This is a genomic window from Chryseobacterium sp. Marseille-Q3244 (assembly GCF_940807095.1).
Classification (GTDB): Bacteria; Bacteroidota; Bacteroidia; order Flavobacteriales; family Weeksellaceae; genus Chryseobacterium.
In genome coordinates, this window is record NZ_CALNWX010000007.1 from 173,015 (window position 1) to 230,685 (window position 57,671).

Sequence of the window (57,671 nt, forward strand, 5' to 3'; positions counted from 1 at the left end):
GGTAAAATGATTGGTATTGCTGAAGATGCAGGAGCTGATATCATCAACCGTGATAGGATGTGGCATTATACGGAAGGACTACAAAACTGGAATCCCATCTGGCCGAATCATGGAATAAGAATACTTCCGGGACCTTCTTCCCTATGGTTTGATGCTAAAGGAAAACGTCTTCCTGCTCCTTTCCTGCCTGGATTTGATACCTTAGGAACATTAAAATACATTCAGGATACAGGATATTCTTATTCCTGGTTTATTCTCACACAAAAAATCATTAAAAAAGAATTTGCACTTTCTGGTTCAGAACAGAATCCGGATATTACCAATAAAGACTATTCCCTTTTTCTGAAAAGGATTTTTGGCAAGAAAGCTCCCGGTCCTGTAGAAGCCTTTAAAGAGCATGGTAAAGACTTCATTGTATCAGATAATCTGAAAGACCTGGTGGAGAAAATGAATCAACTGGCAGGTAATCATCTTCTGAACTATGAAAAGATAAAATCCCAGATCGAAGCCAGAGACAGAGAACTGGATAATAAATTTTCAAAGGATACACAGGTTAATTATATCAGGAGTACCAGAAGTTATTTAGGAGATAAACTTGGAAGGGTTGCTGCTCCGCATAAGATTTTATTGCCTGAAAATGGACCTTTAATTGCAGTACGGCTTAATATTTTAACCCGAAAAACATTAGGTGGGATAAAAACCAATCTGAACGGACAGGTTTTAAAAGAAGACGATAGCCCTATTGAAGGACTTTATGCAGCAGGTGAAGTAGCAGGTTTTGGTGGTGGTGGCATGCATGGTTACCGGGCATTGGAAGGAACATTTTTAGGTGGATGTATTTTTTCAGGAATGAAAGCCGGAAAGTATATTGCCGGATTAAAATGATAATTCAAATGAATAAAGACATACAATGAGCAATTATTACAATGATAAAGTAGTCTGGATTACAGGAGCTTCATCAGGAATTGGGGAAGCTTTGGTAAAAGAATTAGTAGAGAATAGCAATGCAAAAGTGATTCTTTCTTCCAGAAATGAGGAACAGCTCTATGAAGTGGCAGAAAGTATCGGGCTTACCGTGAATCAATATGCGGTACTCCCATTAGATCTGAAGAACTATAAAGAAATGCCTGCAATAGCTGCTAAAGCCATAGCAACTTTTGGGAAAATAGATATTTTAATTAATAATGCAGGGCTATCCCAGCGTTCTTTAGCGATGGAAACTGATATTGAAGTAGATAAACGCTTAATGGATGTTGATTTTATCGGGACAGTAGCATTAACTAAAGCGGTAGTGCCCTATATGATTCAAAATAAAGGAGGACAGGTTGCTGTAGTTTCAAGTCTTATGGGAATTTTCGGGGCACCGATGCGAAGTGGCTATGCAGCTGCAAAACATGCTCTTCATGGGTTCTTTGATGCTTTGCGTGCAGAATTATACACTCAAAATATTTCGATAACGATTATCTGTCCGGGATTTATACAAACCAATATTTCCATTCATGCGGTAACCGGTGACGGCTCTTCACAGGGAACAATGGATGACGCAACCCATAATGGAATGCCTGTGGATATTTTTGCAAAAAAAATGCTGAATGCCATTGAAAAAAAGAAGAATCAAAAAGCCATTGGCGGCAAAGAAGTATTGGGCGTTTATCTGAAACGCTTCTTCCCTGCCCTGCTGGCAAAGATCATCCGAAAAGCAAAAGTAGTCTGAGGAAATTTATTTGAATAATAATTAATAAGGTAAGTATATACAATTTTATAATAAGATCTATTGTTTAGTGATTCTGCTGTGTCATTCTGACAAAAGAAGAATCTCATCTATAGCTTAGATTATTCCTTCATCAGAATGAAAATTATATATAAGCATTAGAAGCCTTATATAATGCAAAAAACCACACAAAAAGTGTGGTTTCTATCATTTTTAGTATAAATATTATTCTATAATGAATTTTTTAGTTAGTTTTTGTGTCCCATTTGGGAGAGTCAAAAAGTAAACCCCTTTTTCAAGATGACTTGTATTGATCTTTGTTCTTAATCCTTCTAATTTCTGTTGATGAACAGTTTTTCCTAACATATCTGTAATGGTAACTTCCATAGATGGTGTGAAATAATCAAGTTTTAATGTAATATGATCTTTTGCAGGATTAGGAAAAACATTTATCGTAGCTGTGACATCTTTCACAACCTCGCTAGTAGCCAATTGAATTTCCGGAGCAAGTTTTACAATCCAAACATCATCATTTCCGTTATTTACTGTTACATCGCCATTGTTTGAATTAGAGCCTCCGGCAATTATATATCCACCGTCTGTAGTTTGAATGACAGAATTCGCACTATCAACTCCCGATCCTCCAAAGCATTTTTGCCATTGAATATTTCCTGTAGGAGTAAGTTTTACAGCCCAATAATCATAAGAAAGAGGTATTTCTCCGGTACCTGATCCTGAAGGGGGATGATATCCTGTTACCTGACCATCATTTGAAGCGGTGCTTCCCACAACCAAATACCCACCATCAGTGGCTTGAATAATAGAAGAAGCCAAGTCAGCTTTGCTTCCACCCAAAGCTTTTTGCCATTGGATGTTTCCTGTTGCATCTATTTTTACAACCCAGTAATCAGTTCCGTCATGATTTTCTGTTACATCTCCATCATTAGAAAAAGCATGACCTGCTACAATAAAACCTCCATCTGAAGTTTTTACAATAGATGTTGCTAAATCCTGATGGGAACCACCTAAAGATTTTTTCCAATAAATCACTCCGCCATCAGAATTCAATTTTATGATCCAGTAATCTTTCCCTCCATGGTTTCCTGTTACATCACCATTGTTGTTTTCGGCATATCCGGCAACTACATACCCACCGTCTGTAGTTTGAACAACGGAAGTAGCTCTGTCATCTCCTGTTCCTCCTAAAGATTTTTTCCATTGGACATTTCCATCAGAATTTATTTTTACGATCCAATAGTCTATATACCCATTATTTCCGGGTACATCACCATTATTATTTGAAGAAGAGCTTCCCACAAATAGATATCCACCATCTGTTGTTGAGATCATTTTACTGATAGCATCATAATTGGTTCCTCCAAAAGCTTTTTTCCAATAAATAACTCCGGCATCAGAATTTAATTTTAAAGCCCATCCATCTGTAAATCCATGATTTCCTGTTATATCACCATTGTTTGATTCGGAAGTTCCGGCAACCACATATCCGCCATCTGCCGTTTGAATGATAGAGCTTGCATAGTCGTTTCCTGTTCCTCCCAAAGATTTTTGCCATTGAAGAGTTCCTGTTGCATTTAATTTTACGAGCCAGTAATCTGAATTTCCGTGATTTCCGGTTATATTACCATTATTTGAAGAAGAAGTTGCGGAAATCATATACCCCCCATCTGCTGTTTGAATGATAGAGCTTGCATAGTCACTTCCTGTTCCTCCTAAAGATTTTTGCCACTCTATAGCTGGAGCCTGTGCCATACTAAAGCCTGAGAAAAAGAGCCCAGCCAATACAGGCAGCGTTTTTTTGTAATTGAATTTCATGGTTTTTAGTTTATTGAATCTAGAAGCGCAAAAATAGGGTTTATCAAAGAATAAATACCGGTAATTCTATCATTTTTAGCAGGTGTTGTTAGATTTAGTTTGGTATATGAAATGATTTTTTTAAAGCCCATCAGTAAAATGTATCCGTTTTCAGGTAATATGTCTACCTGTTTTGAAAATGGGCGACTGTACATTTGTATCATAAAATAATCACAGTGTTAATCATTAAAAAACAAGTATTATGATTCAATCAGTAACATTCAAAAACCTTAACTGGGACGTAGCAGCAGATCTGTATTTCCCACCTAACTTTGACGAGAATAAAAAATATGCAGCCATCATCAGTGCTCATCCGATAGGAAGCTGCAAAGAACAGACTTCCGGAAATGTGTATGGACAAGCATTGGCAGATGCAGGATTTATAGTACTGGCATTTGATGCTTCATTTCAGGGTGCCAGTGGCGGAGACATCCGTTTCATTGAAGATCCTACATTAAGAGTGGAAGATTTCCGCTGTGCATGTGACTATCTTGTCACCCTTCCCTATGTAGATGAAAACCGTATTGGTGTTTTGGGTATTTGTGGTGGTGGTGGTTATGCCATCAATGCAGCAATGACAGAACGCCGTATCAAAGCTATAGGAAGCGTTACAGGGGTTAACTATGGAAGACTTTGGAGAGAAGCATTTGGAAACTGGAATCCTATTGACGCATTGGAAAAAATTGCAGAACAGCGTACTGCAGAAGTAAGAGGTGCTGAAAGATTGGTAGGTCAGTTTTTACCACCATCTGTGGAAGCTGGAAAAGCAGCAGGAATTAAAGATATTGATGTACTGGAGGCTACAGAATATTATAAGACCTCAAGAGGAGAAAAACCTCACGGAGCCACCAGTTATTTATATTCCCGAAGCAGCGCTGCGGTGGGCTGGGATGCTTTTCATCTGGCAGAAGTCTTATTGACACAGCCCTTGATGGTGATTATCGGAGATAGGCCAGGAGGTTTTGGAGCCTACAGAGACGGGCTGGAAATTATGAGAAGAGCCCGATCAGAGAAAAAAGAGCTTGTTATTGCGGAAGGATGGTCACATTACGAGCTGTATGACCAGCCGGAGCCTGTAAAAATTGCATTGGATAAATTGATTCCTTTTTATCAAGCAAATCTATAGTACAATTTTGGATCAGATGCTAAAAGTTGTGCTACAGTATATTGTATTAATTTTAAATTTAACGCAAAGTTTTTATTTAAATGCGTATCGATTCTGGTGAAGCGAATATTATCTATCTGCTTCATCGAATCAACAGAGTTGATTCCATCTTTGCTTCTTTAAAAATATAGCATAAGTGTTCTAAAATTTTGTGTTAAAAAATCATACAATAATTTTTTAGTCTGAGTATAAAGAATCGGCGGCCATAGCCCGCCGATTTCTTGTATCAATAATTATTTGTATTTAGGAGTGGTTAGAAAAGCCTTAATGCTTTAACTTAGAAATTCTTCACCAGTCCTATTCCTACTATTTTATTCTGATAGAAAGGCATAATCATTGTAGAACTTGAGAGGTTTTTAGCTTTACTTTTTCCACGCAGCATAGTATCGATCCTTGGGAAAAGCCAGTAGGCCAGTTCTGTGGATAGAATTCCAAACCCAGCACCTGCAACAACATCTCCCAGCCAATGTTTATCATTCAACATTCGATATACTCCTGTAAATATAGCGAACGGATATCCGGAAAGGCTGAGCCAGAAATTGGTATCCTTATATTCTCTGAACATAAACTGAGCTGAAGAAAAAGCCGTCGCAGAATGTCCGGAGGGAAAAGAAAGTGTGTTTGATCCATCGGGTCTCTCCTCTTTGACTAGATATTTTAAAGGCATAGTAAACGCTGCAGAAATCAGCTGTGAAGAAGCATAGATAATCGTTCGGTCTCTCAGGTTATGTTTTCCTTTTATTCCTATAGCATTCAATCCGTATACCATCACTGCAGGAGCATATTGGGTGTAATTATCCAGGTTCATTCGTGCCGGTTGATGTTCATTAATCTCTGTACGGGTAGAAAAATTAAGCTGTTTAAGCTTATCTGATGTTAAACCCGCTACTCCATAACTGATAAACACTGCAGGAATAATCAAACTTTTATAATTCAGTTTATTGGTATGGATAGCAGACAGGCTATCTTGCTTAGGCTCAACAATAATAGTATCATTATTCTGAGCATTGATTTTGCTAATAACTGAGGTGAAAACTAGTAGATAGATCAGTAATTTTTGACAGGACCTTTTCATTTGACGTAGATTGGTTTTAAATTAAAACTTATAACTGTATCCCAGTCTTACAACCTGGGTTTCGTAATAGTCATTGCTGGTATAGGCAAACCCCATCCCCTGAATATTTTTCTTAATAACCATAGTGTTGAGGAGATCTGAAGCATTTAAGAAAAGCTCTCCTTTTCCTTTCTGAATTGCTTTTTTCAATCCAATATCCATAGTGAATCTTGCTTTTATTTTTCCTTGAGGAATAACATCCGGTGCCAGATAAACTGCTGTAGCCTGAAGATTCAGCCCTTTTGAAAAACGAAAAATATTATTCAGCTTTATATTTCCGGACACTGCGGTTTGTCTATCAGCAGAAAATGTGTTAGGTTCAGGGTATAAATTTTGAACGGTAAAGGCATTGATCTGGTTGCGATAGATATTTCCATTGATATTGAATGAATATACATCAGAAACCTTTTGATTCCATATTGCTTCTAACCCTGTATTATAACTTTTGTCTGCATTTTGAAAGATGGCATAGATCAGATTACTGCCTGGTCCAATGCTGGAGATCCTGGTAATGGTTCCATTCGCAAAGCGGTGATACAGGGCAGAATATAAATATCCGTTATCCCAATTATATTTATATCCCAATTCAATGGAATTCGTAAACTGTGGTCTTAATGCCGGATTTCCAACCTTAATGATTTCGGCATCATCATATTTTGGAAATATTCTGATATCTACCTCATTCGGACGGTCTACTCTTCTGTTATAAAATACTGAAAACTTGTTACGATCGTTAAGTTTATAAGCTAATCTAAAATTGGGAAATGGCTGAGTATAATTATATCCATCACTTTTATAAGTAGGATGATTAGGGTTCACATCATATTCAATTTTTACGTATTCTAATCTTAATCCAAGTTCTGCTTCCCATTTTTCATTCTCAAAAATATAGTTTCCATAGACGGCCGGAATAAATTCTTTATAGTCCGCTTTACCCCCAGCCGATACATCCAGTACTGAATTTGCTCCGGGAATAAAGTTCATATTGGTAGGGATACTTCTGCTTCTCAGTTTAATTCCTGTTTCAATTCTTCCATATTTTAACGGCTTAATATAATCTACGTTGAAATCATATACCTGCTCATCTGACAAAAGTTTAAAAGCATCGGTTCCGGAAGAAGCAGGTAAGTAATTATCATAGAAGTATTTTTCATCTTCCCTGTGAAATGTATAATTGAATCCAACATTTAATAAATGACCTGCTTCTTTAAATTTATGCTGATAAGATGCACTTCCCATTATGGTTGTTTTCAGCTCATCTTCCAGAAATTGCCACAGACGAAGGCGTTGAGATTGATCTCCGTTAAAAAATGGCTGATCTCCACGGTCAATAATTTTTTCACTTCCGTACATTCCTGAAACCGTTAACGTATTGTGTTCATCAATATTCCAGTCTAATCCTGCTTTTGTAGTAAAGAAATTGGTATTTCTGTTCCTTTTCAGCTGAGAATTGATAACCGTTCCATCATCGTAAGTACGGGTTACAAATTCATTTTTATTCAGCGTTTCTGTGTATAAATTATCGGCTTGTAGAAATAGATTGACCTTATTTTTTCTATAGTTAAGGGAAAGAGACGGATTAATTTTAGGAGTCAATGTATATTGAGGTCTGATGGTTGATAAGTTCTCTTTTCTTACCCACAATGAACCCAGCCCTGTGGTAAAGCCTACTTTCCCGTTCCAGCCATTCTGTTTATTTTTCTTCATGATGATATTGATGATTCCGGCATTACCGTTGGCATCATATTTTGAAGAAGGATTGTTGATAATTTCAATTTTATCAATAGCTGAAGACGGAATATTATCAAGTCCTGTCTGGCTTCCAAATCCGGTAAGAGCGGTCTGCTTACCGTCAATAAGAACGGTTACCTTGTCATTTCCTCTCAATTGTACTTTTCCATCCTGTACAGTAATACCGGGAAGGTTCTGCATACTTTGCAGTACGGATCCTCCACTTTGGCTGATATTATCCGCTACAGAATACGTTTTTTTATCAAGCTTGTTATCCAGTTCATTTTTTTTAGAAGCAGATACCACTACTTCTTCGATTTTTGTTTCCTTTTCCTGTTTTCGATTAAGTTCTATTGTCGGAATCTCTAAAAACTCAGAAAGACTACCGATAAAAACAGATTGTCTGTATACATCATATCCTGCTACAGAAGTTTCCAGAAAATAATGATCAGGTTTTACCCCAGCAATAGAAAACCTTCCCTCTTCATTGGTAATCGTTCCGGCTACAAACGCTGTATCTTTTTCCTTTTTTAAAATAAGGTTGGCATAAGGAAGAGCTTCCTTATCCTTATTAGTCACTTTTCCGGAAAAAGTAACTGATGTGACTTGCGCTGTAATCATAGAAGAGATAGCAACAGTTGGGAAAAGTAAAAATTTCGATCTGTTCATTATATTTTGGGCTTTAATTACTTATTATTTATAGTATGGAATTTTAATTTTGAAAAGATGGTTTGTTGTTTTGTTTTCGCTGTGAAATAAAAATCATCACTGTCATTAAGGCAAGAGATACCAAAGAGGCATTAATGGTTCCCAGATCAAGCCCTCCTTTTGCAATCGGTTTGGTTAAAAGATCCCCAAAAGTAGCTCCAAAGGGTCTTGTAAATACAAAAGCAATCCAAAACAGAACGACATGATTGATCTTGGTAAAATAATGAAGCAGTACGACGATCAGGATGATAAGTCCGGTAATAAAAGCTCCGGTCATATATCCCAGTCCTAAATTATCACTCAGGAAATCTCCGAATGCAGTTCCAAGACTGTTAGAGAACAATATGGCTGTCCAGTAATAGAATTCTTTATTTCTTTCAGAAATGGGATATACTTCAAGGGTATGATATTTTTTATACCATAAAAAAAGTGAAAATAAGAGCCCGGAAAGAAGTATTAAACTACCAGCTAGATACCCGGCTTTCAATGTTCTGTCAATAAAATCTGAAATTTCTGTTCCCAGTGTAGTCGTTGCGATGATCACCAGCCAGTATACTGCCGGAATATATTTTTTGACACTGAGCTGTATGGATAATATAAAAATAAAAAAGAATAAGGTGATGAGAATTCCTTTAGCATAACCCAAATTCAAGGTCATGGAAATAAAATCTCCAAGGGTTTCTCCTAAGGTGGTCGCTACAATTTTCATAAGCCAGAAAAGTATAGTGACTGCTGCTACTTTGTTTGCGGTTCTCATTGTATCTATTTTTATTGGGGCCAACCTTCAAAAGGTTAAGTTTTGTACACTTTTCTATTTCCTAACACACATTAATTGTTTTAAGACTTCGTGAAAATCAAATTTATTCGTTCATTCGTGGCAGATAAAAACTATACTGATTGATAATACAACCTGTGTCATCAGCAAAATCTGCGAGAGAATTTATCACATTCTATCTTTAATGATAAAATGCTTCATCATCATGTTTCTATATCGTTAAGCCTTATACTTTGTAAGCACATTGTCTTTATAACAATAAAATTCATGAGAGGTCTTTTTTCCTAATACATATACTTTCTCAACATGAACTTCATCATAATGTTCCATGAGTGTATGATACTGTTCTTTCAGATGTCCGGACAATTCGTCAGGTTGCACACTCTTTTCTATTTCTATTCCTCCTTGAGCTTTATATTCCATAACCACACGCGTGTTTCTCCAGGACATGGTGTAAACATTTTTATTTGTTGTAGATGAAGAGTTGATCTCAATTTGATCCTGCTGAACAATTTTTCCCGATGTGCTTGTAAATAAAGTAATTCCAGAAATTACCATGGCACCGTATCCTATCTTTTTAAACAAGTTTTCACTAAGGTGAGGCAGAATATATTTCACGGTATAAGAAGAAACAATAGCAGCTACTGCAATGGCAATTCCCAGCCATAGAGCCATATTAGAATATAATCCTAATGAAATATAAATGATAAGCTTAATAAGGTGAAGAAAAATTTCATTGGCGGCACGGGTGGCTACAATTTCTTCTTTTTTAAGTCCGAACTTTAGATAAAAACGGTTAAAAAGCAATCCTACAGCGCCTGTGATTCCCGAAATGAAACCTGCAGAAAAACCAATAAGTGCCAATGCCGATTTTGGATATTCTTTTCCAGTTTCCTCAGTTTTGTTTTTAGAAGCAAAGAGTTGTGGCACATTGGCAATCAGGAAGAATGCTACGATTAACTGCAGATAATTAGGGTTTACATATTTAATCAAATAAGCACCCAACAGCACTGCTGGAATAGAAAATGGAACAAACCATAAAAATATTTTCCAGTTGATATGCTGCTTAAATACTGCAATACGGGAAGCTGAACTGGTAAACGTTCCGATTGTTAAAGAAAAAGGAACTAACGAGGTAGGAAGCAAAAGATTCAGGATCGGAATCAGAATGAGACTTGCACCGCCTCCACAGATAGCGCTGATCCAGAATGCAAGAATGGTTCCTGCGAATAAAAGGGCAATTTTTAAAATCATTTCTAAATAAAATTTACACTTCAGTACGTATATATTTTCAGTACAAAGATGCCAACCGATTTAGAATTAATTTTGAATTTTTAGATTGTAAATGTTAAGAAAATGATAAACTGACAGAAAAAATATGATAGCCGTTTTCAAACCTGTAGCTGATGATCCAGTGATGAAATTTACAGATTTCCTGGATGATAGATAAACCTAGCCCACTTCCATTACTATCCGCTGATAATTTTGAAAAACGTTTAAATAATAATTCTTCATCCAGTTGTTGAGTTCCCGAATTGGAAACTTCAAAGACAGAATCCGTTAACCTTATTGAGATCATTCCATTAGGAGTGGTATGTCGGATAGCATTGATGATAAGATTATTAATCATAACCTCAGTGAGACTGCTATTACCATTTACCTTAACATTAAAGGCTATATTTTTCTCCAGAGCTATATTTTTCTGCTCAAAATGTTCTTCAAGAATATCAATACTTTGTGTTAGGATATGGTCAAATGAAATACTTTCAGAATTATCAAACTGATGATTGTCTATTTTGGCAAGCAACAATAAGTTCTTATTAATACGGGAACTTCTGGTAAGTGCTTTATTCATATCCTCCACAATGCGGTATTGCTTTTCAGTAAGATCCTGATCCTGCAGCAAAAGATCCAGCTTGTTTTTAATAATGGCAAGTGGAGTCTGTAGTTCATGAGACGCGTTTTCCGTAAACTCTTTTTGAGTTTTATAGACAGAGATATTACGTTCTATCAGTTTTTGAACAGATTGATTCAGTTCCTGAAATTCTGTGATATCAGATGTTGGGAAATCTATTTTACTCTGGCTGTTAAGATTAAAGGTTTTTAGCTGGTTAAGAGTGCTTCTGAAAGGTTTCCAGATAGATGCGGAGAACTTTCTGTTCAGGTAAAGAATTCCTACCAATATTACTACAAAGAAGAATACCGTGACCATTGCAAGGATCCCAATTGTTTCATGAGACTCTTCAATATTGGTTTCTACAGTAAACAGATAAGGTTTATCATGGATATATACTACCTTTTTCAGGCATCGATAACGTTCTTTTTTTTGCTCAGAGATAAATGGCAGATGTTTTTCTGTAATATAAACACTGTCTTTCTTTATTTGATCTTTGGTAATTCTCTCAATATCGGTTTCAGGCTGAATATGATTCCAAAGATCTATACTCTGTTCCAGTTTTTCATCGGAAAGCTGTAAATGATTGAATTTATAGGCCGTTTTCTCTACAATAATCTGATTATGTTCATCCAGTTCATCCTGCCAGATGGTATCCACTACAAAATAATACACAGGAATACTTATCATCAGAACGATAAGGACGTAGATGATAAAAGGTTTGGTGGTTTTGCTAAGTAGAGGTTTCAAATGGTGTAGTTCAAGGTTTAATATTTAACATGTAAAGTTGGTGTACTTTGACATGGAGATCTATTTTTACTGTATGCAATTTAGTATTTTATTGGTTGTGATCTTACCCGTTAAAAGGTTGAAAATATTTTATTATTTTTTCACTTTGAATGGAGCTGGAAACTTATTTTTTAGATCCCAAATCACGAACCATGAATCCTGCGACTCATTTAAGCTTCCCACTTATACCCCGTCCCGTAGACCGTTTTAAGATAATGCCCACATCCCGCATCATATAATTTTTTCTTGAGGTTTTTTACATGAGCATATACAAAATCATGATTATCAAGCATATCGGCAAAGTCACCAGAGAGATGTTCTGCGAGAGTACTTTTAGAGATTACTTTGTTCTTATTCCCTATAAAATAGATTAAGAGATCAAATTCTTTTTTGGTTAAAGAAATAATTTCATCATTTACTGCTACTGTTTTTGCCAGAAGGTCAATCTGAAGTTCATTTTGCTTTACAACATTGGAACTGCTGAACTGTTTTCTACGAATAATGGAATAGACTCTTGCCATCAGCTCAGAAAGGTGAAAAGGCTTGGTAAGATAATCATCCGCTCCCAATTTTAAACCTTCAATCTTGTCATCCAGAGCATTTTTGGCAGATATGATAATAACACCGTCCTGTTTATTTTGCTTCTTTAATTCCTCCAGAATCTTAAGCCCATTTCCATCGGGCAGCATAATATCCAATAAGATACAGTCGTACTCGAACATATCTATTTTGGTCATGGCTTCACTGAAAGTAGCAGCATTTTCACAGAGATAATTTTCCACAGATAAATATTCGGAAATACTCTTGGCGAGTTCTGCTTCGTCTTCAATAATTAGAATTTTCATGCGATAAATCTATGATTAAATTTTGAAGAAATTTTGAATTTCCAACAAAATAAGCCTGAGAATACATTGAATGAAAAACAAATTGATGTTCTATTGAGGAACCTCTGCTTTTTCATAAATCAATCCTTCTGCTTTCAATTCTTGCCAAAAACCAAGAGGAATCTGAGTGTGCAGTGCTTCCAGATTACTCTGTACCTGTGCAGGTTTACTGGCACCGGGAATAATAGAAACAAAATCCTCTGAAGCAAGTACAAAATGAAGAGCTGCATCAACAATATTGATTTTATATTTCTCTGCAATGACCATTATTCTTGCCCGTTTTTGTTCCATACCTTTTGGAATCACATCTGTATAATTATACCGTTCACGTCCTGTAATATATCCGGAATTGTATCCTGCTCCAGAAACCAGTTTTACTCCTGCTTTTTTTACTGCCGGAAGAAGTCTGTCCACTGCATCTTCATGTTCCAATATAGAGTATTGGGTAGCAGAAAGGCAAATATCAGGGTCTGCAGATTCAATACAGTCTAGAATAGGCTCAATTTTATTGACTCCCATTCCCCATGCTTTGATAACTCCCTGATCCCTCAATTCGGAAAGAGTTTTAAAAGCTCCTTCTCTAGCCTGCTTCAAGAAATAAGGATAGCGGTCACCTACCTGATCTTCAGACAGGTCATGAATGTAAACAATATCGATATGGCTTAATCCGGTTCTTTGCAGACTCTCTTCAATAGATTTTTTTACAGCATCTGCAGTATAATTATGTTCGAAATCAAAGTTCAGAGGATTTTTCCACATGGTAGGCGGTACCTCAGATTCAGGAACCTGATGAAAGAGTCTTCCTACTTTTGTGGAAAATATAAATTCATTATGACCCTGATTTTTAAGAAAATCTCCAAATCTTCTTTCACTTTTGGTGAGCCCATACCAGGGAGAGGTATCATAATACCTAATTCCTGAATTCCAGGCAGTTTGAAGAATATTATGAGCTTCTTCATCCGTTATATTTTCAAAAGCAGTACCTATAGCAACTCCTCCTATTCCTAACCTGTGTTTGTCTGTTAAAAGCGGCATTTTCATATTAAAATATTTTTATGGTGTTATCTATACCGCTGCAAACATCATGCAGACCTCAAAAGAAAAAGTAAGTTCTATCATTGAAATCCTTTCTATTATAGAGATATTGGGATTTCTTATATTATGTTAAATATTTTATGTTTTGAAGCCTTTGGTCTTGTTCTTGAATGAATTAGACTACACCACTTCAATATCCACTTAATATGAAAAAGCATGTTCTAATCGTAGGAGGAGGGTTTGCAGGTATTAATCTTATCAAATCCCTCAGGAGCGACAACAGATTCAAAATTACCCTGGTTGATAAAAATAATTATCCCTTCTTTCCACCATTGATTTATCAGGTGGCAACCTCTTTTATAGAAGCCTCCAATATCAGTTATCCTTTCCGGAAACTATTTTCCAATAATAGAAATGTAAAATTTCATATGGGGAGCCTGATCAGGATCAAAACTGACGAAAGAATTATAGAAACAGATACAGGAACTTTGTCTTATGATTATCTTGTTCTGGCTTTAGGTACGGAATCTAATTTCTTCGGAATGGAAAATGTGAGAAAGCATGCTCTTCCAATGAAGAATATAGAAGAGGCGCTCTATCTGAGAAACCATATCTTGTTAACCCTTGAAGAAGCCGCCCGCAATAAGGATGTAAAACAAGCTGAAAAGCTTCAGAATATCGTCATTGCCGGTGGTGGTCCTACAGGTGTTGAACTTGCAGGAATGCTGGCTGAAATGGGAAAATACATTGCCCAGAAAGAATATCCGGAAATAAAATTTGGACTTTCCCATCTCTATTTGGTAGATGCCCTTCCTTCTCTCCTTTCTCCTATGAGCGATATGGCCAAGGAAACTGCTTATAAAAAGCTCACAGAGCTGGGAGTGAAAATTATTCTGAATGTAGCTGTGAAGGATTATGTAGATGGTAAAGTTATTTTAAGTGATGGTAAAACAATTGAAACAGAAACCCTGATTTGGACATCCGGAGTAATCGGTCGTGAAGTTGCTGGATTGCCCGAAAAAAGTATTGGTAAAGGAAGACGAATATTGGTAGATGCTTACAATAAAGTAGATGAAATGGAAAATGTCTATGCATTAGGAGATATTTGCCTTATGCTTTCTGAAGAAAAATATCCTAACGGGCACCCTCAGCTTGCTCAGGTAGCCATCCAGCAGGGGAAAAATATTGCAGAAAACTTTAAGAGGATAGAAGATGAAAAAGTATTGAAGTCTTTCCAATATAATGATAAAGGAAGTATGGCTATTATTTCGAAATATAATGCTGTAGTGGATCTTCCGAAGCATTCTTTCAAAGGATTTATAGCTTGGCTTACCTGGCTTTTTATCCATATTATTCCTTTGGTTGGATTTAAAAATAAACTTCAACTGGCTTTTGACTGGTTCCGTTTATTTATAACGAATAATCCATCTATCAGACTGATTTTGTATCCCAAAAGAAATACGGATAATGGTTCTTCCTGAATCCAAATAAAATGAATCACACTTAAATATATTGATATGAAAAATAGTAGAAAACCTCCATTTTTTGGAGAAACAGTTGTCATTACCGGAGCATCAAGCGGAATTGGCAAGGCCACAGCAGAAGCCTTTGCCGAGCAGGGAGCTGATCTTGTTCTTGCAGCCCGTAATGAAGAAGCTTTGAAAGAAACTGCAGAAATATGCAGAAGCCTGGGTGTTACTGTTATCACTGTTCCTACTGATGTTTCTGTAGCGGAAGAAGTAGCCCATCTTGTGAATGAAGCCATTCAGTTCAGTGGTAAAATTGATTATTGGGTGAATAATGCAGGAGTACTGGCATTTGGAAAATTTGAGGAAATTCCAGTAGATGTTACCGATCAGATTGTTAAAACAAATCTTTTAGGATATATGCATGCAGCTCATGCGGTACTTCCCGTTTTTAAACGGCAGAAAAAAGGCGTATTGCTTAATAATATTTCGATCGGCGGATGGATGCCGGCTCCTTATGGAGCAGCTTATACTGCTTCAAAATACGGGATCCGGGGAATGACTGAAACATTGCAGGGAGAAGTGTCAGATTTTCCGGATATCCATATTTGTGCGTTGTATCCCGGTTTCCAGAAATCTTCAGGAATAGAACATGCCGCTAATTATTCAGGAATCAAACTCAGTACTCCTCCTCCATCATTTGACCCAAGAAAACTGGCCGCTTCTATTGTAAGAACAGCAAAAAATCCTACTGAAGCATCTTATCCGGACTGGTCAGCAGTGGCTTTTAAAAGTATTTATGAAATTTTTCCCGGTGTTGTTCGGTATGTTTCTTCAGCAGCAATGCGAATGGTAATGAAGAAAGCCAATAAAGATGAAAAATCAAAAGGAAATGTATTAGAACCCTCCAAAGGAAATATGGGAATTGATGGAAAATCACTGTTCACTATTTCTGCAAAACCATTGATATGGACTGCCGCCGGAATTTTAGGAATAGCAGCTGCCAAATTTCTGTTTTCAGGAATGTCTAGAAAAATTAATGAAGCTCAGTAACAGCATATAAATCAGCTGTAATAAGGGATGTGAAAATCAATATTACAGCTGGTTTTTAATAGATTAAATGAGTAATTTAAGATATTCTGAATAGAAAATAAGAATCTTTTCCTGATCTTAGGGAAGTTTTTAAAACGTGTTTTGGGTAAGTTTCTCTAAGATATTTCATAAATTTACACAGCAGTTTCAAATTGAGGCTCGCATTAAAATTCTTCCCAGGTGAAAATTCACAACAAAAAAAAGTACCTAAGTTTTCTAAAATTTAAAAGAGATTTCCAAAAATATGGACTGGAAAAAGCACGCAGTTATGAGCTTATTCTGCATTGGCTAAACAATAGGTTGAGCCGGAATCAGTTTCTTGTGCTTTCCGGAATCCTGGTTGGATGTACAGCAGGTTTAGCCGGAGTTATTCTGAAAACACTGGTACATAATATTCACTATTTTATTACCAATAAAGTTCATTTTGAATATCAGATCCTATTCTATATCGTTTTTCCGTTTTTAGGAATTGTTCTGACCACAATGATTGTTTTAACATTGTTTAAAGGCCAGGATAGAAAAGGAATTGGAGCAATACTGTACGAAATTGCTCAAAATTCAAGCATCGTAGCTTCTGTAAAAATGTACTCACAGGTGATCCAAAGTGCAGTTACCGTTGGACTGGGAGGTTCTGCCGGACTGGAAAGTCCCATTGCGGTTACCGGAGCTGCCATAGGATCAAATTATGCACAGACTTACCGACTCAATTATAAGGAACGTACATTATTACTGGCAGCGGGAGCCACAGCCGGAATAGCTTCAGCTTTCAATGCACCTATCGCCGGAATCATGTTTGCCTTTGAAATTCTCCTGACTGGAGTGGTTTTTACAGACTTTATTCCATTGGTCGTTGCAGCAGTTTGTGGAAGCCTTTTGTCCAGGATACTGCTTCAGGAGGATGTCCTTTTCAGATTTTATACCAGAGAAGCTTTTAACTATAAAAATTTGCCTTATTATCTTATTTTAGGCCTTGTAACAGGACTCTATGCAAGATATTTTGTGATTATCTCCCAAAAAGTGGAGCATTTTATAAAAGGACTTAAGCTTTCAAAAATGCGTAAAGCCATGTTTGGAGGAGCTGTTCTTTCCCTGCTTTGTGTACTTTTCCCTCCTTTATTTGGTGAAGGATATGAAACGGTGAAGGCTTTTACCAACGGAAATACACATTCAATTATAGAAAACAGCTTTTTCAGGTATTTTGAAATTGGAGATTGGACGATTATAGTTTTTTTGGTACTCGTACTGCTATTAAAAGCTTTTGCTACTTCATTCACCATATTCAGTGGCGGAAATGGAGGGAATTTTGCTCCTTCTCTTTTTGCCGGTGGAACCTTAGGGTATTTATTTGCATTGGTCTGCCAGCATATTGGATTTACAGATGTCCCGGTTACCAATCTTGTTCTGGTAGGAATGGCCGGAGCCATGAGTGGCGTGATGTATGCCCCACTTACAGCAATATTCCTGATCGCAGAATCCAGCTTTGGATATGATCTGTTTATTCCTTTGATGATTGTTTCCATCATTTCATATCTTATTGCCAAATGGTTCTCTCCTATTTCTCCGGAATTGAAATCCCTGGCAGATGAAGGAAAGATATTTACCAATAAACATGATAAAAACTTACTTTTTGCTCTAAGAACAGAGGATTTTATCGATAAATATTCTCAGACGATTCAGGAAAATGCTTCTATTACAGACCTCTTTGAATTGGTAAAGAACGGAGATAAAAATATTTTTGCTATCGTAGATGAGACCAGAGCATTAAAAGGTGTTTTAACGCTGGATGATATCAGGCCGTATCTTTTTAATAAAGAAATTGACACTACCCAAACGGTTGCTCAGATTATCAAGGCTCCTCCTGCGATAGTCCATCCTGAAAATAAGCCTCTTCAAATCCTTCAAATTTTTGATGACACCGGAGTATGGAATCTTCCTGTTGTCAATGAAAACAATGTTTTTATTGGGTTTATTTCCAAGTCTTCTATTCTGATGAGTTATAGAAAATTGTTGAAAGAGTATTCAGATTAAAGAGTTAAACCACCTTTCAAACAGTAGTAGTACCTTAAAATAAGTTATTGTTAAAAACTTTTATGCCTTCTGCGTTAAAAAATAAATCCGTTCAATACTGAACGGATTTTTTAATCTAATAATGAAGTTTAAAAATTAATGGCTCACTTTATTAAGCAAGTCAATATCTTCCTGATCTAAAGTAAGTTTCGGAGCGTTGAATAACGTTTCAAGTTGTGAAGAACTGGTAGCACTTACAATAGGTGCAGTAATCAATGGATTGGATAACAGCCATGCTAAAGCCACTGTCCCCTGATTGCTATGATGTTTTTCACTCACCTGATCCAGTGCTTTTAACACTTCTGTTCCTTTTGGATTTAAATATTTTCTTACCCCTTCTCCTCGTGCACTTTTGGCAAGATCTGCTTCATCACGATATTTCCCGGTTAAGAATCCTGCTGCCAGTGACCAATAAGGAAATACACTCAGATCAAATTGTTCAACTAAAGGAGCATAGTTTTTTTCAAAACCTTCTCTTTCCAATAAATTATAATGGGGTTGTAATGCAACATATTTAGGAAGGTTATTCTTTTCAGAGGCTTCAAAGGATGCTTTTAAACGTTCAGGAGAAAGGTTAGATGCTGCGATATAACGTACTTTTCCAGCTTTGATAATTTCATCATAGGCAGAAAGTGTTTCTTCTACCGGAGTGGTATGATCGTCAAAATGCGTATAATAAAGATCAATATGATCAGTTTGAAGTCTTTGCAGAGACTCATCTACAGACCTTAAAATATGTTTTTTACTGATATCGTAGCCATGCTCCTTCGTCTCAGAACCTACTTTGGTAGCCAGAACAATATCCTTACGGTTGTTACGGCTTTTCATCCATTTTCCGATGATCTCTTCAGATTGTCCACCTCTTCCGTTTACCCACCATGAATAGGTGTCTGCGGTATCTACAAAATTGAATCCGGCTGCTGTAAACTGATCCAGGATATCAAAGGATTGTTTTTCGTCCAGTGTCCATCCGAAAACATTTCCTCCGAAATTAATAGGAGCTACTTCTAAATCCGTGTTTTTGATCTTTCTTTTTTCCATAAAAATAATTTTACTAACTGAAATCTAAGGTAGCAAATATTATTCTTCATCACTATTCAAAATAGCCATATGCTCTATAGTTATTATAAATGAAAAAGCCGATGATTCCTCATTTATTTTGCAGAATGCGATAATAAAAAAACAGTCTTATAGAAGACTGTTTCTGCTGTAATTGTTGGATTAACGTAAAGGCACAAGTTTTATCTGTATTGTGTATTTTTTTTACACAAGATAACTCTAGTATTCTTTTCGTACTAATTCTATGTGACTTTGTGGTTAAATTTTTAAAACCACATAGAGACATAGAGTTATGCAAGCTAATTCAAGTAAATAAAATAATTAATCCATTCATTGTGGTGTATTTTTCAAACTATCTGCGAGATAATCTATTGCTTTTCAATCTGAGGAATTTCAAGTGCTATCAGAATTTGTCTGTATTCCTGTAATTGAAGATTAATCGTTTGTAATCCTTGTTTAAAGAATGCAGATGTGTTGAATAGGTTTTGATAATATTCTACTCCCTCCAGCATATTCTTTTTGAATGCATTCCATTTCTTTGTTTGAGACTGGGTAATTTGTATGGAAGTGTTTTCGATTTCCTTTTTCAGATACTCTACATACATTTTCAGTTCATTGATGAACATATTAGGACGGTTGTTATCAGGCAGAATATTGGTATTGCCATAAATATGTTTTACCATTTCCGAAAGAGAAACTTCTTTATCAAAAAAGGCAATATTGGGTCCCGGACAGATGACAACACCTTGCTTTTCGCCCTTAATCTCTATTCCCTGTTCCATGTAAGCAGCGTTTACAAGTCCTACACAAAGACAGGCTTTATCTGTAATTTCAGTTTTTTTCTTTTCAAACTCTTCTGTAGAAAGTGTTTCTTTCTGATGATAAAGTTCGTTCAACTTCATATCCTGATATTTCTTAGAAGCAGTACAGGTGCCTTCAGGAGAATATTCTTTGCTTAATGCTAATAATTTCTTTGGACATGAGCTTCCATACCTTCCTTTGGCTTCTTTCTGCTGTTTTAATAATTCGTTAGAAGTTCCTTTTATAGTGTTGAAAGGAACACCCAAAGGTGAAATTTGGCTTAGGTAAAAATCATTTTCCTTAGCATTTAAAAGAAGATTTCTGGTCTCGGTATCTACAGAAGTGGCTTCAGGAACTAATAAAAATGGAGAGCCCCATCCCACACTGTCTACGTCATAATTGGACAATAAAAAATCATGTTCTTCAGAAGTACCTACACCTCCCTGTACGGTAATTTTCATTTCTAAAGGTTTGGAGACAACAGGTTTGCCTTTTTGCTCTAATGCACTTATCATTAATGAATGAGCAGACTGGATCAGATCATTCTTTTTCTGTCTGAATTCTTCCATAATAGGTCCCAAAAGCATTCCTTCTGTAGCAAATGCATGGCCTCCGCAGTTTAATCCTGATTCTATTCTGTATTCTGAAACCCATAAGCCTTTTTTAGCCAGAAAATTTCCCTGAATCATCGCAGAGCGGAAATCACTTACTTTAAGAATGATTTTCTTTTTCAGAATTCCGTTTTCATCAGGGAAAAAATCATCAAATTCTTCCATGTAACTGTACAGACGGGGATTCATTCCTGCCGAAAGAACCATTGAGGAAGATAATTTACTCTTTGCAAATCCACGCAGCGAAGCATGAGCATCATTGTACATTACAGGAAGTTGCTCGTTCTTTTTATAGTTGTCTTTATCAACTTTTGTCATGATATTGACATCAATACTTCCGGGTAGCAGATTTGTTTCAATAAAGTGTTTGATACTGTCACTCCAGTTATCTTTTTGTACAATAAGGTTTTGAAGACTGTTTTTCAGATCTGAAGTATTGGGTAACATGGCCACAAAGTCTTTCAGTGCCTCTTTATTTTTACTGATTTCCTGTTTGAAAGCTTCGAATTTTTCATTCACGATATCATCTACCATATCCAGATAAGCAGTAATTCTTTTGGCTCTGTAATCCTCTGTTTTTGTTGAAATTCCAGAATAATCAAGATTAAACTTTTTGTTGTAAAAGTTTTTCATTTTTTCCAGAATTTCATCGTCAATGATGGAAATCACAGAAGAAATTCCATATTGTGCAACGCGGATCGGGCTGTCTATGGTATAAGCCAATCCCATTACCGGAATATGGAAATTGTGTAACGGTTTAGTTGTCATTATGTTTCAATAAAAGTTCTTTACTTAATGCAACTAAAAATTCTTTCAACTAATTCACTGCTTAAAAGTATTGCTTTTTTAATTAATTATGCATTAAATAGTATCTGTAATATTGAAAATATGCTAAAAATCATTTTATCAGGGTGTTATTTCTTCAAAAATGCATAAATATTATAGACTTTGTCCAAACAGTATTTTTGCCACTTTTCCTACTACAATATTCTATGTGACTATGTGGTTTAAATAATAATTTAATTTTTACCCCATAGCCATATAGAGTTTACACATAAATTAAAATTATTCGTGAATTCGTGGCGATAAAAACATAACAATCATCCGCGTAATCAGTAAAATCTAGTACGGTATTAGTATAAAAAAAGGTTTCATTTACTTAGTAAACAAAACCTTTTCTATTAAATGTATGGATAGTAAGCCATTACTCTGCCTTATTCTTCAGCATCATCAGAAGGCTATACGCTCCTTTCTGTACAATCTTTTTACCTTGTAAGAAATCTGCTTTTAAAACTTCTGTAAACTGGTCGTCTGAAATTCCGGTGACTACAGGAATCATCTTATATTTTGATTTTCCAAGGTCTTCAAAAACATAATTTTTATTTTCAAAAGAAACTACAGCATCATTGGGAAGTCCTTGGGTATATCGGCTGCTGATATTGACTTCGGCATTGACGTACATTCCTTTTACAAATTCAGAGTTAACAGATGATAACTTAGCTACAGCCGTTGCAGAACCTCCATTTTCAATACTTGGAACTACACTTACAATTTTAGCATTGGACTTCATATCAGGATTTTGATTATTATAAACCAGAATCTCCTGTCCTACTTTTATATCATTAACATCGTTTTCAAATACCTTTAATTCTAGAAGCAATCCAGCCGGATTAATTAGCTCAAATAAGGTATCTGCGGGGTTAATATATTGCCCGTTATTGACCAAAATTTTGCTTACAAAACCACTGAATGGCGCATAAACATTAATTTTACTTCTTATATTTCCTGTATTCAAACCTTTCGCATTGATTCCGATGATCCTTAGTTTTTCTTCAAGACCTCTTAAAGTGGCATTGAGAGTTGAATAATCTGCCTGAGCGGTTTGTAGCGTTTTATCACTGCTTGCTTTGCTTGTATTAAGGTCTTTCTGGCGGTTAAAGTTGAGTCTTGCAGCATCAAGTTGTGCTTTGGTTACCAGATAATCCTGTTGAAGTTGTATGAATTGCGGATCTTCTACAATTGCCAGTACCTGACCTTTGCTGAAGCGGCTTCCATTAATGACATTGATCGCTTTGATATGTCCGCCCATAATGCTTGAAACAGAGCTGATATGAGATGGGGCTATCTCTGCTTTCCCATTCAGGCGTACCAGTTTCTCCATGTTCCTGTCCTGAAGAGATGTAATCGAAATTCCTACAGACTGAATTTGCTGATTGGTGAGATGAACCGTGTTTTCCGCTCCCTTTGCAAATTTTGTATTTTCGTACACTGTTTTTTCCTCTTCTTTTTTGCCTGAACAGGATGATAAAGCAAATACTAAAGCCAGGCTGTATATTGATCTTATTTTGAATTGCATGACGCTGTTATTTTGAAATTAAGAAATTAAGTTCTGCTCCGATCTGATTCAGTCTTTCCAGGCTGTCGATGTAATCTGCTTTGGTCTTGACGGCTTGATTCACCAGTATTACCCAGTTTAAATAATCAATTTCTCCTACATCCATCTGCTTTTGCGCTGTTTTTAAGATCGTTTCAGATTTTGGAAGCTGTTTTTGCTCGTAATTTTCAATGATCCTCTGCTGATTTATATAGTTACTGAGTTGTTGTCCCAATCTGTTTTTAAGTTCAATTTCTTTTCTTTGATATTGATTTTCAGAAATAGCAATTTTTGCCTGTGCGGCTTTGGCTAAAGCTCTCTGACCTTTGGTAAACAATGGAATTCCTACTCCAACCTGTACAGAATTAAAACGGTTATTGTTAATGTTTTTCATACTCTGATTGGTGTAGCCAATCAAAAGTTCAGGAAGCAGTCTGCTCTTTTCAAGCTGTACTTCAGCCTCTCCTACTTTGATCTGCTGTTGCAGATACTTCAGTTCAGGATGTTGTTTTACCATTTCCTCTGAAATCTGAAGTCCTACATCCATTGTGGGTTTATTGGCAACGGGTTGATAGGTAATATCAGACTGCAGGAGCAACTGAAGCTGAAGTTTTGCAATATTCAGATCATTTTCAAGGGAGTTCAGTTGTACTTTTACCTGTTCTTTTTGAATTTCTGCGGTGGATTCTTCTAAAATGTTGGCTTCTCCTTTCTTTAATCTTAAACCAGCCTTATCTGCAAAATTGGAGTATAGCTGACTGATGTATTCCAATACTTTTTTCTTTTCCTGAAGGACTAAAATTCTATAGAAAACATCTGTAACCTCTTTGGTGAGCTGTGTTTTTGTAAGGTTCTGACTGATAATACTTGCTGTCCATTCCGCATCCAGCATCTGCTTTCTTTTCGAATAAACAGTTGGAAAGCTGAATCTTTGTGAAATTCCAAATGAATTGTCGGTCTCTTCTCCCTGAATCTGCCCGATTGCTCCTGTAACTTCCAACTGTGGAAGGTCAAGATAACTGGCTTTTAGTTTCTCCTGATAATGAGTGATGAGTTTTGAACTTTTAAGTGTTCCGTTTTGTTGATATGCCTTTTCCAGTGCCTGTTCAAACGTTATGTTTTCCTGAGCCTGAAGACTACCGAAAGAAACGAATAGTAAGAAAACAGACAGTTTTTTATAGTGTATTTTTTTAGAGAATTTCATTTTATCTTTATTAATATGTTCAAATAAGACGTAAAGGATTGGGAGAACAAATAAGGTTAAAAGGGTGGCCAACATCAATCCACCAATGACTACTGTAGCCAAAGGTCTTTGTACTTCAGCTCCTGCTCCATTGCTGATAGCCATTGGCAGAAATCCTAGTGAAGCTACAAAGGCAGTCATCAGAACCGGACGAAGTCTGATTCTTGTTCCCATTAGTACAATTCTGCTGGTATTGGTTATTCCATTCTTTTTTAAACGGTTAAACTCTGATATCAAAACAATTCCGTTAAGTACAGCTACCCCAAATAAGGCAATGAATCCAACCCCGGCACTGATACTGAAAGGCATTCCTCTCAGGGCGAGAAAATACACCCCTCCAATGGCTGATAGTGGAATAGCAGTGTAGATTAATAAACTGTGTTTTACAGATCCAAATGCAAAGAATAACAGTAAGAAAATCATGACTAAAGAAATAGGAACAGCAATTCCTAATCTTGCTTTGGCTTCGTTTAAGTTTTCAAAAGTTCCTCCATAAGCAATGGTATATCCTGGCGAGAATTTCAGTTTTTTTCCTACTTTTTGCTGAAGTTCTTCCACAATACTCTGCACATCTCTATCTCTGGCATTAAATCCAATGATGATTCTTCTTTTGGTATCTTCTCTCTGGATCTGGTTCGGACTGTCTTTAAGTTCTACCTTCGCCAGTTGGGATAAAGGCACCTGCTCTCCGGAAGCTGTCGGAACCAATAGATTTTGGATGCTGATAATATCTTTTTTATAATCATTATCCATACGAACAACGATGTCAAACTTTTTCTCTCCTTCATACAATGCTCCGGCAGTTTGTCCTGCAAAAGCCATATTGATCACTCTGTTGATCTCGGCAACAGAAATATTGTATCTTGATAATTCAGAACGGTTGTAATCAATAACTACTTGTGGAGCTCCTTCAACGGGTTCTATATAAAGATCCTGAGCTCCTTTTACCGTATTAATGATACTTCCCAGCTTTTTGGCATATGTAGTAAGACTGTCAAGATCTTCCCCGTAAATTTTACAAACTATATCTTGTCTGGCTCCTGTCATCAATTCATTAAAACGCATTTGTACGGGGAACTGGAAACTTGTTGTTAATCCGGGAATGACACGTAATGCCTTGCTCATCTTTTCCGAAAGTTCAGGGAATGATTTTGCAGAAGTCCATTCTTTTTTAGGCTTTAAAACAATAATCATATCTCCCGCATCCATTGGCATTGGTTCTGTTGGAATTTCTGCGCTTCCGATCTTTACAACAATCTTTTGTACTTCTGGAAACTGTTTTAAAAGAATACCGGAAGCCTGCGTCGTTATTTTTTTGGTCTCATTGATATTACTACCTTGAAGAATTCTCATCTCAACAGCAAAATCTCCTTCTTCCAGCGATGGGATAAATTCTCCACCCATTCTTGACAATGTGAAAACAGCACCTGCAAAAAGCACAAGAACTCCCAGAATGATTGTTTTTCTGTATTTCAATGCTTTCATCAGGAACTTTTGGTGTCCTGATTCTACTTTAGCCATTACCCTATCGGAAATATTGTCCTTTTCCTTTTTCTTTCTGCTTAATACCAATGAGCTCATCATAGGAATATAAGTAAGGGAAAGAATAAACGCTCCAATAAGTGCAAATGCTACGGTTTGGGCCATTGGTTTAAACATTTTTCCTTCAATTCCCTGTAGAGTAAAGATCGGAAGGTACACAATAAGAATAATGATCTGCCCGAAAACAGCACTGTTAACCATTTTGGTGGCTGAACTGGAAACCTGCCCATCCATTTCTTTTTTGCTTAATATATTGTCTTTTCCAAAATGCTTTTTATGAGCCAATTGATGCAGAACGGCTTCCACAATGATAACTGCTCCATCTACAATAAGACCGAAGTCTAACGCTCCAAGACTCATCAGGTTACCTCCAACACCAAAGATATTCATCATAATAATGGCAAACAGCATGGCTAAAGGAATTACGGAAGCAACCAATAATCCGGCTCTAAAGTTCCCAAGGAATAAAACAAGAATGAAAACTACAATCAGGGCCCCTTCCATCAGGTTGGTTTTTACTGTACTGATGGTATTATTAACCATTTTAGCGCGGTCAAGGAAAGGTTCAATTACAACACCTTCAGGCAGAGATTCCTGGATTTTCTCTAGTCTTTGTTTAATATTGCCTATTACCTCGTTAGCATTTTCTCCTTTAAGCATCAATACAATGGCTCCGGATACTTCTCCGGTATCGTTATAGGTCATAGCACCATACCTTGTCGCATATCCGATTTTTACAGACGCTACGTCTTTAATGTGAACCGGAATTCCTTCTTTGGTTTCTGCTACCTGAATACTTCCAATATCTTCTGCTGTTCCCAAAAGACCTTCACTGCGGATAAAAAGAACCGTTTCCTTCTTTTCAATATAAGCTCCTCCTGTATTTTGGTTATTCTTTTCCAAAGCGGCAAAAACATCATTGATATTGATATTAAAAGCCTGAAGCTTATTAGGATTAATAGCAATTTCATACTGTTTCAGTTTTCCCCCGAAACTGCTGACATCTGCCACTCCTTTGGTTCCTAATAACTGTCTTCTCACGACCCAGTCCTGAATAGTTCTCAGTTCTGTTTCGTCATACACATTTTCATAGCCTTTCTTGGCCCTTACCACATATTGGAAGATTTCTCCCAATCCTGTAGAAATAGGTCCTAGTTCGGGCTTTCCAATTCCGTCCGGAATATTATCCTGAACGAGCTGTAAACGCTCCTGAACCTGTTGGCGGGCCCAATACACATCGGTATTATCATCGAAAACTACAGTGACCAGCGACAACCCGAATCTGGAAAGGCTTCTAAGCTCGGTGATTCCACTGATGTTACTGGTTGCCTGCTCGATGGGGAATGTTACCAGACGCTCAATGTCTGCGGCTCCATAAGACGGTGCGGTGGTGATAATCTGTACCTGATTATTGGTGATATCAGGCTGAGCGTCAATAGGTAGTTTAGTGGTTTCATATACTCCGAAAAGGACTAAGCCTATGGTGAACAGAGCAATGATGAGTTTATTCTTTACAGAAAACTCAATAATTTTGTTTAACATGAAAAATTATTAATGGGTAAATCTGTAGTTTTTTATAAACTGCTTATATTTTGTATCTGAACCGCAAAAGTCACAAAAGCTTTTAAATACTTTAGAATGTTTACTTAAGCTTAAAATAATACCAGATAAAAAGTTTGCAAAAGAGTAAAATCAAAGAATTTCACAACTCTAATTGTACTTTTTATTAAAAAAAACAAGCAGAATAATATTGTACTACAAAATTGATTGATAAACAATAACAATTGATTACCTTAAGTAAAACTTAAAGTATTCATTTTTACTTCAACATCAATTAAGAAAGCCGTGGAGGCTGGAAAATATTAGAAAGGTAAAGGTTTGAGAAATCCTTTTCCTGATAAATGCTATTTTTTTGAGGAATTCTGATTTCTTTAGGTTTTTTGATTTCAAAGGTGTAATCAGGAAGCTGGGCATGTACTGTCAATACAATGGGAGGGTTGATAAATGGTAGCTTCTGATCCAGATCCCAGTCAGCATCTTTTTTATGGTTGTCATAATGTTCCATGACGAATTCCGAAAGATTTCCTTCATATTCTATAAAATGTTCTACAAACATAGGCACCTTCAATACTTCCCCCGCATTGGTGGTAGCCAGTACATACATCATTGAACATATTATGGAGAACCATTTTAACATCCCTGCAAATATAAGGCTTAAATTTTTCCTGAGAAAAGACAAGAAGATTAATTTTTGTTTAATAAAGAGGTTTTTGGGTCTTTTATCTGTATTCCAAAATCTTCTACAGTCTGAATAAACTTTTGGGAGGGATCAAAAAGTGATAAAGTTTACCGGATGGCAGCAAACAGATCTTATTAATGGAAAATATTCTCGGGCTTAATCCATCATTGTTTTCGCTCGTATTTTAAGTGAAAATTCAATCAAAATCTAGCAATCCATCAGTGAGTTGTTTCCATTGAATTTTAGCAACTCCCATCATACCTCCTATTGCAATCATTAGGTTCCTGCTGATATCAATAAAGGTAGCATTAAAATTGGGTGATTCATTCCGTCCGTACACTGCGGCTTTTAAATAAGTGGCATTTCTTTGAATCATGAATGTAGAAGTGGCTTTTGAGCTATAAAAGTGAGCAATATGGCCGCTTTTTTGGGTAGGGTTCTGAGAAGGCCGGCAGGTCATTAGAATACTTTCAGAATAAGTATCTTCAAAATAACAGATATCGGTAATTTCGACCCAGTCAAATCCTTTGGCTTCCATTTCTCCGGGTCCCGGAATATTAATTCTTACAAAGTCCCCTTTTTGTGGATCCCGTTCAACCGGAATACCTTTGAGATCATAGAGTTTAAAAGCAGCAAATGCTTCTCCACAATAACTTTTCCATTGATTAATTGAGAAAAACCTTGTTTTTAATATCTCAAATTTCAATGAAAGGAATTCAGGGTCAAATTTTGCATAACTTTCTGTATCATGAAAGCCACCTGATTGCTGATTGGGAACCCCTTTAATCTGTTTTGGCTTCATACTTCTTTTTATTCAAATTAAAAGAATTTATCCATTTTATTTTATGAGTATAATCACAATAGAGTAAATAAATGCTTAAAATGTTAAAAATTTTCGCTTTAACACTTACTGAGTTTATACTTAATTAATCAATATTCCTTTTTGCGGAGTTTTTATTCCGTCTTAGGGATCTCGAGTTAGAATTTTGAAGACTAAGTTTGTTTAAAGTTATTGAGAATAATTCTTACATAGATAAATATCACTAATTTAATTGTTAAAGTGAGTGTTCATGGGAAGTCAGAAGAAAGAAGTCTGAGATTATTTTTGTTGATAATGAGTAATGTAGATTTAATGGTTTTTATACCTTATAATTTCCTTCTTCCTAGCTCTGGCTTCCTTTATATTATGCACTCTATTCAACTCATTTATAATCAACAATGGAACAACAGAAACAGCTTATTTTAAACGGAAAAATGCATAAAGTAATGTGGCAGATGTCCTGGCCGGCAGTTATTGCAATGGTACTTTATGGATTGAATAATTTTCTTGACGGAATTTTTGTAGGTCATTTAATTAGCAATACAGCTTTGGCAGCAGTAGGCGTCGCCTATCCCCTGGCACAATTTGCCCAGGGATTTGGGACCTTGATTGGTACAGGTTTAGGAGCTGCCATAAGTATTTGGATTGGTGCAGGTGAAAAGGATAAACTAAGCAAAGCTATGGGAACCGTTAATTTTCTTACCCTGCTCTTTTCTGTTGTCATTACAATTCCCTGTTATATTTTCGCCAAAGATCTGGTGTATATGATGGGAGGAAGAGGCGAAATTCTAACGTTAGGGGTGGAATATTTCAGAGCCACCATTCTTGGAAGCTTTTTCTGGATTCATGGGCTGGCACTGAACATGTTGATCCGCGCAGAAGGAAAAATGAAAACTGCTGCCTGGATGATTGCCGTAGGTCTGATTGTAGATGTGGCATTAAAGCCTTTATTTATTGATTCTTTTGGTGGTGGAGTAAGCGGTGCAGCTTGGGCTACCAATATCTCCATGATGATCTATACGGTACTAGGCGTTTGGTATTATGCATCCGGAAAGGCTTCTTTTGTTACCCGATTTTGGTCCTTAAAGTATGACAAAGCCATTATAAGGGAAGCTCTTTCCCTGGGAATGCCCGGGTTTATCATGATGGTTATGATTGTGGTTCAGAATATTGTAGTCTTCAATGTAATTGCCAAATATGGAAAAGATACAGATATCACCTTTTTTACGGCAGTCAACCGGTTTTATATTCTTTTAAATACTCCACTTTGGGGATTGATGAGAGCTTTGCAGCCTGTATCAGGCATGAATTTCGGAGCCGAAAAATATGAGAGAAGCATCAAGGCATATCGTCTTTTCTCTTTTACAGGGCTTATCATTTTGATTCCTTTCTGGCTTTTTGTGATGTTCTGTCCATCAGAGGTATTGTCTGTAATGATTCCCAATGTATCTTTTCAGCCAAGCCAGCTAACTGATTTCAGGATTTATATGAGCGTTTTACCAGCTTTACCATTTATTTTTATGGCAATGGTCTGGTTTCCTTCTGTAGAAAATGCCCGACCTGCTACCGTAATCAGTATCTTAAGACAACTGGTATTATATATTCCTGCCCTTCTTATTATACCAATGTTGTATGGAATCCGAAGTATTTATGTTGTAAGTGCTATTATAGAATGGATTGTGTTTGGTGGAGTCATTTATATGATAGGGTTAAATTTCAAAATGTTAAGAAAAACCAGTATCTATTAATGAATGATAATTTTTAATTAAAATAAATAATTTTTAATTAAAAAGCACATACGATGCACTGCATAATATAAATTTTGCTTATATTTGTGAATCGAAATAATTTTTTTTCATCATTTGTGTTTTTTTAAGGTCTCCAGTACTGGGGGCCTTTTTGCTTTTATAAGCTATATAATAAAGAATATACTATTGATATGATAAATGGACAAAAGGGGAATTATTTATTATAAAATAATTTTCTAATACCTTACCATAGCTGAATACAGTGATTTTTAATTGTTAATAAATCCCTTTTCCTATACCTAAGTTAATGTTTTTCATAAAATCTGTAGGTCTGAACTGCATCACCGCCTGGAAACTTCTAGTGTAAGCCTGTACACTCTTATACCCTACTTCATAAGCTGTTTCTGAAATGGTCAGATTTCCTGAACTCAAAAGTTCAAGGCTTTTAATGATACGGAGCATTTGCTGATATTTACTCAAGGTGAGACCGGTTTCCTTTTTAAATATGCGCTCCAGACTTCGGGAAGAGAGCAATGCCAACTCTCCCAGCCCTTCTATTTTAATTTCTGTGTTGTAAAAATGATGAAGGTGTTCAATGACTTTTTCTAAGCGTTTATCTTTAGGCAGGCAGAGATGAAGTTTCAGGGAATGTTCTACAAAATGAGGAAGCTCATTAAATAATGCTTTTAAAAATACCATTTCATCCGCATCTTTTTTCATCAGCTTGGACCATTTTTCAGCATACTTTATCATTTCTCTCAATACGGAAGGAACTGAAAATACGTTCACCTCATCATAAAATGAATTTTTCTGATCTGTGTCTGCAAACATAATCATCAGTTTGATCTTTTCAGAATGGGAATTGGTTTTATGAATGGCATTCGGGGGAATCCAGGCTGCATGATTTTGAGGAAGGAGATAAATACGTTCTTCAATGGTGATATACTGAAATCCACTTTCTACGTAAACCAATTGCCCCTTTTCATGTTGATGGAGAATGTTATCATGAATCCAGTTTTCTTCAAACCATACAAAATAGGGTTTATGAAGATCATCTATTTTTATACTGTCATTAGCATTCATGTCGTTTCAGGTTAAAACTTTGGCAAAATTAAACAAAATTACTATACTAATTTTGTACAAAAGTTTTTACTATGATGAAGAACGAAGTCAAAAAGAATGCTTCTTATGTTTTAATGTTTCTGAATGTGTTGGTGGTTATATTAATTTCCAGCAATCTTCGGTCGCCTATTGTCGCTGTATCCCCGGTCCTGGGAGATGTAAGAGATGCTTTGAAGCTGGATAATTTCCAGGTAAGTCTTTTAACCTCTATTCCACTTTTTATGTTTGCCGTCTGTTCGGTTTTGGTGAGCAGGTTTTCTAATAAGTTTGGAATCAGCAAACTGTTGATGTATTCATTAATTATTTTAAGTTTTGGATTATTTCTGAGAATTTCAGGCTCACTTTGGCTGTTGTTTGTTGGCTCGGTATTTATCGGTTTGGGAATTTGTATCGGAAATGTAGTGACTCCCGGATATGTTAAGAATAATTTTCCGAAACAAATTGGTTTAATGACAGGAATTTTTGCTGTTTCTATGAACCTTACAGCTGCTTTGGCTTCCGGTTTTAGTGTGAGAATCGGTGAATGGACCGGATTTGGATGGCGTGGCTCTCTGGGTATATGGCTGGTGATTGCCGCACTTGGATTTGTCGTATTGATTCTTGAAATTTTATTTAACAAAAAGAATTCTAACCAGCCTAAAACGGCTTTGGCAACTTCTGATTTTAATATGTTTAAGTCTTCCCAAGCATGGAATATCAGTATTTTTATGGGATTACAGTCCTTGTTTTATTACTGTATGGTTGCCTGGTTACCTTCATTCCTTACAGATTACAATATGCCGGGTGAAAGTTCAGGATGGGTCCTGTTTGTCATTCAGATCACTATGATTCCTATCACTTTCTGCTGCCCGATCATCGCCAGCAAAATGAAGGATCAAAGAATTATGATTCTGTTTATATGTGCTCTAATGTTTGGAAGTACCATGATGTTTGTTTTTCTGAAATCTCAATGGATCTATGTAAATGCTGTCATTATCGGGATTTCCAATGGATTGTCTTTCAGTTTATCCATTCTGTTTTTCTCTACAAGAACGAAAAGCAGCATCAATGCAGTGAAAATTTCAGGAATGGCACAGTCAGTAGGTTATCTGATTGCTGCATTCGGGCCTCCGGTATTTGGGAAGCTGCATGATTGGGATGTTTCCTGGAATACTTCATTCTATTTTCTGAGCATTGCAGTATTGATTATGCTTTACTTTGGGTTGAGGGCTGCGAGAAATAAATGTGTAGAGGATTAATTGTTCTTAGTTTTAATTGTAAATAAAATGAGGCTTTTTCTATTTGAAAAGCCTCATTTTTTATTGAAAACCCAGTTTTAAAAAGGAAATACTTTCTCCTGTAATCAGATTATTCTAATAAATGGACAAATTTATTTCTTCACCATCTTCAGGAATGAAGCATTGATTTTCATATTCTTTTTCATAAATCTTTTCCTGAATAAATGCCCTGTCCTCTTTGCAGTGGCTTACAGCTTCCAAATGGGTTACCCAAACTTTTGCTTCCGGAGCATGTTCGCAGACTTTGAAAATGTCTTCACTAGTCATAATAATAGGATCTCCTACAGAAAATGTAGCGGCTCCTCCTGCTACAATAATATGCCTGGGCTCGTGTTTTTCAATTTCTTTTGCGATACCATCATACCAGATACTGTCTCCCACAATATAAACGGATTGATTGTCTTTTTTAAGAACAAATCCGTTGACTACTCCCATTTTATCACCAATTTCTCCGGTTCCATGTTGTCCTTTTGTTATGGATATATCAATATTGTTCCAGAGAAGTTGCTCGTTGACTGCGATAATATTCTGAAAACCCTGTTTTTTGATCTGATTTGAAATTACAGAAGGACAGAGAATTACTGTTTGTTTATCAATCATCTCTATGGCTGCAGAATCCCAATGATCCGGATGTAAATGAGTAATGGCAACTGCATCTACCATCTGTAGCTTTTTGATTAAATCTTCCCGGCTGAAAGGAAGATCCAGCAAAGGGTTCAGTAATTCATTATCTGTCATTGGGAATTTTCCCAAAGAACCTTTTTTTCCAAGCATCGGATCAACCAGAATGGAGAGGTCACCAATAGTCAATAGCAATGTTGCATTGCGCCATAATTGTAATTTCATTTGCTTAAGTTTGTAAAGCAAATCTATTGGTTAACTCAGGCAAAACAATCGAAGGTTACCAAAAGGTTATTCATTTACATCTAAGTAACCTATGAATTTTGAAGAGTTTAAAAACTGTGGACTGAGAAGAAGTCTGAATATTCTTTCGGGAAAATGGAAACCATTAATCCTCCATAATCTTTTTGAAGAAAATCAGGTCCGTTTTGTGGAATTATGGCGGAATATGCCAAGAGTATCCAAAAAAGTTCTTGCAGAACAGCTTAAACAACTGGAGGAAGATCATATTGTTCAACGGATTGAAGTGTATAATTTTCCTCCCGAAGTCTATTATCAACTGACAGAGAAAGGGCAAAAGCTGGGTCCTATCCTTTTCGAGCTTCATGCCTGGGGAAATGAATTAAATTCTTAGAATGGCTTTTAGTCTTTAAACAGATCCAAAACTTCAAGAATATTGTGGTAGACTGTATCCAGTTCTTCAGTAGAAATACAATAAGGAGGCACCAGATAAAGAACATTTCCTAAAGGCCGCATAATAATTTCCCTTTGTAAAAACTCATTATAAAGTTTTTTTCCGATTTCATTAAAATAAGAAGTTCCCTGTCCGGTTTTAAAATCAAAGGCCAAAATAGTTCCGATCTGGCGGGCATTTTCAACCTTAGGATGTTCAGTCAAAACTTTTACAAACGCTGAATGCTGTTGGGAGATGCGTTTAATATTCATTAGGGTTTCTTTTTTTAGTAATAATTCCATACTGGCCAAAGCTCCGGTACAGGCTAAAGGATTGGCTGTAAATGAATGTCCATGGAATAAGGTTTTATGTTTGTCATCAGACCAGAAAGCATCATAAATTGCTTTGGAAGATGTTGTAATTCCCATAGGCATGGTTCCCCCAGTCAGTCCTTTTGAAAAACACATGATATCCGGTTGTTCGGTAAGATAATTGGCCGCGAAAAGCTCCCCGGTTCTTCCAAACCCTGTAAAAACCTCATCCTGAATCATCAGAATTTTCTGTTTTCTGCAGTATTTCATCAGGGTATTGAGATCTTCTGCATTATACATAAGCATTCCTGCAGCCCCCTGAACTAAAGGTTCATAAATAAAACAAGCTACCTCATCAGCAATAGCTTCAATTTGTGATTGTAAATTTTGCAGGTTTTCTGGAGTAGGAGTATCAATGAAAACTACTTCAAACAGTCTGCTTTCAAAAGGTTTCGTCCAATAGCTTTTTCCACTTACAGACATTGCTCCGAAGGTATCACCGTGGTAGGCGTTTTTAAAAGCAAGGATTTTGGTTTTTTCTTTTCCCTGATTGTGAGCATATTGAATACACATTTTCAAAGCTACTTCCACAGCGGTAGATCCATTGTCAGAATAGAACACTTTTTTCTGATTGTCGGGTAAAAGCTTCAATAAATTTTCTGAAAGTTGAGTAGCGGGCTCATGGGTAAATCCGGCAAAAATAACCTGTTCCAAAGTATTAAGCTGCTCAAATAGGCGTTGGGCAATATAAGGATGTGAATGTCCATGCAGGGTTACCCACCATGAAGAAACCACATCCATATATTTTTTACCTTCATTGTCATAAAGATAAAGACCCTTTCCACTTACAATAGGAATAATATTGTCAGCAGATTTCATTTGCGTATAAGGATGCCAGTTGACGGCTTTATCTCTTTGTTGGAGGCTTGTTGGTGTTATTGTATCCATATATTATATTGATGATTTTGAGATAAGAGTTTCTGTTTTTTAATGCAACGTTTGCAAAGGCTCTATAAAAGATGCTCTGTATTAAAACCCAGAAACTCTACCATCTCATTGATAATTGTTTAACAGCAGGTTTCTTTTTTCATCATTGGTTTTAACCCCAGGGTTTCCAGCATTTGCATGTCTTCAGAAACTCCGGGATTAGGAGTTACCAGTAATGTTTCTCTTTCTCCAGTGAAGATAGAGTTTGCGCCTGCCATGAAGCACCATGCCTGTTCTGTTTCGGTCATCTCTATACGTCCTGCGCTCAACCTTACCATAGAAGAAGGCATTACAATCCTTGCGGTGGCAATCATTCTTACCATTTCCCATGTATCCACTTTCTCGTTATCTTCCAACGGAGTTCCTTCTACTCTAGCCAATGCATTGATAGGAACTGATTCCGGATGTTTAGGCATTGTTGCTAAAGTGAGTAACATGGAAATTCTATCTCTGTGTGTTTCTCCAAGTCCGATGATTCCTCCTGAACATACCGTGATTCCTGCTTTTCGAACATTATTGATCGTATTGATTCTATTATCAAATGTTCTGGTGGAAATGATTTCTTCATAATACTGCTCAGAAGTATCAAGATTGTGATTGTAAGCATATAATCCTGCTTCCTGAAGCCTTATAGCCTGTTCTTCAGTCAACATTCCCAGTGTACAGCACACCTCCAGGCCAAGTTCATTTACTCCTTTTACCATATCGATAACCCTGTCAAAATCACGGTTGTTACGTACCTCACGCCATGCAGCAGCCATACAGAAACGGGATGAGCCGCTGTCTTTTGCTTTTTGAGCATGAGCAATTACCGTTTCAGTAGGTAACAAAGCTTGTACTTTGATATTCGTATGATAACGAGCTGCTTGTCCGCAGTATGAACAATCTTCGGGACAGCCTCCGGTTTTGATTGATAATAAAGTGGAGATCTGTACTTCGGATGGATCATGCCATTCACGGTGTACGGTTGCCGCTTTATAAATAAGTTCCATAAGCGGTAAATGATAAATTTCTTCTATTTCTTCTTTAGTCCAGTTGTTTCTGATTGTTGTTCTATCCATTATCATAGTTTTGTTATTTTTAATTGTTTTGCGGTCGTTGTGATATGTTCCTTATCCGTACTTTCGATTTCAGGAATTTTGATAATTTTTGTTTCTTCTGTGATGAAATTAGAGATTACTCTTTCTGTATCTTCTGGAAAATCTCCGTTGAAAACCAGGTATTCCAGTGGGATATTTCTTTGCTTTAGGGCTATTATTGATAGTAAGGTATGATTGATACAACCTAAATAGTTTCTCACAACCAATGCAGCGGGAAGTTTTAACTTTTCAATCAGATCAATCATAAAAGTATCATCTGAAAGCGGAACCATAAGTCCTCCTGCTCCTTCTACGATTAAAGAATTTTGAGTTTCCGGCAATTGGAATGTATCAAGATTGATTTGTATGTTTTCTTCTCTTGCGGATTGGTGTGGAGAAGCAGCCAATTGTAGGCGGTACGTTTCAGGATGGCAGAATGTATGGTCTGTCCAGATTTCAATTTTATGACTGTCTGAATAATGCAGATCTCCTGATTGTATGGGCTTCCAATAATCAGCTTTGAAATATTGCACTAAAATGGCGGAACAGACGGTTTTTCCAATTTCGGTTCCTATTCCTGTTATAAATAGTTTCATTAGGTTTCTAGGGTTTTGTAATACGAAGTGTAAAACAATATTTTATAAATTTCTTTACATGAAATCTTTGATAATTCCTGTGAGTTTGATGATCTCCTCTTCTGTATTGAAGCTGTGGAGACAGATCCGGAGTCTTTCACTTCCTTCTTTTACCGTTGGGCTGTATATGGCATAGGTTAAGAATCCTTCATCTGATAGTTCTTTCTGTAAAGACTTTAGTTTCTGATTATCGGGAATGATAATGGCCTGAACCGGACTTATTACAGAAGATGGAGATGCTAATCCCTGGCTCCGGAATGTTTTTATATTTTCCTGAAGGCGTATGGATAACTCCTGATTATTTTCTAAAAAATCATATCCTGTTTTGATCCTCATCCATTGGAAGTCCTGTGCAGAAGTAGTATAAATAAAGGGAGATGCAAAATTAACCAGATAAGACTTTAAAGTGTCATTGCAAAGGATGGCAGCACCATGAGCACCCAATGCTTTGCCATAAGTGATTACATTGGCTGTAACCTGATCCTTTAAGCCATATCTTTCTACCAATCCATATCCAAAAACTCCAAAAGCATGAGCTTCATCAACGATTAAACCGGCTTCATATTTCTTTGCCAGTGCAGCGATCTCTTTGATAGGAGCAATATCTCCTTCCATGGAGTAAAGGCTTTCAATAGCGATATAACAATGTTCTTCCTGTTTTTTTAAAATGCTTTCCAGGTGTTCCGGATCATTATGCCTGAATTTTAATTTTCGGGCATTTGACATTTTACAAGCGTCATGTACGGAACGATGAATCTGTTCATCCACAATAATCATATCATGACGGTTGGGAAGCGTTGAAAACAACGCTAAATTGGCATTATAACCGGAAGGAAAAAGCAATGCAGAAGGAAACTGATGTTTTTCAGCGATAAAACGCTCTGTAAAATCTGTTATTCCGCTGTTTCCGCTAATCAATCTGGAGCCTGTACTTCCTGAAAGCAATTGAGGACATTCATTGATTTTCTCCAATATTATCTTTTGGAGTTCCTTATTTTTTGCTAATCCCAAATAATCGTTAGAGTAGAAATCAATCCCTTCAGCTTTTGGCTTTAAAGTTCTTAATGTTCCCTTCTGTTCTCTTTTGTAGAGTTCCTCCTGAAAGCGATTGATGTTTTTAAGCATAATTCAATTGAGCTACTTCTTCCGTAATAGCATTAATCCATTGCTGGTGCAGGTCCTTTTCTATTCCCAGAATATGATCTGCATGCAATTGCCAGTCTTCAGAGAATTCATTAAGCTGATGAATCATTTCTTCGAGGTGGCCTTCTTCTTCCAGGATAATAGATTTTACCATTATTTTTGAAGATTCTTCTGTCAGGATTTCCTGATAAACCGGATAAAGCTCATCAGCTCGAACTTCAATAGCATAAGTAACAAAGAGATAAGCAGCATATTTCAGTTCTTCTTTTGTAAGCTGGAAAACACCCTGAAGATATCTGCAGGCTTTAATATCCAATGAATGCAGATATTGTCTTGTTGCTGTGGGAGCTAGCAGCTCTCTATTTTCATAAGTTTTGCAAAGTTCCGGATCTATTTTTCCGATCTGTTTTTTAAGATAATAAGCATGGCGATGTTCTTCAGCAGCATGTTTCAGCTGAATTAGGGTAACCATTACCGGATGTTCACATTTTGATATTTTTCTTGCACCGGCATTTTCCATAAAGGAAAGGGTATTCAGCCATTTGGCATGGGTACTGCCATCCAGTACTATTTTTTTGAGGAGTTGATGAAATTCCATAGATTTTTATTTTGATGTCAAAAGTAGTATATTGCCGGATGGTTCTATGGTGCCAGTTTTTATATTATGGATAGTCCGGTTAAGATTCCTTATGAAAGTTTTATTAAAATAGATAGAAAATCAGAGACTTCTATCTATTTACAAATAGCTAATCAATTGGTGAATGCGATTCAAAGAGGTTTTTTGCCTTTTGGTACAAAACTTCCCGGAACCAGAGCTTTTAGTGAAATACTGGATGTGCATCGAAATACGGCCGTGGCAGTATATGATGAACTGTCTGCACAAGGCTGGGTGGAAAGTTTTCCTAACAAAGGAACTTTTGTCATCGGGAAAGACCAGGAAAAACCCGTAAAAGTAAAAGATTTTGAGGATAATAGTCTTCAGAACTATCCTCAATTGACAGGCTTTACTTTTAAGACTTCCAATATTCTGGATAACCCTTTTGAACATTCGGATTGTGAATATGTTTTTAATGATGGGGTTCCGGATATCAGACTTACCCAAATCGGGCAACATTCACGATATTATAGTTCTATTCTTAAGAGAAAGTCTAGCCAAAAAGGACTTGGACATTATAATCATGACGGAAGTGAATTTTTTAAAGAACATTTGTCAAGGTATCTCAACTTATCCCGTGGATTACCCATTTCTAAGAACAACCTTCTGATTACCCGAAGTACGGAAATGAGTATTTATATTGTTTCCGAAATTCTTTTGTCTCCAGGTGATACCGTACTGGTTGGAGATCTGAGCTATTTCTCAGTGAATATGATTTTCCAGAAAGCAGGAGTAAATATTGTCACACTTCCGATTGATGAAGATGGAATTATCGTAGAAAGTGTAAGGGAAGCTTGTCAGAAGAAGAAAATAAGGATGCTGTATCTTACTCCACACCATCACTATCCTACTACTGTAGCTTTAAGTGCACAACGAAGGCTGGAACTGCTGGACTTAGCGAATGAATATGGATTTGTTATTCTCGAAGACGACTATGATTATGAATTTCATTATGATAAAAGTCCAATCTTACCTTTGGCAAGTGCTGATACAAACGGAATGGTGATCTATATAGGATCTTTCGGGAAATCATTGGCGCCGGGATTCAGAACCGGATTTATTGTAGCTCCTGAAAATCTGATGGTGGAAATGCGGAAACACCTTGGAATTATAGACCGTCAGGGAGATATTCTGATGGAAAGAACACTGGGCGAAATGATTGAAGAAGGAGAAATCAACCGTTATCTGAAAAAATCCTTAAAGGTTTATCAGGAAAGGCGGGATTATTTCAGTGTTTTGCTCCAAGAAAACCTTGGTGATGTGATTGCTTTTGAAAAACCTTCCGGAGGTCTCGCCATCTGGATGGAATGGAATATTCCGATTAATCTGATGCAACTGAGCCGGAAATGTGCTCAGGATAATCTTTTTATTCCTAAAACCCTGCTTTATCAGAATAAAAATCTTACCGCGATGAGGCTGGGCTTTGGAGATCTGAGTTTTGAGGAGATGGATAAAAGTATAGAGATCCTTTCCCAGAATATCCTCCATTTTAGATAAAGATAAAAAAGCCTCTACAATGATAGAGGCTTGGTATTTATTTATTGTTGATATGAAGTTTCTTCTTCTTTCGGTTTTAAATAAATAATAAGTCCTGTAGCAAGAAGTGTTCGTGATCTGTACTATTTGAAGTATTTATCAAACAGGGTTAATTGTTCAGAAAGTGAGCGGCTCCAGTATTGATTATCGTGAGCTCCTAGGGATTCTGTATACAGATGCTGTATCTTTTGTTCAGTAAGTTTTGCATGGAATTTTCTGTTTTGTCCGATCATCTGAATATCTTCCGTTCCACAGTCGAAAATATAACGTTGTCCGGCTGTAGCCATTAATTTAATCTTGTTGTCTGTAAAGAGATTAGAGTTTATAGATTCCAATGGTCCTATTACTTTATTAACCATATATTTATTATAGCCTTCTCCAAAAGCATTAAAATCTAAAGCGCCACATGAACTTCCTACAATTCCAAATGTCTTGTTATAGGTGACCCCAATATTTGTAGCTCCATAACCGCCCATACTCCATCCCAAAATTCCCCTAAATCTCTTTTCAGCTTTTACCGGATAATTTTTGTCAATAAAATCAACCAATTCTTTTCCGATAAAGGTTTGGTACTGGGAGTCTTTAATGATCGGACTGTCTACATACCAGGAACTGTAATTTCCGTCAGGTAATATATAAATGGTTTTATACTCCTGAGCTTTCTTAACGATATCTGGAATATCTTCCTTTAGTATTCTGTCTGGATTACCACTGAAACCATGAAGAATATATACCGATGGATATGTTGTATTGGGTTGTACGTTTGGAGTGATGATGATCGTTTTGATCTTTTTATTCATCTTAGGACTGAAAACTTCCTGATGAATGATCTTCTGTGCTGAAAACTGTGCAAAGGCAGTCAGAACAACAACAATGTTGATTAACTTTTTCATGCTTTAAAAATATTTAATTAATAATGACTGACCATCAGATACATGTTACCTAAATTTAAGATTTTTTGTTTACATAATCAATGCATCCGTGTGATCTTATAACAATACAAAGTTGCACCGGAAAAAAAGGAAAAGCCTCAACAAATGTTGAAGCTTTTGTCAATTGATTTCTTATACTATTGCTGGAATTAGTATTTCCATAGCATTAATCCTGCCTGATAGCCTGCCCCCAATGTCCAAATCAGAATATGTTCTCCTTGCTGGAGTTTTCTTACATTCTTTTGATATTGATGCAAAGCCAGAAATGGACTGGAAGAGCCGGTATACCCTACTTCTCTTGAATAGAACGGAATTTTTTCTGGCGGTAAATTAAAATGTTCACCAATAATATTGATGTTTTTTAATGAAAATTGAGAAAATAAAAACAGGTCGATTTTTTCAATATTTAAATGATTACGTTCTAAAAAACCGTTCATATCATTCAGTGCAAAATTGACACTACCACTTCCATCGAAGCTATTATCCCATAAAGTAACATCATTCGGATGGTAACAAGAATATCCTTTAGGAGGAAACAAAACCGTATTACAAATACTACTGTCTGTATGGTAAAGAACATCCATTAATCCTGAAGTAGAATCATCTTTTTCTACAATAAAAGCAAAAGATGAATCCGAAAAACAAAATGCTGTTACAGGATTCTCAGAGTCCAATATACTTGATAATTTCTCAGAACATATTATCAATGCTTTTTGAGCTGTATCGGATACCGATAGATATTTTGTAATCTGGTCCAAGGCTACAAAAGCTCCGATACAATTGACATTGATATCATAACACAGTGTATTCGCCTTTCCCTGTAATGCCTGATGAATTTTGATCGCATCACAGGGGATGAGGTGTTCTGAAGTGCTGGTTACAAATACAATAATATCAATATCCAAAATGGAAGTATTGCTTTCTCTGAGGGCTCCCTTTGCTGCATGTATTCCCATAGATAATGTTGTCTCTTCCGAATCTTCAGTTGCAATAAACCGATTGCTTCGTCCTAATGCATTTTGAATTTTTTGCATAGACACATTTTTCTGTTCAAATTGTTCAATAACAAACTCATTGGTTTCCGCATGTTCCGGATGATAAAAATAAGTGTGACCTAATTTCATGATTTTGGTTTTATTAAATTTATTTATTTCCCACTATAGGGATTTAATGTAAAATTAATAAAATATACCATGTAAAAGCTGTATTAATAAAAATTATTCTATTAGTAAAAGATTATATCTAAGATATAACTAAGAAAGTTGATAAAATTATTTGTTGATTTCCTTTTTTATACGGCTCAATTGTGTAGGAGTTATTCCCAAATAGGAAGCTATATGATGTTGCTTTAGTCTATCATGCAGAGATTTATTTTCAAGCAATACTATATACCGTTGTTTTGCGGTTTCAAATTTCAAGGAAACTTCAAGCGGTTCCTTTTTTACCACCCAGTTCTTTTCCAGATATCTAATTTGAAATAGCGCAAGATCATGATGCTTTTCCAGTAGTTCGCGAAAAGTTTTAACCGGATATTTAATAACGGAACAGTCTTCAAGGGCAATGATGCTGAAATCACTGGGTTCATTTTTAATAATGGCAGAAGTGGAAGCTACAAAACTGTTTTCCTCAAAAAAGATCTTATAGATATTATTTCCTTCTTCATCTGTTGTGTAGTACCCTATTAAACCGGATTTAACGAAATAATAATATCTGGCCATACTCCCGGATTCCAGAAGAAGTTCATTTTTTTGAAAATGTTCCTCACTGCAGATTTCCACTAAGGCTTTGGTTGTTTCCTCTGATAATGGATAATAGGTATTGATTTGATGTAGGAATTCTGAATTGTTCATTGTATCAAAGAAATAACATGTTGGCTACAGGAAGGCTAGCAAAGCACTTTAGAGTACGTATAGAAACTTTTACTCCAGAGTTTTCTTCATCATCAGGTCTGTTTGTTCATCATCTCCAAGCCTGAAAATGTGTTTATCAAACTCAACAAAACCGTTCTTTTTGTAGAAATGTAATGCTCTCAGGTTTTCTTCCCAGACTCCCAGCCACAGATATGATTTTTTGAGATGTTGAGCGGTTTTCAATGCCTGATCGTAAAGAAGCTGCCCAATTTTCTTACCATGATGACTTTTCTTTACATAGATCCGTTCAATTTCAAGGCTGGTATCATCCTGTAATTCGGTCTGTGCTTTACCGGAATTCACTTTCAGATAACCTACCGGATCATCTTCTTCCCAGGCAATATAAAAATGAGAATCAGGATTCTTAAGTTCAGAAGTTATTTTTTCAATATTGAAGCTTTCTTTAAGATATTTTTCCATGGCTTCTTCCGTATTGTTTTCTGAAAACGTTTCAGAAAATGTCTGGACACCAAGTTTCTGGATAATATCCATATCTTCCGCAGAGGCTTTATTGATGATAATTGAGGCCATTTTTAAAAAGTTTTATGAAAATAATATTTTTCTGAATGCTTCAGATGCCAGATGTACCTGTACACTCCAATCATCGGCAGCATCACTTCCCGCATCATCAGAAATATACTTTAAACATAGAAATGGGATGTTTTCTTTTTGTGCAATTAATGCTAAAGGATAGGCTTCCATATCTACAATATTATAATCCGTTTCAGAATGGTTCATTTCAAAGCTGTCACCACTTCCGCAGATTCCTTCTTTTAAAGTGTCCATTTTAAGACCATATTCCAAAACAGGCGGAACTCCGGATAATGGGGTTTCATACAGTTTAAAACCTAAGCCTCTCACATCCATATCTCTCTGGATAAACTTGGTACAGCAAACCACTTCTCCTTTATGAAAACCCTTACTTCCTGCAGACCCCAGATTCACAATTAATTTAGGTTTTCTAAGGTGAATTTCCTTCGTCAATTCTATCGCTGCATTTACCTTCCCGATGCCTGTTATTAATTTATTTTTCCCATCAAATACCGTTCCTGCTTCAGAATCCAGAGCAAAAACAAAAAGACTGTCTACAATAGGAAAATGAAATTCATTATTAATTTTAATCATTGAAAAATATAGATTTATACTGTTTTACAAAGATACAAATCATTATAAAGTTTCTTAATCTTTTGCATTAAAATAAATAGCCTTTCACAAGATTATAATAAAAATAAAACCCCAAACTAAAATAGCTTGGGGTTTATATGATTAAATGCTGCATCCATCTGTATCACAGGAAGCACCGTTACTTCCTGAAAGATCTTTAAAAGGACTTACCGTCTCTTTATAAGTCTGCTGCAATGCATTTTCAAATACTTCTACAGGCTGTGCTCCGGAAACGGCATATTTTCCGTTCAAAACAAAGAAAGGAACTCCGGAAACTCCATTGTTTCTTGCTTCCATAATATCCTGATTTACTTCATAATCCAATTGGTCAGAAGTAATGGCTTCTCTGGCTTCTTCTTTATCAATGCCCAGGTTTTCAGCAAGGGAAATCAATACCTCAGGATCTCCTACATTTTTGCCATCAATAAAATGAGCGATAAATAATGCTTCTTCCATTTCATTGGATTTGTTATGCTTTTTAGCCAAATGAAGAAGTCTGTGAGCACTGAATGTATTGGTAATTAATGCTTTTCAAAATTGAAATCAATTCCGGCTCCTTTTCCCATTTGCGTAACCTGAGCCAGCATTTGGTTAGCCTGAGCTTCCTGAACTCCTTTTTTTTCTCTAAAATATTGAATCGTATTTTGAGTCTTATCAGAATCTAAAGTTGGGTCAAGCTGAAAGCTCTTCCACTCTACTTCCACTTCATCTTTAAATGGCAATTTTTCCAAGGCCTGTTCAAAGTTATTTTTCCCGATATAGCAAAACGGACACATCACGTCCGACCAGATTTCTATTTTCATTCTATTTAATTTTAATTCGAATTGAGTATAACAAAGATACGAATTTATTTTAATGTAATAAAATTTGTTACATTTATTCCGAACAACTTTGAAGAAGTGGCCTCTTCTTTTCAAATATACTTCTCAATACCATCATAAGGAACGCAAGAATCCCAAATACAAAACCTATCCAAGGTGTGTACGCTACTCCTTGGGTGATAATGATCCATCCTCCAATAGTCGTTCCTAAAGTAACTCCCAGATTACCGAAAGAAGTGGCGAGACTATTGGCAAATTCCAAAGCATCAGGCGCTGCAGAGATCATATAGGTAGAAGCATTCAGGAAACTTGGTGAATATAGGAATCCCCAAACTGCGATGACAATAATAGTAGCCCATAAATTTCCATCCGAAACAAATAATAATACAGGAATTAATACCGTCCCGGAAAGAAAAAACGCCAATGTTGCTGTTATATTTTTATTAAGCATTTTACCCGCCATCCTGTTGGCAATAATGCCTATAACTCCAAATAAAAATAACATATAACTTACCATGGTGGTATCCATTCCCTTAGCTTTACCCAGGTAATCTGCAAAATAGCTATAGGTGGAAAACCAGGCTGTAATCATAAAAAAATTAGTGAGTGTACTTAAAATAAACGGGGGCTGTTTTAAAATGCTGATCTGGCTTCCATATGACTTTTTCTCCTTGACAGGCATTGATGGAAGAAGAAAATAAATGGTCCCCAACGCAACCAAACTCACGACTGCCTGTATCATAAATGAATATTCCCACGAATAAAGTGCTGAAATCCAGGTAGCAAAAGGAACCGTAGTAACCATTGCTATAGCCACACCACTGAAAACAATGCTCATCATTTCATTTTTATTAGTGTGATCGGCTTCGGATACCGCTACAGACAATGCGGTTGCAATATATACGGGCTGTAAAAATGCAGGAAGAATTCTCACGACCATCAGTAACCAAAATGGTGGTGAAAAAGAAGAAACAATCCCGGTGAACAGAAACATAAAGATAGCTGCTGCCATGATCTTCTTGCGGTCAATTCCTGAGGTAAATAAAGTCATAAAAGGTCCTGTAAGAGCAATAATCAAAGCAAAAGCACTTAAAAGATATCCTGCTTTATCGATACTGATCTTGTAATACGCTGCAAGCTGTGGCAGGATCCCAATGATCCCAAACTCTGTAGTAATAACAGCAACAAACCCTAAACATCCAATATAGGCATACTTTTTCATGGCTATTTCTGTAGGTTGATTTATTTAAAATGCTGTTGTGCAAAACTTCCCATTTCATTGATGGCCAGCTGGGTTTCTTCCAAAATTTCTCCCATATGCATAAATCCGTGAACCATATCTTTATAAAAGCTTGTGGTAAGAGATACTCCTGCATTTTTCATGTTTTCAGAAAGATTTCTAGCATCATCAGCCAAAGGATCATGTTCTGCAATCATGATAAGTGTTGGTGGGGTATTTTTGAAATCCTTTATTAAAACAGGAATTGCCAACGGATTATTACTTTCTTCTTTGGGAAGATACCAATTCCAGGCGTCTACTCCACCTTGTTTATTAAGTACCGGTCCGTTTTCATAAGTGTCCCAGGTTTTTGTATTAAGCTGATTATCCACAGCAGGATAAATCAAAACCTGAAACTTAAACCGTTCTCCAATCTGAGTAGAAACTGCGGTTGATAATGCACCTCCGGCACTGTCGCCAATAATTCCAATCTGGTTCTGATCAATTCCTAAAGAATCTGCATTTTCTACAACCCATTGTACCGTATCAAGACAATCATTTAAACCTGCGGGAAAAGGATGTTCCGGAGCGAGGCGATAATCTATAAAAATGACAACAGATTCTGTTCTATTGGCTAGTTTACGAACAACGGCATCATGGGTTTCAAAACCACCGGCGATAAACCATCCGCCATGGATATAAATTATAGCTGATGATTTTTCAACGGTTTTTCCTTTTGGACGGTAAATTCTGACCGGAATCTGATGATTTTCTCCTGGAATATTCAGCTCTTCAATCATTGCAATGGCTTCTTTTTTAGCACTAAGCTGTAAAGACATAGCTTCAAGGTATTTTCGGGTATCATCCAATGGATTTTGGGGATTAAAAGACTGTATTTTTTCTAAATGGGTTAAAATCTGATTGATTTTAGGTGTTAACTGCATTTGTTTTAATTTAAGTTAATATTGTTTTGCAGTGAACAGTAGCGCTATTGTTATTTATCTGCTTTTATGGAACAAATTTAGGCCTGATACCTTACATTTGCACTATACGGATATCATTGTATGGTACTAACAAATTTGTAAGTAATGGGAAAGATAAAAGAAAGTTCAACGAATAATATCAACAGGCAATACATTCAGGAATGTGATTTAAGTTATGCCGTTTGTAAGATTGGCGGAAGATGGAAACTGTTTATTCTGAGCAAATTAAAAGATGAAAAATTGCGTTTCAGTGAGCTTAAAAGAGCTATTCCCGGAATTACGGAAAGGATGCTTACCCTTCAGCTGAAAGAACTTGAAAAAGATGGACTGCTCAAGAGAACAGTATATGCGGAAGTTCCGCCAAGAGTTGATTATGAGCTTACTGATATTGCCAGAGAGTTGATTCCTATATGGGATACCCTGAATAACTGGGGCGGAAAACACCGAAAACTTATTGAAGAGCAGGAAGACTGTAAAGAATAATCAGTTGTAAAAGTAGATAACAAAACTGAAAACTTGAAAATATTTTATAGCCACGAATGCACGAATGATTTTTGAGTATGTATAAAAATCTATGCCCTTTGCGGTTTAAAAATAAGAAGTTTATTGTTCACTACAAAGGGCACATATAATAAAAAACAGAAAATCACTTTGAAGTATTTTCCAAGCTTACAATTGAATCATTAAAAATGTTTGTAATCAGAATAAGATTTTGTGATGTATTCCAACAAATAAGGATTAAGATTTATTGACTTTATTACAAAACAAGACATGGGCAATCAGTGCAAGAACTCCAAATACCGTTCCTACGATACAAACGCCCGTCCATTGCGCTTTCTGCCAGGCAACGGAAGCCAGCCATGTTCCCAGCGAACCACCAATGAAATAAGAAACCATATAAACAGTATTCAGCCTGTTCACCGCATTGGATTTAATTAAAAAATAATTGGTCTGGTTCATAATATGACTGGATTGTACTCCAAGGTCTACGAGTATTACTCCCACAATTAAGCCCCAATAGGTTTCCCCTCCAAAATAAGTGAATCCCCAGCTTCCTATCAGAATCAGTAGTGAATATAATATGATACGGTTAATGTCCAGGTACTTTTGTAGCTTACCAACCTTTGCTGCTGCTAAAGCACCCACAGCTCCAGCCAGCCCAAAACTTCCTACTACGGATGAACCAGCATTAAAAGGAGGTTTCTCCATATGGAAAACCAGTGTGGTAAATAAAGCGCACATCGATCCGAAAGCCATAGCACCCCGGAAAGATGCCAGCTGAAGAATAGGTTGGGTTTTAGCAAGATGAGCTACGGAACGCATTAATTCTTTGTAAGTTCCTTTGAAATTGGGAGACAATTCAGGAAGCATTTTGTAAACGGCCAGCCAAACTACAATCATTAATCCTGCAGCAATTCCAAACATGGCTCTCCAGCCCCATACTTCCCCTACAATTCCACCAATGAAACGGGAAAGGAGAATTCCTAATAAAAGTCCGGACATTACCAATCCGATATTAGCCGATTTCTCTTTATCTGAGGAAAGTTCTGCTGCAATAGGTACAAACAGCTGAGGAATAACCGAAGTAGCTCCAATCAATAAACTGGCAGCATATAGCATCCACAGCTGATTGGCAAAGGTCATCCATAACAAGGAACCAAAAACAAGAAATAAATCGATCAGAATTAATTTTTTACGAAAAAACTTATCTCCAAGTGGTACAATCAGTAACAATCCGAGTGCATAGCCAATCTGGGTGAGTACAGAAATTTTGCTGGCAGCAGCTTCAGAAACGTTAAGATCTTCAGAGATCAATGCCAATAAGGGTTGGTTATAATAATTGTTAGCCACTACAAGCCCTGAAATGATTGCCATTAGCCAGACTACTGTTCTGGAAATGTTGTTGGTAGAGTTCTCCTGCATCTTAAAATTTTTATTGAACAAAATATATCCTGATGACTTTATGTTTTCGATATATTTTTAACGACCTCAAAGGTAAGTGTTTTCATAAAATAGACGGATATTTTTAATTGATTTCACCTGTCAGTGTTATAGATTTTCTCCTTATAACCTGCTTCAATAAAGAGTTTTTTTCAAGTATTCTCCGATTTTATCTTTACATTTGTAAGAACACACATTTATTTTTATGGATTATATGGATTCCAGGGAACAGATCTTACAGAAATCTGCAGAAGCAAAAGAACTTTTTCTTCCTCATATTTCAGTAGACCCCGTAGTTTTTGGCTTTGACCAAAATGAACTTAAGGTATTGCTGGTAAAAATGAAGTACAGAAAACAATGGTTGTTGCCGGGAGGCTATGTAAGAAGAGATGAAGATTTGGATGAAGCAGTCGTAAGAGTGTTGGAAGACAGAGCTGGGGTTACTGATGTATTTCTGGAAGAATTTGGCGTTTTTGGGAGAAAAAACAGAAGTCAGCTCTATTTTGAAGAGTTTGATGAAACCCTTTTCCAAAAGCAAAGATTTATTTCGGTAGGATATTATGCACTTTACAATTCTTCTGAAATTAATCCTGTAGCCGATGATGTGAGTGAAGCCTGTGAGTGGGTCTATTTGCATCAGTTACCTGAAATTGATTTTGCTATGGATCACCGGGAAATTATTGAAAAGGCGTTGCTTACTTTACGGGAAAAAATCTCTTCCAAACCAATCGGGTACAATCTAATGCCTGAAAAATTCACCCTTCCGGAACTGCAGAAGCTATACGAAGCGATATTGGGTAAAATACTCAACAGAGGAAACTTCTACAGAAAGATTAAAAATCTGAATGTTTTAAAAAAGCTTGATGAACAGAGATATGTAGGAGCCCACAGGTCTCCCGATCTTTATTCTTTTGATATAGAAAATTATGAAAAGGCTTTGGAAAACGGACTGAACAGCTGGTAGAAATTTTCATTGTTTTTGCCGATGATCTATATTGATGAAAAACCTTTTGAATATTGGAAATATTCAGGAAATTTGCAGTATGAAAATTATTCCACTTAAAGAAGGCAATTTCTCAGCCAGTAAAATCAAAGACTTTACGCTCTTAACAGAAGAAAATTTTGATACCGTTCGTGGAGTAAAAATGTCTGTTCAGCCTTTTTTAATCATTACTGAAAACGATTATATCCTTCTAGATGCCGGAATTGGATGGAAGAATGAGACAGGTAAAACAGTGATATCAGAAATTCTTGAAAGAGAAAATGTGAATCCTGAACAGATTACAAAGCTTCTTCTTTCTCACCTTCACAAAGATCATATTGATGGAGCAATAACCATTACAGATAATGGTTATGAAGCCACTTTCCCCAATGCGCAAATCTATATTCAGAAACGTGAACTAGATTTTGCTATGGAAAATAAAGGAAATCCTTCTTTTGATTTTACTATTTTGGAAAAGCTTATTCAGTTACCGAATATTGTTTGGATGAATGATGATAAAGGTCAGATTAGTAAAGAAATTTCCTATGAGGTGGTTGGTGGACATACTCCGTTTATGCAGGTGTTCTGGATCAGAGAACATGAGGAAACTGTTTTTTATGGCGCAGATGATCTTCCACAAGCTTCCTATTTGAAATACCACCTGGCCTACAAAAGTGACTTCGATGGCAGAAAAGCAATGGAGCTAAGGCTTTTATGGGCAAAGGAAGCCAAGGAGAACAATTGGAAAATACTTCTTTATCATGATCTGGATAAAACTGTTATTAACACCTAAAAAATGGTTTAAATTTCATTAAACCATTTATAGATATCAAACTCAGAGGGAATATTAAGCTTCTTTCTGAGTCTGTTTTTCCGGTTTTGTATTGCTTTTGGAGTAACAAAGATACAGGTTGCTATTTCTTTTGTTGTCATGTTAAGCTTAAGATAAATACAAAAGATCAGTTCAGAATTTTTAAGGCCAGGCTGTATAGCAGATAACTTTTCAAAAAAATCCGGATAGAACAATCTGAATTTGTTAAGCAGACGGGGAGAATTTGCCTTGGCTAATGCTATGATTTCATCTTGTACAAGAATCTTCTGATTCAATTCCTCTAAATTCGGTTCAGTTTTTTTGTTTTTCATAATACTTTCTCATCTCTACTCTTTTCTGTTATGCATCTTTTGCATAGCAGTACAAAATCTTTTTCTTTATAAGTCTGTGTTTAATAATTGATTACAGGGAAATAAAATAGTTTTCATGTATTCAAAACCTCATTGTTTTTTAGATAATATTTAATAATTTTAATACTTTGTCTAGTAGTTATTAAATGATTAAGTTAAAAAATTCATACATCTGAATTTTCATTCATTTTTGTATAGGGCAAAGAAATAAAAAATGATTAAAATTTTATTAAAACAGAGTACCACATACATACCACGTTATGTTTTTCAACAAAATATCCCAACTGCTTTTATCAGCCTGTTTATAATCTTTTTTGCAGGATATAAATGTAGGAGGTTACATCTTTCACTTTTTATGATTCAAATCAATAGTTTTTAAAATTATAATATGATAAAAATAAATTTTTGTGGTATTTGAATGGTACCTTATGATATGGTTAATGAATGAAATAAACGTTTCTTTATTTTTTTAAAATCCTAAACGTACTTATAGCATTTAAATGCTGGAAGAATTTGTGTTTATTAAGGCTTTTGAAATTGTAACTGGCAATAAATCAGAGATATGATCGTTGAAAATTTATTAGTATCATTTGGAGCAGAAACAAAGAACTACAAAGCAGGAGAAATCATTTTCCGTGAAGAAGATCTGCCATTACACTATTATCAGATAGAAAAAGGAAAAATAAAACTAAACAATTATACCGAAGAGGGGAAGGAATTTATTCAGAATATATTCTCTGATGGACATAGTTTTGGAGAATCTCTTTTATTTGTAGAACGTCCCTATCCTATGAATGCTGTAGCCATAGAAGATTCATCTGTTTTCAGATTACCCAAAGCCAGCTTTCTGAATTTGATACAAAGCAATCCGGAAATCTCTTTGAATATTTACCAATGTCTGGCTGAAAGAATGTATTATAAGTATATTATGTTCTACAATCTTTCCTTTCAGAATCCGGTATCTAAACTGAAATTACTATTAGATTACCTGAAAAGTTACCATGATGATAAAGTTCCTTATTCTTTCCAGATTCCCCTAACAAGACAACAATTAGCTTCATTGGTAGGACTTCGTGTAGAAACAGTAATCCGGACCATTAAACAGATGGAAAAAGATAAGATTGTAAAGATTGAGAAAAGGAAAATTTATTATTAAAAATATCCTGTTTTTTTAATTCTAAAACTCTATGTCTCTACAGATCAAGCTGTCTCTGGAATTCTGCCAGGTATTTTGCAATATGAATACCATCTGCCAGTCCGTGGTGAGCTTCAATAGAAACCGGCATGTATTTTCTGCCATCGCGGATATTGAATTTACCAAAAGAAATCTTTGGTACCGATTCATCATTGTTAAAATTTGTTGGGTGAAGAATTGCACTGAATGAATTCCATGGAATAGTCGTATGTCTTACATGATCCTTTCCCAATCGTTCATTACTTAATCTAAGTCCTGTAGAATGGTGTACACCTCTAATTTCATCTTGTAATGCAACATTGAATGTTTCAAAGTCCTCTGAAAAAAGAGTGAATGAAAAACCAAAAGTTCCATCCGGTCTACCAATCGTACTTCCGGCATGAACCGTATCAAACTGAACAACCTTGCCATCAATAATCCTCAGTTTTAATTCATCAACCATATTAATGGCCATCATCGATTTGTGATAGTAATAAGCAAAGAAAGAGTATCCGTTTTCTTTAGCTTTTTCATAAGCTTTTGTACAATCTACTTCGGTAGTGAAACCAAAATATGGACTTGCCATTTGAGAGAAAAATTCAAAATGCTCCTTTCTGTTCCATTGCTCGAGGTCTACAATCTTCATTGATTTTAATTTTCGGCAAATTTCCGCAATTTTTCTCGATTTTATAAAGGAAAGCTGCATTAATTTTTTATTAATAGCTTGTTTTTGGATTAAAAATATCATTCAATAGAGAGTGAAAAGCATGATTGTTGCATTAATTGTAGCTGTTGAAAATACTAAGATGCAAGTTTTTCAGGTAAGTACTTTAAGCGGCAAGGATTTTATCTGTGATGAAATTAAATGTGATGGACGACCTTGCTTGATTGTTGATTTGTGCCTTTGTGTTTTTTCAATAGATTAAATATACATCATTATGAAAATACAAAACTTCAAAGGAAACCAATGGTCAGCAAGAAAGGTAGATCAGGTTTATATTGTCAGCCTTAAGAATCATTCCAATATTGTAGAAGCTTTATTAGACTTTGTTCAACATCAGAATATCCAGTCAGGAGAAGTTACCGGAATTGGAGCTGTGAGTGAAGCAACACTTAGGTTTTTTAGCTTTAAGACCAAAAAATATGTGGATAAAACATTCAATGAACAAATGGAAGTTGCCAATATCTCAGGAAATGTTTCTGTAATAGAGGAAAAACCCATACTTCATTTGCATGTTACCTTGGGAAGAGAAGATTATACAGCTTTAGCGGGGCATCTTTTAGAAGCAAAAGTACATGGAGCCGGAGAGTTTATTTTTTATCCTTTAAATACCCGGACGGTAAAAACGAAAGATTTGGAAACCGGAATTAACTTCTATGATTTTGAAAAATAAAACTTCAATTACCTATGAAAGCAGTATTTTTGATGAAATATTTTTCGGATGTTCGATGTGCTACTGTCCCATATTCAGAATAAAGTTGAGATTAATGATGAACAGAAAGAGCTGATTCAGTCCTTTTTTACAGTCAAAAAATTGAAGAAAAAACAATACCTACTACAGGAAGGAGATATTTGTAAATGTCTTTCATTTGTAAGCAAAGGATTGTTAAAGTCTTATTTTCCTGATGAAAAAGGAAATGAGCATATCAATATGTTTGCTTTTGAAGGCTGGTGGATCTCCGATTTCAATAGTTTTATTCATCAGGAAAAAGCAGTTTTAAATATTGATGCGGTAGAAGATACTGAAATATTGATGATTACCTTGGAAAACTATGAAAAAATGATGCTGGAAATCCCCGCAATGGACCGTTATTTCAGAATTCTGTACCAAAACAGTCTCGTTACCAAGGATTACAGACTTATAGTGTACAATGGTTATACTGCTGAAGAAAAATACCTGCAACTGGCCCATAAAAATCCGGAAATGATTAAACGGGTTCCTCATAATCTCATCGCATCTTATCTTGGACTGGCTCCTGAAACCATAAGCAGGATCCGTAAAAAGAATTCCCTGAATAATACTTGATTCAGATCAACTCAAATGCATGATCCAGATCAAGGGTATACGCCTGTATATGATCATAATTTTGCCATAGAATTTTTACAATACTTATGGGAAATACAGAAAATATTGCATTGGTAGTAGGAGCTACCGGAATTACAGGGAATAATCTGGCAGAAGAACTCATTGCACAGGGCTGGAAAACGTATGGGCTATCAAGAAATCCCAATAATTGCATTACAGGTCTTCTTCCTGTAAAAGCAGATTTGTTGGATGAGCATAGTCTTATCGAAGCATTGGAGGGCATCTCTCCTACTCATGTTTATTTCACAACCTGGATGCGAAATGATACGGAAGAAGAAAATATTCGGATCAACAGTATGCTTGTACGAAATCTGCTGAATGTAGTATCTCCTAAAAAATCAGTTCAGCATGTGGCATTAGTGACCGGATTAAAACATTACCTGGGGCCTTTCGAATCTTATGTTAAAGAAGGGAAATTACCGGAAACACCTGTTCGTGAAGAACATCCAAGACTTCCGCTTCCCAATTTTTATTATGCTCAGGAAGATGAAATTTACAAAGCGTCTGAAAGAGATGGCTTTACATGGAGTATTCATCGCCCTCACACCGTTGTAGGATATGCTGTTGGCAACTTAATGAATATTGCTGCAACCCTGGCAGTCTATGCCAGTATCTGTAAAGAAACAGGAAGGAAATTCATTTGGCCTGGATCTGAAGCACAATGGAATGGGATTTCAGACATCACAGATGCTAAAATTCTGGCTAAACAAATAGTTTGGGCTTCCAACACAGAAACTGCAAAAAATCAAGCTTTCAATATTACAAATGGAGAGGTTTTCCGATGGAAATGGCTTTGGAAAAGACTGGCAGATTGGTTTAGTATAGAAGCAGAAGGTTTCAACGGTACAATAAGACCTCTTGAAAAAGAGCTGGAAAACGATCAGGAAACTTGGAAAGTCATTGCTGAGAAGTATAATCTGAAAGAGAAAAATTTAGACAGATTATCTTCGGCTTGGCATACCGATTTAGACCTTGGCAGACCCCTGGAAGTGATGTGTGATCTGTCAAAAAGCAGGAAATTGGGCTTTACTGCCTATAAAAGGACAGAAGATTCTTTTATCGAAGTATTTGAAAGACTGCGCACTGAAAATATAATTCCATAATTACGGGGAAATACAATCGCTACGAATGCACGAATTATTTTTATTCGTGCATTTGTTGCAATTATAAAACCAGTATTCAACCTTTATGACCAATAAAATATTTACAGCTTAAAAATATTTCTAACAATGTAAGCTTCTTTACATTTTTCTATTTTCTAGCACAAAGCATTTCACCCAATTTTATTTTGATATAGCAATAAATAATAATAAAATTAACAGTTTATCGTAAATTGGTTAAGTTTTTGAAGAAGTGTATACAAACCAATCACACCATTGAAGTTAATCACATTTACCAAAAAAGGAATTTATTGTCCTCAAGGGAAATTCTACATAGATCCCTGGAGGCCTGTGGATTTGGCAGTTATCACCCATGGACATGCTGATCATGCCCGTTGGGGAATGAAGAAATACCTTTGCCATCATTTTACCAAACCTATTCTGTATCAAAGAATTGGAAGTGATATAGAATGTCAGGGGGTAGAATATGGAGAGAAAATCAATATCAACGGCGTTCAGGTTTCATTACATCCTGCCGGACATATTATTGGCTCTGCTCAGATACGATTAGAGTATAAAGGATTTGTAACGGTAATTTCCGGAGATTATAAAGTTCAGGATGATGGTCTCAGCACTCCTTTTGAGCTGGTTAGATGTAATGAGTTTGTTACAGAAAGTACTTTTGGGCTGCCCGTTTATAATTGGTTAGAGATTGACGATTTAAATAAAAAACTGCAGAATTGGGTATTGAAAAATCAGGAAAACAGCAAAACTTCAGTATTCGTTGGATATTCACTTGGAAAGTCCCAACGAATTATGAAAGCTGTAGAAGGATTAGGCAAAATATATGTTCATTATTCTATCGGGAAGTTAAATGAAGCCTTTGAAAATGTAGGAATAGATCTTCCCGAATATACCATTGCCGATTTTAAAGAACGTCCAAAAGAAATGGAACATGAAATTGTCATTGTTCCTCCCGCTTTGCTGGATAGTAATATAATCAAAAAAATCCCCGATTCTGCCACTGCAATATGCTCAGGATGGATGCAGGTTCGGGGAGCCAGACGATGGCGAAGTGCCGATGCAGGTTTTGCCATGAGCGATCATGCCGATTGGAAAGGACTTCTGCAAACTGTAAAAGCTACAGAGGCTGAACTCGTACACGTTACCCATGGACAGACAGAAATATTTTCAAAATATCTGAACGAAATTGGAATTAACGCAGATGTGATAGAAACGCTGTTTGGTGAAGATGAAGAAGTATCTGAAAAAGAAACCATTGAAAATCCAGAGCTATGAGACATTTCGCAGATCTTATCAACGCTTTGGAAACCACCAATAAAACCAATGCTAAAATTGTTGCCATCATTGATTATCTGGAGCGTGCTCCGGATGAA

52 protein-coding genes (2 of these 52 running past the window's edge) are annotated in these 57,671 nt (G+C 36.2%); 19 read left to right on the forward strand and 33 right to left on the reverse strand.

Features of this window, described 5'->3' with window-relative positions:
• Window positions 1–885, forward strand: partial view of an FAD-binding dehydrogenase gene (locus tag NBX25_RS14350; protein ID WP_250254134.1) — the 3' portion only. Its footprint begins 777 nt before the window's first position; 885 of the gene's 1,662 nt are visible here — the last part of the coding sequence; the start codon falls outside the window, past its left edge; the stop codon is at window positions 883–885.
• A 25-nt stretch (window positions 886–910) separates the two neighbouring features.
• Entirely contained in the window at window positions 911–1,714 is an 804-nt protein-coding gene (locus NBX25_RS14355) for an SDR family oxidoreductase (protein WP_250254135.1), read from the forward strand.
• Window positions 1,715–1,936: 222 nt separating this feature from the next.
• Here NBX25_RS14355 and NBX25_RS14360 read toward each other — a convergent pair whose 3' ends face one another.
• Entirely contained in the window at window positions 1,937–3,544 is a 1,608-nt protein-coding gene (locus NBX25_RS14360; protein WP_250254136.1) for a T9SS type A sorting domain-containing protein, read from the reverse strand.
• Between the two features lie 241 nt (window positions 3,545–3,785).
• Here NBX25_RS14360 and NBX25_RS14365 point away from each other — a divergent pair, with 241 nt between their 5' ends.
• Window positions 3,786–4,709 (forward strand): alpha/beta hydrolase, encoded by a 924-nt coding sequence (locus NBX25_RS14365; RefSeq protein WP_250254137.1) that lies wholly within the window; start codon window positions 3,786–3,788, stop codon window positions 4,707–4,709.
• 316 nt (window positions 4,710–5,025) lie between these two features.
• On the opposite strand, the gene NBX25_RS14370 is transcribed toward NBX25_RS14365, so the two are convergent.
• The 7 genes from NBX25_RS14370 to NBX25_RS14400 all read right to left on the reverse strand — a co-directional run bounded on the left by NBX25_RS14370 (window position 5,026) and on the right by NBX25_RS14400 (window position 13,684).
• Complete coding sequence (locus NBX25_RS14370; RefSeq protein ID WP_250254138.1) at window positions 5,026–5,823, reverse strand: phosphatase PAP2 family protein; 798 nt, start codon at window positions 5,821–5,823, stop codon at window positions 5,026–5,028.
• A 21-nt stretch (window positions 5,824–5,844) separates the two neighbouring features.
• Window positions 5,845–8,262 carry a TonB-dependent receptor domain-containing protein gene (locus NBX25_RS14375; RefSeq protein WP_250254139.1) on the reverse strand — a complete coding sequence of 806 codons (2,418 nt, stop codon included), beginning with the start codon at window positions 8,260–8,262 and terminating at the stop codon, window positions 5,845–5,847.
• Between the two features lie 43 nt (window positions 8,263–8,305).
• The gene (locus NBX25_RS14380; RefSeq protein WP_250254140.1) at window positions 8,306–9,058 is read right to left on the reverse strand and encodes a COG4705 family protein; all 753 of its coding nucleotides are present in this window, start codon (window positions 9,056–9,058) and stop codon (window positions 8,306–8,308) included.
• 237 nt (window positions 9,059–9,295) lie between these two features.
• Window positions 9,296–10,330, reverse strand: coding sequence for a sulfite exporter TauE/SafE family protein (locus NBX25_RS14385; RefSeq protein ID WP_250254141.1), 1,035 nt, complete (start codon window positions 10,328–10,330; stop codon window positions 9,296–9,298).
• A gap of 94 nt (window positions 10,331–10,424) precedes the next feature.
• Window positions 10,425–11,720: a sensor histidine kinase gene (gene porY, locus NBX25_RS14390; protein ID WP_250254142.1), complete on the reverse strand. Its 1,296-nt coding sequence runs from the start codon at window positions 11,718–11,720 to the stop codon at window positions 10,425–10,427.
• A gap of 209 nt (window positions 11,721–11,929) precedes the next feature.
• Entirely contained in the window at window positions 11,930–12,604 is a 675-nt protein-coding gene (locus NBX25_RS14395) for a response regulator transcription factor (protein ID WP_123855891.1), read from the reverse strand.
• Between the two features lie 90 nt (window positions 12,605–12,694).
• Window positions 12,695–13,684, reverse strand: coding sequence for an aldo/keto reductase (locus NBX25_RS14400; RefSeq protein WP_250254143.1), 990 nt, complete (start codon window positions 13,682–13,684; stop codon window positions 12,695–12,697).
• A gap of 200 nt (window positions 13,685–13,884) precedes the next feature.
• Here NBX25_RS14400 and NBX25_RS14405 point away from each other — a divergent pair, with 200 nt between their 5' ends.
• The 3 genes from NBX25_RS14405 (at window position 13,885) to NBX25_RS14415 (ending at window position 18,264) form a co-directional block, all read left to right on the forward strand.
• Window positions 13,885–15,159 carry an NAD(P)/FAD-dependent oxidoreductase gene (locus NBX25_RS14405; RefSeq protein ID WP_250254144.1) on the forward strand — a complete coding sequence of 425 codons (1,275 nt, stop codon included), beginning with the start codon at window positions 13,885–13,887 and terminating at the stop codon, window positions 15,157–15,159.
• 36 nt (window positions 15,160–15,195) lie between these two features.
• Window positions 15,196–16,197 carry an SDR family oxidoreductase gene (locus tag NBX25_RS14410; RefSeq protein WP_250254145.1) on the forward strand — a complete coding sequence of 334 codons (1,002 nt, stop codon included), beginning with the start codon at window positions 15,196–15,198 and terminating at the stop codon, window positions 16,195–16,197.
• A 219-nt stretch (window positions 16,198–16,416) separates the two neighbouring features.
• Window positions 16,417–18,264, forward strand: coding sequence for a chloride channel protein (locus tag NBX25_RS14415; RefSeq protein WP_250254146.1), 1,848 nt, complete (start codon window positions 16,417–16,419; stop codon window positions 18,262–18,264).
• A gap of 135 nt (window positions 18,265–18,399) precedes the next feature.
• Here the strand turns inward: NBX25_RS14415 and NBX25_RS14420 are convergent, their stop codons facing one another.
• The 6 genes from NBX25_RS14420 to NBX25_RS14445 form a co-directional block, all read right to left on the reverse strand.
• Window positions 18,400–19,344 (reverse strand): aldo/keto reductase, encoded by a 945-nt coding sequence (locus tag NBX25_RS14420; RefSeq protein ID WP_250254147.1) that lies wholly within the window; start codon window positions 19,342–19,344, stop codon window positions 18,400–18,402.
• Between the two features lie 386 nt (window positions 19,345–19,730).
• Window positions 19,731–21,542, reverse strand: a complete 1,812-nt coding sequence (locus tag NBX25_RS14425; protein ID WP_123911463.1) for a hypothetical protein — start codon at window positions 21,540–21,542, stop codon at window positions 19,731–19,733.
• A gap of 436 nt (window positions 21,543–21,978) precedes the next feature.
• Entirely contained in the window at window positions 21,979–23,130 is a 1,152-nt protein-coding gene (locus NBX25_RS14430; RefSeq protein WP_250254148.1) for an efflux RND transporter periplasmic adaptor subunit, read from the reverse strand.
• A 7-nt stretch (window positions 23,131–23,137) separates the two neighbouring features.
• Window positions 23,138–27,475, reverse strand: coding sequence for a CusA/CzcA family heavy metal efflux RND transporter (locus tag NBX25_RS14435; RefSeq protein ID WP_250254149.1), 4,338 nt, complete (start codon window positions 27,473–27,475; stop codon window positions 23,138–23,140).
• Window positions 27,476–27,767: 292 nt separating this feature from the next.
• Complete coding sequence (locus NBX25_RS14440; protein WP_123855882.1) at window positions 27,768–28,100, reverse strand: hypothetical protein; 333 nt, start codon at window positions 28,098–28,100, stop codon at window positions 27,768–27,770.
• Window positions 28,101–28,368: 268 nt separating this feature from the next.
• A complete protein-coding gene (locus NBX25_RS14445) occupies window positions 28,369–28,974 on the reverse strand; it encodes a hypothetical protein (RefSeq protein WP_250254150.1) in 606 nt (201 codons plus the stop codon).
• 416 nt (window positions 28,975–29,390) lie between these two features.
• Here NBX25_RS14445 and NBX25_RS14450 point away from each other — a divergent pair, with 416 nt between their 5' ends.
• Window positions 29,391–30,740, forward strand: a complete 1,350-nt coding sequence (locus NBX25_RS14450; protein WP_250254151.1) for an MATE family efflux transporter — start codon at window positions 29,391–29,393, stop codon at window positions 30,738–30,740.
• 276 nt (window positions 30,741–31,016) lie between these two features.
• On the opposite strand, the gene NBX25_RS14455 is transcribed toward NBX25_RS14450, so the two are convergent.
• Window positions 31,017–31,823, reverse strand: coding sequence for an AraC family transcriptional regulator (locus NBX25_RS14455; protein ID WP_250254152.1), 807 nt, complete (start codon window positions 31,821–31,823; stop codon window positions 31,017–31,019).
• A gap of 71 nt (window positions 31,824–31,894) precedes the next feature.
• On the opposite strand from NBX25_RS14455, the gene NBX25_RS14460 reads away from it, so the two are divergent.
• Complete coding sequence (locus NBX25_RS14460) at window positions 31,895–33,100, forward strand: CynX/NimT family MFS transporter (protein ID WP_228412801.1); 1,206 nt, start codon at window positions 31,895–31,897, stop codon at window positions 33,098–33,100.
• Between the two features lie 114 nt (window positions 33,101–33,214).
• On the opposite strand, the gene NBX25_RS14465 is transcribed toward NBX25_RS14460, so the two are convergent.
• Window positions 33,215–33,985: an MBL fold metallo-hydrolase gene (locus NBX25_RS14465; RefSeq protein ID WP_250254153.1), complete on the reverse strand. Its 771-nt coding sequence runs from the start codon at window positions 33,983–33,985 to the stop codon at window positions 33,215–33,217.
• A gap of 91 nt (window positions 33,986–34,076) precedes the next feature.
• Here NBX25_RS14465 and NBX25_RS14470 point away from each other — a divergent pair, with 91 nt between their 5' ends.
• Entirely contained in the window at window positions 34,077–34,394 is a 318-nt protein-coding gene (locus tag NBX25_RS14470; protein WP_123855877.1) for a winged helix-turn-helix transcriptional regulator, read from the forward strand.
• Window positions 34,395–34,402: 8 nt separating this feature from the next.
• Here the strand turns inward: NBX25_RS14470 and bioA are convergent, their stop codons facing one another.
• The 5 genes from bioA to NBX25_RS14495 form a co-directional block, all read right to left on the reverse strand.
• Window positions 34,403–35,692 carry an adenosylmethionine--8-amino-7-oxononanoate transaminase gene (gene bioA / locus NBX25_RS14475; RefSeq protein ID WP_250254154.1) on the reverse strand — a complete coding sequence of 430 codons (1,290 nt, stop codon included), beginning with the start codon at window positions 35,690–35,692 and terminating at the stop codon, window positions 34,403–34,405.
• 119 nt (window positions 35,693–35,811) lie between these two features.
• Entirely contained in the window at window positions 35,812–36,798 is a 987-nt protein-coding gene (gene bioB / locus NBX25_RS14480) for a biotin synthase BioB (protein ID WP_123911471.1), read from the reverse strand.
• Window positions 36,795–37,406 carry a dethiobiotin synthase gene (gene bioD, locus NBX25_RS14485; RefSeq protein ID WP_123855874.1) on the reverse strand — a complete coding sequence of 204 codons (612 nt, stop codon included), beginning with the start codon at window positions 37,404–37,406 and terminating at the stop codon, window positions 36,795–36,797. The genes bioB and bioD overlap by 4 nt, the downstream gene beginning before the upstream one ends.
• A gap of 54 nt (window positions 37,407–37,460) precedes the next feature.
• Window positions 37,461–38,570 carry an aminotransferase class I/II-fold pyridoxal phosphate-dependent enzyme gene (locus NBX25_RS14490; RefSeq protein ID WP_250254155.1) on the reverse strand — a complete coding sequence of 370 codons (1,110 nt, stop codon included), beginning with the start codon at window positions 38,568–38,570 and terminating at the stop codon, window positions 37,461–37,463.
• On the reverse strand, window positions 38,563–39,186 hold the full coding sequence (locus NBX25_RS14495) for a hypothetical protein (RefSeq protein ID WP_250254156.1): 624 nt from the start codon (window positions 39,184–39,186) through the stop codon (window positions 38,563–38,565). Before NBX25_RS14495 ends, NBX25_RS14490 begins: the two co-directional genes overlap by 8 nt.
• Window positions 39,187–39,252: 66 nt before the next feature.
• Here NBX25_RS14495 and NBX25_RS14500 point away from each other — a divergent pair, with 66 nt between their 5' ends.
• Entirely contained in the window at window positions 39,253–40,740 is a 1,488-nt protein-coding gene (locus NBX25_RS14500; protein ID WP_250254157.1) for an aminotransferase-like domain-containing protein, read from the forward strand.
• Window positions 40,741–40,862: 122 nt separating this feature from the next.
• On the opposite strand, the gene NBX25_RS14505 is transcribed toward NBX25_RS14500, so the two are convergent.
• The 9 genes from NBX25_RS14505 to NBX25_RS14540 form a co-directional block, all read right to left on the reverse strand.
• Complete coding sequence (locus tag NBX25_RS14505; RefSeq protein ID WP_250254158.1) at window positions 40,863–41,672, reverse strand: alpha/beta hydrolase; 810 nt, start codon at window positions 41,670–41,672, stop codon at window positions 40,863–40,865.
• Window positions 41,673–41,860: 188 nt separating this feature from the next.
• Window positions 41,861–42,835, reverse strand: coding sequence for a 3-oxoacyl-[acyl-carrier-protein] synthase III C-terminal domain-containing protein (locus tag NBX25_RS14510; RefSeq protein ID WP_123911477.1), 975 nt, complete (start codon window positions 42,833–42,835; stop codon window positions 41,861–41,863).
• A gap of 147 nt (window positions 42,836–42,982) precedes the next feature.
• Window positions 42,983–43,561: a Crp/Fnr family transcriptional regulator gene (locus NBX25_RS14515; protein ID WP_250254159.1), complete on the reverse strand. Its 579-nt coding sequence runs from the start codon at window positions 43,559–43,561 to the stop codon at window positions 42,983–42,985.
• Window positions 43,562–43,630: 69 nt separating this feature from the next.
• Window positions 43,631–44,152, reverse strand: a complete 522-nt coding sequence (locus NBX25_RS14520) for a GNAT family N-acetyltransferase (protein WP_250254160.1) — start codon at window positions 44,150–44,152, stop codon at window positions 43,631–43,633.
• A gap of 12 nt (window positions 44,153–44,164) precedes the next feature.
• On the reverse strand, window positions 44,165–44,746 hold the full coding sequence (locus NBX25_RS14525; protein ID WP_250254161.1) for a 5'-methylthioadenosine/S-adenosylhomocysteine nucleosidase family protein: 582 nt from the start codon (window positions 44,744–44,746) through the stop codon (window positions 44,165–44,167).
• A 141-nt stretch (window positions 44,747–44,887) separates the two neighbouring features.
• A complete protein-coding gene (locus tag NBX25_RS24715; protein ID WP_349815580.1) occupies window positions 44,888–45,271 on the reverse strand; it encodes a DsbA family oxidoreductase in 384 nt (127 codons plus the stop codon).
• Window positions 45,272–45,306: 35 nt separating this feature from the next.
• Window positions 45,307–45,588: a DsbA family protein gene (locus NBX25_RS24720; protein WP_284346233.1), complete on the reverse strand. Its 282-nt coding sequence runs from the start codon at window positions 45,586–45,588 to the stop codon at window positions 45,307–45,309.
• A gap of 73 nt (window positions 45,589–45,661) precedes the next feature.
• Window positions 45,662–46,828, reverse strand: a complete 1,167-nt coding sequence (locus NBX25_RS14535; RefSeq protein ID WP_250254162.1) for an MFS transporter — start codon at window positions 46,826–46,828, stop codon at window positions 45,662–45,664.
• A 20-nt stretch (window positions 46,829–46,848) separates the two neighbouring features.
• Window positions 46,849–47,769 carry an alpha/beta hydrolase gene (locus NBX25_RS14540; RefSeq protein ID WP_123911483.1) on the reverse strand — a complete coding sequence of 307 codons (921 nt, stop codon included), beginning with the start codon at window positions 47,767–47,769 and terminating at the stop codon, window positions 46,849–46,851.
• A 144-nt stretch (window positions 47,770–47,913) separates the two neighbouring features.
• Here NBX25_RS14540 and NBX25_RS14545 point away from each other — a divergent pair, with 144 nt between their 5' ends.
• Window positions 47,914–48,291 carry a winged helix-turn-helix transcriptional regulator gene (locus NBX25_RS14545; RefSeq protein ID WP_123911484.1) on the forward strand — a complete coding sequence of 126 codons (378 nt, stop codon included), beginning with the start codon at window positions 47,914–47,916 and terminating at the stop codon, window positions 48,289–48,291.
• Between the two features lie 255 nt (window positions 48,292–48,546).
• Here the strand turns inward: NBX25_RS14545 and NBX25_RS14550 are convergent, their stop codons facing one another.
• Window positions 48,547–49,731 carry an MFS transporter gene (locus NBX25_RS14550; protein ID WP_250254163.1) on the reverse strand — a complete coding sequence of 395 codons (1,185 nt, stop codon included), beginning with the start codon at window positions 49,729–49,731 and terminating at the stop codon, window positions 48,547–48,549.
• 223 nt (window positions 49,732–49,954) lie between these two features.
• Between NBX25_RS14550 and NBX25_RS14555 the strand changes: the two genes are divergently transcribed.
• Complete coding sequence (locus NBX25_RS14555; protein ID WP_349815581.1) at window positions 49,955–50,713, forward strand: NUDIX hydrolase; 759 nt, start codon at window positions 49,955–49,957, stop codon at window positions 50,711–50,713.
• Window positions 50,714–50,792: 79 nt separating this feature from the next.
• Window positions 50,793–51,524, forward strand: a complete 732-nt coding sequence (locus tag NBX25_RS14560; RefSeq protein ID WP_250254164.1) for an MBL fold metallo-hydrolase — start codon at window positions 50,793–50,795, stop codon at window positions 51,522–51,524.
• Window positions 51,525–51,532: 8 nt separating this feature from the next.
• On the opposite strand, the gene NBX25_RS14565 is transcribed toward NBX25_RS14560, so the two are convergent.
• Entirely contained in the window at window positions 51,533–51,874 is a 342-nt protein-coding gene (locus NBX25_RS14565; protein WP_123855857.1) for a helix-turn-helix transcriptional regulator, read from the reverse strand.
• Window positions 51,875–52,475: 601 nt separating this feature from the next.
• Here NBX25_RS14565 and NBX25_RS14570 point away from each other — a divergent pair.
• Window positions 52,476–53,069 (forward strand): Crp/Fnr family transcriptional regulator, encoded by a 594-nt coding sequence (locus NBX25_RS14570; RefSeq protein WP_250254165.1) that lies wholly within the window; start codon window positions 52,476–52,478, stop codon window positions 53,067–53,069.
• Window positions 53,070–53,106: 37 nt separating this feature from the next.
• On the opposite strand, the gene NBX25_RS14575 is transcribed toward NBX25_RS14570, so the two are convergent.
• Entirely contained in the window at window positions 53,107–53,733 is a 627-nt protein-coding gene (locus tag NBX25_RS14575; RefSeq protein ID WP_250254166.1) for a CatA-like O-acetyltransferase, read from the reverse strand.
• A 292-nt stretch (window positions 53,734–54,025) separates the two neighbouring features.
• Here NBX25_RS14575 and NBX25_RS14580 point away from each other — a divergent pair, with 292 nt between their 5' ends.
• The 5 genes from NBX25_RS14580 to NBX25_RS14600 form a co-directional block, all read left to right on the forward strand.
• Window positions 54,026–54,481: a PPC domain-containing DNA-binding protein gene (locus NBX25_RS14580; RefSeq protein ID WP_250254167.1), complete on the forward strand. Its 456-nt coding sequence runs from the start codon at window positions 54,026–54,028 to the stop codon at window positions 54,479–54,481.
• A 48-nt stretch (window positions 54,482–54,529) separates the two neighbouring features.
• Window positions 54,530–55,114: a Crp/Fnr family transcriptional regulator gene (locus tag NBX25_RS14585; protein WP_250254168.1), complete on the forward strand. Its 585-nt coding sequence runs from the start codon at window positions 54,530–54,532 to the stop codon at window positions 55,112–55,114.
• An 86-nt stretch (window positions 55,115–55,200) separates the two neighbouring features.
• Complete coding sequence (locus tag NBX25_RS14590; protein ID WP_250254169.1) at window positions 55,201–56,277, forward strand: SDR family oxidoreductase; 1,077 nt, start codon at window positions 55,201–55,203, stop codon at window positions 56,275–56,277.
• Window positions 56,278–56,550: 273 nt separating this feature from the next.
• Window positions 56,551–57,573 carry a ligase-associated DNA damage response exonuclease gene (locus NBX25_RS14595; RefSeq protein WP_250254170.1) on the forward strand — a complete coding sequence of 341 codons (1,023 nt, stop codon included), beginning with the start codon at window positions 56,551–56,553 and terminating at the stop codon, window positions 57,571–57,573.
• Window positions 57,570–57,671, forward strand: partial view of an ATP-dependent DNA ligase gene (locus tag NBX25_RS14600; RefSeq protein ID WP_250254171.1) — the beginning only. 1,479 nt of this gene lie beyond the right edge of the window; only the first 102 of its 1,581 coding nucleotides appear in the window; its start codon is at window positions 57,570–57,572; the stop codon falls past the right edge of the window. Before NBX25_RS14595 ends, NBX25_RS14600 begins: the two co-directional genes overlap by 4 nt.

Bases quoted from the DNA above. Each gene is read 5' to 3' on its own strand.
- NBX25_RS14500 (WP_250254157.1), top strand. From the start codon at position 39,253: ATGGATAGTCCGGTTAAGATTCCTTATGAAAGTTTTATTAAAATAGAT.
- NBX25_RS14470 (WP_123855877.1), top strand. From the start codon at position 34,077: ATGAATTTTGAAGAGTTTAAAAACTGTGGACTGAGAAGAAGTCTGAAT.
- NBX25_RS14560 (WP_250254164.1), top strand. From the start codon at position 50,793: ATGAAAATTATTCCACTTAAAGAAGGCAATTTCTCAGCCAGTAAAATC.
- NBX25_RS14400 (WP_250254143.1), bottom strand. From the start codon at position 13,684: ATGAAAATGCCGCTTTTAACAGACAAACACAGGTTAGGAATAGGAGGA.
- NBX25_RS14550 (WP_250254163.1), bottom strand. From the start codon at position 49,731: ATGCAGGAGAACTCTACCAACAACATTTCCAGAACAGTAGTCTGGCTA.
- NBX25_RS14590 (WP_250254169.1), top strand. From the start codon at position 55,201: ATGGGAAATACAGAAAATATTGCATTGGTAGTAGGAGCTACCGGAATT.
- NBX25_RS14575 (WP_250254166.1), bottom strand. From the start codon at position 53,733: ATGAAGATTGTAGACCTCGAGCAATGGAACAGAAAGGAGCATTTTGAA.
- NBX25_RS14450 (WP_250254151.1), top strand. From the start codon at position 29,391: ATGGAACAACAGAAACAGCTTATTTTAAACGGAAAAATGCATAAAGTA.
- NBX25_RS14520 (WP_250254160.1), bottom strand. From the start codon at position 44,152: ATGGCCTCAATTATCATCAATAAAGCCTCTGCGGAAGATATGGATATT.
- NBX25_RS14525 (WP_250254161.1), bottom strand. From the start codon at position 44,746: ATGATTAAAATTAATAATGAATTTCATTTTCCTATTGTAGACAGTCTT.
- NBX25_RS14460 (WP_228412801.1), top strand. From the start codon at position 31,895: ATGATGAAGAACGAAGTCAAAAAGAATGCTTCTTATGTTTTAATGTTT.
- bioA (WP_250254154.1), bottom strand. From the start codon at position 35,692: ATGGATACAATAACACCAACAAGCCTCCAACAAAGAGATAAAGCCGTC.
- NBX25_RS14515 (WP_250254159.1), bottom strand. From the start codon at position 43,561: ATGAACAATTCAGAATTCCTACATCAAATCAATACCTATTATCCATTA.
- NBX25_RS14375 (WP_250254139.1), bottom strand. From the start codon at position 8,262: ATGAACAGATCGAAATTTTTACTTTTCCCAACTGTTGCTATCTCTTCT.
- NBX25_RS14385 (WP_250254141.1), bottom strand. From the start codon at position 10,330: ATGATTTTAAAAATTGCCCTTTTATTCGCAGGAACCATTCTTGCATTC.
- bioD (WP_123855874.1), bottom strand. From the start codon at position 37,406: ATGAAACTATTTATAACAGGAATAGGAACCGAAATTGGAAAAACCGTC.
- NBX25_RS14545 (WP_123911484.1), top strand. From the start codon at position 47,914: ATGGGAAAGATAAAAGAAAGTTCAACGAATAATATCAACAGGCAATAC.
- NBX25_RS14430 (WP_250254148.1), bottom strand. From the start codon at position 23,130: ATGCAATTCAAAATAAGATCAATATACAGCCTGGCTTTAGTATTTGCT.
- NBX25_RS14580 (WP_250254167.1), top strand. From the start codon at position 54,026: ATGAAAATACAAAACTTCAAAGGAAACCAATGGTCAGCAAGAAAGGTA.
- NBX25_RS14510 (WP_123911477.1), bottom strand. From the start codon at position 42,835: ATGAAATTAGGTCACACTTATTTTTATCATCCGGAACATGCGGAAACC.
- NBX25_RS14420 (WP_250254147.1), bottom strand. From the start codon at position 19,344: ATGGAAAAAAGAAAGATCAAAAACACGGATTTAGAAGTAGCTCCTATT.
- NBX25_RS14365 (WP_250254137.1), top strand. From the start codon at position 3,786: ATGATTCAATCAGTAACATTCAAAAACCTTAACTGGGACGTAGCAGCA.
- NBX25_RS14585 (WP_250254168.1), top strand. From the start codon at position 54,530: ATGTTCGATGTGCTACTGTCCCATATTCAGAATAAAGTTGAGATTAAT.
- NBX25_RS14540 (WP_123911483.1), bottom strand. From the start codon at position 47,769: ATGCAGTTAACACCTAAAATCAATCAGATTTTAACCCATTTAGAAAAA.
- NBX25_RS14355 (WP_250254135.1), top strand. From the start codon at position 911: ATGAGCAATTATTACAATGATAAAGTAGTCTGGATTACAGGAGCTTCA.
- NBX25_RS14440 (WP_123855882.1), bottom strand. From the start codon at position 28,100: ATGATGTATGTACTGGCTACCACCAATGCGGGGGAAGTATTGAAGGTG.
- NBX25_RS14405 (WP_250254144.1), top strand. From the start codon at position 13,885: ATGAAAAAGCATGTTCTAATCGTAGGAGGAGGGTTTGCAGGTATTAAT.
- bioB (WP_123911471.1), bottom strand. From the start codon at position 36,798: ATGATAATGGATAGAACAACAATCAGAAACAACTGGACTAAAGAAGAA.
- NBX25_RS24720 (WP_284346233.1), bottom strand. From the start codon at position 45,588: ATGAAAATAGAAATCTGGTCGGACGTGATGTGTCCGTTTTGCTATATC.
- NBX25_RS14455 (WP_250254152.1), bottom strand. From the start codon at position 31,823: ATGAATGCTAATGACAGTATAAAAATAGATGATCTTCATAAACCCTAT.
- NBX25_RS14505 (WP_250254158.1), bottom strand. From the start codon at position 41,672: ATGAAAAAGTTAATCAACATTGTTGTTGTTCTGACTGCCTTTGCACAG.
- NBX25_RS14445 (WP_250254150.1), bottom strand. From the start codon at position 28,974: ATGAAGCCAAAACAGATTAAAGGGGTTCCCAATCAGCAATCAGGTGGC.
- NBX25_RS14360 (WP_250254136.1), bottom strand. From the start codon at position 3,544: ATGAAATTCAATTACAAAAAAACGCTGCCTGTATTGGCTGGGCTCTTT.
- NBX25_RS14555 (WP_349815581.1), top strand. From the start codon at position 49,955: ATGGATTATATGGATTCCAGGGAACAGATCTTACAGAAATCTGCAGAA.
- NBX25_RS14395 (WP_123855891.1), bottom strand. From the start codon at position 12,604: ATGAAAATTCTAATTATTGAAGACGAAGCAGAACTCGCCAAGAGTATT.
- NBX25_RS14570 (WP_250254165.1), top strand. From the start codon at position 52,476: ATGATCGTTGAAAATTTATTAGTATCATTTGGAGCAGAAACAAAGAAC.
- NBX25_RS14465 (WP_250254153.1), bottom strand. From the start codon at position 33,985: ATGAAATTACAATTATGGCGCAATGCAACATTGCTATTGACTATTGGT.
- NBX25_RS14380 (WP_250254140.1), bottom strand. From the start codon at position 9,058: ATGAGAACCGCAAACAAAGTAGCAGCAGTCACTATACTTTTCTGGCTT.
- NBX25_RS14425 (WP_123911463.1), bottom strand. From the start codon at position 21,542: ATGACAACTAAACCGTTACACAATTTCCATATTCCGGTAATGGGATTG.
- NBX25_RS14370 (WP_250254138.1), bottom strand. From the start codon at position 5,823: ATGAAAAGGTCCTGTCAAAAATTACTGATCTATCTACTAGTTTTCACC.
- NBX25_RS14490 (WP_250254155.1), bottom strand. From the start codon at position 38,570: ATGCTTAAAAACATCAATCGCTTTCAGGAGGAACTCTACAAAAGAGAA.
- NBX25_RS14495 (WP_250254156.1), bottom strand. From the start codon at position 39,186: ATGGAATTTCATCAACTCCTCAAAAAAATAGTACTGGATGGCAGTACC.
- NBX25_RS14435 (WP_250254149.1), bottom strand. From the start codon at position 27,475: ATGTTAAACAAAATTATTGAGTTTTCTGTAAAGAATAAACTCATCATT.
- NBX25_RS14565 (WP_123855857.1), bottom strand. From the start codon at position 51,874: ATGAAAAACAAAAAAACTGAACCGAATTTAGAGGAATTGAATCAGAAG.
- NBX25_RS14535 (WP_250254162.1), bottom strand. From the start codon at position 46,828: ATGAAAAAGTATGCCTATATTGGATGTTTAGGGTTTGTTGCTGTTATT.
- NBX25_RS14410 (WP_250254145.1), top strand. From the start codon at position 15,196: ATGAAAAATAGTAGAAAACCTCCATTTTTTGGAGAAACAGTTGTCATT.